36 protein-coding genes and 1 pseudogene (2 of these 37 running past the window's edge) are annotated in these 57671 nt (G+C 51.0%); 19 read left to right on the plus strand and 18 right to left on the minus strand.

The features are described from left to right. A protein-coding gene (locus tag ACMV8I_RS14735; protein ID WP_498865957.1) for an oxidoreductase crosses the window boundary here: on the minus strand, window positions 1-86 show its 5' portion. 847 nt of this gene lie to the left of the window's left edge; only the first 86 of its 933 coding nucleotides appear in the window; its start codon is at window positions 84-86; its stop codon lies off the left edge, out of view. Between the two features lie 115 nt (window positions 87-201). On the opposite strand from ACMV8I_RS14735, the gene ACMV8I_RS14740 reads away from it, so the two are divergent. After that, entirely contained in the window at window positions 202-606 is a 405-nt protein-coding gene (locus tag ACMV8I_RS14740) for a winged helix-turn-helix transcriptional regulator (protein WP_498865958.1), read from the plus strand. A gap of 119 nt (window positions 607-725) precedes the next feature. Beyond that, on the plus strand, window positions 726-2387 hold the full coding sequence (locus ACMV8I_RS14745) for a tannase/feruloyl esterase family alpha/beta hydrolase (protein ID WP_498865959.1): 1662 nt from the start codon (window positions 726-728) through the stop codon (window positions 2385-2387). 115 nt (window positions 2388-2502) lie between these two features. Here the strand turns inward: ACMV8I_RS14745 and ACMV8I_RS14750 are convergent, their stop codons facing one another. Next, window positions 2503-2907, minus strand: coding sequence for a GFA family protein (locus tag ACMV8I_RS14750; protein WP_498865960.1), 405 nt, complete (start codon window positions 2905-2907; stop codon window positions 2503-2505). Window positions 2908-3396: 489 nt separating this feature from the next. On the opposite strand from ACMV8I_RS14750, the gene fhuE reads away from it, so the two are divergent. The 3 genes from fhuE to ACMV8I_RS14765 all read left to right on the plus strand — a co-directional run bounded on the left by fhuE (window position 3397) and on the right by ACMV8I_RS14765 (window position 7748). Then, window positions 3397-5613: a ferric-rhodotorulic acid/ferric-coprogen receptor FhuE gene (fhuE, locus tag ACMV8I_RS14755; protein ID WP_498865961.1), complete on the plus strand. Its 2217-nt coding sequence runs from the start codon at window positions 3397-3399 to the stop codon at window positions 5611-5613. A 489-nt stretch (window positions 5614-6102) separates the two neighbouring features. Then, on the plus strand, window positions 6103-6642 hold the full coding sequence (locus ACMV8I_RS14760; protein WP_498865962.1) for a LuxR C-terminal-related transcriptional regulator: 540 nt from the start codon (window positions 6103-6105) through the stop codon (window positions 6640-6642). Window positions 6643-7340: 698 nt separating this feature from the next. Further along, a complete protein-coding gene (locus ACMV8I_RS14765) occupies window positions 7341-7748 on the plus strand; it encodes a nuclear transport factor 2 family protein (RefSeq protein WP_498865963.1) in 408 nt (135 codons plus the stop codon). Between the two features lie 44 nt (window positions 7749-7792). On the opposite strand, the gene ACMV8I_RS14770 is transcribed toward ACMV8I_RS14765, so the two are convergent. Next, window positions 7793-8281: a FidL-like protein gene (locus ACMV8I_RS14770; RefSeq protein ID WP_498865964.1), complete on the minus strand. Its 489-nt coding sequence runs from the start codon at window positions 8279-8281 to the stop codon at window positions 7793-7795. Further along, window positions 8278-9036, minus strand: a complete 759-nt coding sequence (locus ACMV8I_RS14775) for a winged helix-turn-helix domain-containing protein (RefSeq protein ID WP_498865965.1) — start codon at window positions 9034-9036, stop codon at window positions 8278-8280. The genes ACMV8I_RS14770 and ACMV8I_RS14775 overlap by 4 nt, the downstream gene beginning before the upstream one ends. A gap of 1586 nt (window positions 9037-10622) precedes the next feature. Here ACMV8I_RS14775 and ACMV8I_RS14780 point away from each other — a divergent pair. From ACMV8I_RS14780 to ACMV8I_RS14810, 7 genes are all read left to right on the plus strand, one after another. After that, the gene (locus ACMV8I_RS14780; RefSeq protein WP_498865966.1) at window positions 10623-10859 is read left to right on the plus strand and encodes an MEKHLA domain-containing protein; all 237 of its coding nucleotides are present in this window, start codon (window positions 10623-10625) and stop codon (window positions 10857-10859) included. Between the two features lie 284 nt (window positions 10860-11143). After that, window positions 11144-12829, plus strand: a complete 1686-nt coding sequence (locus ACMV8I_RS14785) for an Hsp70 family protein (RefSeq protein WP_498865967.1) — start codon at window positions 11144-11146, stop codon at window positions 12827-12829. A 4-nt stretch (window positions 12830-12833) separates the two neighbouring features. After that, window positions 12834-14141, plus strand: a complete 1308-nt coding sequence (locus tag ACMV8I_RS14790; RefSeq protein ID WP_498865968.1) for a hypothetical protein — start codon at window positions 12834-12836, stop codon at window positions 14139-14141. A 675-nt stretch (window positions 14142-14816) separates the two neighbouring features. Further along, window positions 14817-15632 carry an ATP-binding cassette domain-containing protein gene (locus ACMV8I_RS14795; RefSeq protein ID WP_498865969.1) on the plus strand — a complete coding sequence of 272 codons (816 nt, stop codon included), beginning with the start codon at window positions 14817-14819 and terminating at the stop codon, window positions 15630-15632. Then, the gene (locus ACMV8I_RS14800; protein WP_498865970.1) at window positions 15632-16465 is read left to right on the plus strand and encodes an ABC transporter ATP-binding protein; all 834 of its coding nucleotides are present in this window, start codon (window positions 15632-15634) and stop codon (window positions 16463-16465) included. Before ACMV8I_RS14795 ends, ACMV8I_RS14800 begins: the two co-directional genes overlap by 1 nt. An 82-nt stretch (window positions 16466-16547) precedes the next feature. After that, entirely contained in the window at window positions 16548-18056 is a 1509-nt protein-coding gene (locus tag ACMV8I_RS14805; protein ID WP_498865971.1) for an ABC transporter substrate-binding protein, read from the plus strand. Next, complete coding sequence (locus ACMV8I_RS14810; RefSeq protein WP_498865972.1) at window positions 18056-19843, plus strand: ABC transporter permease subunit; 1788 nt, start codon at window positions 18056-18058, stop codon at window positions 19841-19843. Before ACMV8I_RS14805 ends, ACMV8I_RS14810 begins: the two co-directional genes overlap by 1 nt. 61 nt (window positions 19844-19904) lie before the next feature. Here the strand turns inward: ACMV8I_RS14810 and ACMV8I_RS14815 are convergent, their stop codons facing one another. Beyond that, window positions 19905-21230, minus strand: a complete 1326-nt coding sequence (locus tag ACMV8I_RS14815; protein WP_498865973.1) for a type II toxin-antitoxin system HipA family toxin — start codon at window positions 21228-21230, stop codon at window positions 19905-19907. A 4-nt stretch (window positions 21231-21234) separates the two neighbouring features. Continuing rightward, window positions 21235-21531: a helix-turn-helix transcriptional regulator gene (locus ACMV8I_RS14820; protein WP_498865999.1), complete on the minus strand. Its 297-nt coding sequence runs from the start codon at window positions 21529-21531 to the stop codon at window positions 21235-21237. A gap of 179 nt (window positions 21532-21710) precedes the next feature. On the opposite strand from ACMV8I_RS14820, the pseudogene ACMV8I_RS14825 reads away from it, so the two are divergent. Continuing rightward, a pseudogene (locus ACMV8I_RS14825) lies at window positions 21711-21890 on the plus strand (hypothetical protein); the annotation flags it as partial. A gap of 138 nt (window positions 21891-22028) precedes the next feature. Here ACMV8I_RS14825 and ACMV8I_RS14830 read toward each other — a convergent pair. The 4 genes from ACMV8I_RS14830 to ACMV8I_RS14845 all read right to left on the minus strand — a co-directional run bounded on the left by ACMV8I_RS14830 (window position 22029) and on the right by ACMV8I_RS14845 (window position 26476). Further along, window positions 22029-22889 carry a ketose-bisphosphate aldolase gene (locus ACMV8I_RS14830; protein ID WP_498865974.1) on the minus strand — a complete coding sequence of 287 codons (861 nt, stop codon included), beginning with the start codon at window positions 22887-22889 and terminating at the stop codon, window positions 22029-22031. A 5-nt stretch (window positions 22890-22894) separates the two neighbouring features. Beyond that, window positions 22895-24319, minus strand: coding sequence for a PTS fructose transporter subunit IIC (locus ACMV8I_RS14835; RefSeq protein WP_498865975.1), 1425 nt, complete (start codon window positions 24317-24319; stop codon window positions 22895-22897). 150 nt (window positions 24320-24469) lie between these two features. Then, window positions 24470-24943: a PTS sugar transporter subunit IIA gene (locus tag ACMV8I_RS14840; RefSeq protein WP_498865976.1), complete on the minus strand. Its 474-nt coding sequence runs from the start codon at window positions 24941-24943 to the stop codon at window positions 24470-24472. Window positions 24944-24961: 18 nt separating this feature from the next. Next, window positions 24962-26476 carry a BglG family transcription antiterminator gene (locus ACMV8I_RS14845; RefSeq protein WP_498865977.1) on the minus strand — a complete coding sequence of 505 codons (1515 nt, stop codon included), beginning with the start codon at window positions 26474-26476 and terminating at the stop codon, window positions 24962-24964. Window positions 26477-26655: 179 nt separating this feature from the next. On the opposite strand from ACMV8I_RS14845, the gene ACMV8I_RS14850 reads away from it, so the two are divergent. Then, complete coding sequence (locus ACMV8I_RS14850; protein WP_498865978.1) at window positions 26656-26946, plus strand: hypothetical protein; 291 nt, start codon at window positions 26656-26658, stop codon at window positions 26944-26946. Window positions 26947-27688: 742 nt separating this feature from the next. Here ACMV8I_RS14850 and ACMV8I_RS14855 read toward each other — a convergent pair. The 3 genes from ACMV8I_RS14855 to parA form a co-directional block, all read right to left on the minus strand. Next, window positions 27689-28675: a replication initiation protein gene (locus ACMV8I_RS14855; protein ID WP_498865979.1), complete on the minus strand. Its 987-nt coding sequence runs from the start codon at window positions 28673-28675 to the stop codon at window positions 27689-27691. Between the two features lie 1250 nt (window positions 28676-29925). After that, on the minus strand, window positions 29926-30135 hold the full coding sequence (locus tag ACMV8I_RS14860; RefSeq protein WP_498865980.1) for a plasmid partition protein ParG: 210 nt from the start codon (window positions 30133-30135) through the stop codon (window positions 29926-29928). After that, complete coding sequence (parA, locus tag ACMV8I_RS14865) at window positions 30132-30758, minus strand: ParA family partition ATPase (protein ID WP_498865981.1); 627 nt, start codon at window positions 30756-30758, stop codon at window positions 30132-30134. Before parA ends, ACMV8I_RS14860 begins: the two co-directional genes overlap by 4 nt. 1137 nt (window positions 30759-31895) lie before the next feature. Between parA and cybB the strand changes: the two genes are divergently transcribed. Both cybB and ACMV8I_RS14875 read left to right on the plus strand, forming a co-directional pair. After that, window positions 31896-32459 (plus strand): cytochrome b561, encoded by a 564-nt coding sequence (cybB, locus tag ACMV8I_RS14870; protein WP_498865982.1) that lies wholly within the window; start codon window positions 31896-31898, stop codon window positions 32457-32459. A gap of 211 nt (window positions 32460-32670) precedes the next feature. After that, a complete protein-coding gene (locus ACMV8I_RS14875; RefSeq protein ID WP_498865983.1) occupies window positions 32671-33138 on the plus strand; it encodes an RrF2 family transcriptional regulator in 468 nt (155 codons plus the stop codon). Window positions 33139-33225: 87 nt separating this feature from the next. On the opposite strand, the gene ACMV8I_RS14880 is transcribed toward ACMV8I_RS14875, so the two are convergent. Both ACMV8I_RS14880 and ACMV8I_RS14885 read right to left on the minus strand, forming a co-directional pair. Continuing rightward, window positions 33226-36375 (minus strand): efflux RND transporter permease subunit, encoded by a 3150-nt coding sequence (locus ACMV8I_RS14880; protein ID WP_498865984.1) that lies wholly within the window; start codon window positions 36373-36375, stop codon window positions 33226-33228. 21 nt (window positions 36376-36396) lie between these two features. Then, the gene (locus tag ACMV8I_RS14885; protein ID WP_498865985.1) at window positions 36397-37608 is read right to left on the minus strand and encodes an efflux RND transporter periplasmic adaptor subunit; all 1212 of its coding nucleotides are present in this window, start codon (window positions 37606-37608) and stop codon (window positions 36397-36399) included. A 502-nt stretch (window positions 37609-38110) separates the two neighbouring features. Between ACMV8I_RS14885 and ACMV8I_RS14890 the strand changes: the two genes are divergently transcribed. Beyond that, complete coding sequence (locus tag ACMV8I_RS14890; protein WP_498865986.1) at window positions 38111-38470, plus strand: helix-turn-helix domain-containing protein; 360 nt, start codon at window positions 38111-38113, stop codon at window positions 38468-38470. A 61-nt stretch (window positions 38471-38531) separates the two neighbouring features. On the opposite strand, the gene ACMV8I_RS14895 is transcribed toward ACMV8I_RS14890, so the two are convergent. From ACMV8I_RS14895 to ACMV8I_RS14905, 3 genes are read right to left on the minus strand one after another with little or no spacing between them, the layout of a single operon-like run. Then, complete coding sequence (locus ACMV8I_RS14895) at window positions 38532-40913, minus strand: virulence factor SrfC family protein (RefSeq protein ID WP_498865987.1); 2382 nt, start codon at window positions 40911-40913, stop codon at window positions 38532-38534. Then, window positions 40910-43894 (minus strand): virulence factor SrfB, encoded by a 2985-nt coding sequence (locus ACMV8I_RS14900; RefSeq protein WP_498865988.1) that lies wholly within the window; start codon window positions 43892-43894, stop codon window positions 40910-40912. The genes ACMV8I_RS14895 and ACMV8I_RS14900 overlap by 4 nt, the downstream gene beginning before the upstream one ends. Window positions 43895-43897: 3 nt before the next feature. Continuing rightward, window positions 43898-45232 carry an SrfA family protein gene (locus tag ACMV8I_RS14905; protein WP_498865989.1) on the minus strand — a complete coding sequence of 445 codons (1335 nt, stop codon included), beginning with the start codon at window positions 45230-45232 and terminating at the stop codon, window positions 43898-43900. An 869-nt stretch (window positions 45233-46101) separates the two neighbouring features. Here ACMV8I_RS14905 and ACMV8I_RS14910 point away from each other — a divergent pair. Together ACMV8I_RS14910 and ACMV8I_RS14915 are read left to right on the plus strand one after the other, a co-directional pair. Next, window positions 46102-47742, plus strand: coding sequence for a ShlB/FhaC/HecB family hemolysin secretion/activation protein (locus tag ACMV8I_RS14910; RefSeq protein ID WP_498866000.1), 1641 nt, complete (start codon window positions 46102-46104; stop codon window positions 47740-47742). Window positions 47743-47762: 20 nt separating this feature from the next. After that, window positions 47763-57671, plus strand: partial view of a hemagglutinin repeat-containing protein gene (locus ACMV8I_RS14915; RefSeq protein ID WP_498865990.1) — the 5' portion only. 639 nt of this gene lie beyond the right edge of the window; the window shows 9909 of its 10548 coding nt (coding positions 1-9909); the start codon lies at window positions 47763-47765; its stop codon lies off the right edge, out of view.

Consider the following 57671-nt stretch of genomic DNA (forward strand, 5'->3'; position numbering starts at 1 on the left):
GAATGCATGCACATGGGTGACATTGCGATACGGTTGCGAAACGCGGTGCCGTTGATGGTAATCGGTTCAAAAAGTAAAGCTGACATTGCTACTCCCAAAAGAGGTTGATATTTAACCCCCTAAAAGTAACATATGACTCAAATCGGTTTATACGATAAAAATAAGCACATACTTACCAAAAGGTAACCATGGAACGATGCAATGAAAAAATTACGAAACTATGATTCCGCACCTGGCTGCTCAATGGAAGCAGCTCTCCATATCCTGGGCGGAAAATGGAAAGGGGTGATTCTGTATCATCTTTTAAAAGAAGGAACACTACGGTTCAGCGAACTGCAACGTCATCTGATTAGTATTAATCAGAGGCTACTGACCAAGCAGCTGCGTGAACTGGAAGAAGACGGGCTGGTTATAAGAAACGTCTATGCCGTGGTTCCACCTAAAGTTGAATACTCCCTGAGTGAAGAGGGTAAAGAGCTGCATAAGCTGATACTAGACTTGAGTTTGTGGGGCAGAAAATGGCTTGAGAGAAGAGGCATGAAGACTGCGTTAGAAGAGGATCTGGATGCGTTTAAAGAGTTTCTTGGACAGAATTATCCAGACTGATATTAAGTAGTCACTGAATAATATAGTGTCTGATGAATATCGAAAGAAAAATCATTCGGCCAGAATATTAAGAAATACATGAGACTAAACGGTCTATTACGATCCAATGACCAGGGAAAATGATGAGAATCACCCATTCTGTTTACGCGGCGGCGTTCGCTTTGCTAACCAGCACGGCGATGAACGCACAGGCTAAAAGTTTCAGCGAAGCCGACTGCCTGATGATGAAGCAAACCCACATCGGCGCATCGCAGATTGGCTTGCCAACCCATGGCGCGGTGATAAATGCAGTGGCCATGGTCGGCCAGACCAGCGAAAGACACTGTCAAATCGAAGGTGCGATCAAGCCGGTTGACCCCACTGCGCCAGATATTAATTTCCAAATTAATCTGCCGCTGGTTTGGAATGGTAAAGCATTACAGTTGGGCGGCAGCGGGTTTAATGGTGCAGTACGCAAAACAGATACCGCGCGCTTTTCGCCAGCAGCCGTTCCGGGCGTGCTTAAACAGGGCTATGCCACTTTCGGCAGTGACGCAGGACATCAGGGTGGGATCTCCGACGCCTCTTTTGCGATGAATGATGAAGCCTGGAAAAATTTCACCGGTGCGCAGCTAAAGAAAACGCACGATGTGGCGCTTACGCTGATTCAGCAGGCGTATGGAGAAAGGCCCAAGCATATGTATTTTCAGGGGAACTCTCAGGGAGGTCATGAGGCGCTAGCCATAGTTCAGCACTATCCGCAAGATTATGACGGCGTTATCGCCATTCAACCGGTTTATGACTTTATCGAATTACACATGGCAGGCACGCTGCTAGGCCAGGCAATTTATAATACGCCGGGCGCCTGGATCTCTCCGGCGAAAGCCTCTCTGATTTCAAACGCAGTGTATGCAGTATGCGATCAACTGGATGGTCTCAGCGATGGCATCATCGCGAATATAAAAGCCTGCGACAAAACGTTTCGTCTCGAAGGCCTGCGCTGTAGCGATGGGAAAGATAGCGCGCCAACCTGCCTGTCAGATGTGCAAGTATCCTTAGTTCGAAAAATGACCCAACCCCAGCCACTGGGTGTCACCCTGCCCACCGGCAACCATTTTGCCTCATGGCCAATATTGCAGGGGGCAGATGCGCCAACGCTGGTGAGCATGTTTGGTACGGGGGTCAATAAGTCAAAAGTCATTGCAGCCTCTGAGTTAAACGGTCAAACCGGACCACAACCAGGTACTGCTCCTGCACCTGCCAACTTGATCATGTCCTTCCCTTACATCATGGGTGATCAGGTTGTACGTTACATTGTCACGCATAACTCTAAATATGACAGCTTATCGTTCGATCCGGCAGCGCATCAGGCACGTTTGCAAGAATTAGCCTCTCAGGTCGATGATGCTGACCCGGACATTCGCGCATTCGAGCAGCGCGGTGGCAAACTCCTGCTCATGCACGGCTCAATAGATATGTCCGTTCCACCGGCAAATACGATCGCCTACTACGAAAAATTGCAGGCACGCTTCGGTGACAAAGCCCTGCATCAGTTTGTTCGTTTCTATATTGCACCGGGTTTTGCGCATAACGGCGGCAGTTTCGCGATGAGCTGGGATTCTCTGGGCACGCTGGATAATTGGGTCGATAAAGGTATCGCGCCGGGTACGCAAAAAATCATCGATACGCATTCGGCAACAGCAGGACGGGCACGCCCTCTGTGCGAATATCCGCAATATGCGCAATACCAGGGACATGGGGATAAAAATTCCACCTCAAGTTTTCGCTGCGTGTTGGAGTAGGGATAATTTGAAGATCGTAAAGTATGGCAAAAGGAGTGGGTTGGCCACTTAGGGCTATTCGGTAAAATTTAGGTTTTACCGGGCAATACATTGCCCGGCGGCGATAGGTTGCAAGCTATTTTGATAGATATGACAGATAACCCGTCACGCCCCCCGCCCCACCGTCTTTCGGATGATTGATCCCATCGATTACGTTGACAGGGGAAAAATCAAAGGGTGAAACACCTTCTATGCAGGCAACATTGACCGCATAGACCTCGGGATTAGAACGGCGCTGATGGAAGGTATAAATACCGCATATTGAACAGAAGTAATGAGCGGCCTCCCTGCTATTAAAACGATATTCAGTGAGCTGATCTCTGCCCTTTATTACCTCAACTCTTTTTGCCGATACAACTACGGCGCCGCGCATGCGGCAAAATGAACAGTTGCAACGAAGAATCGTTTTAAACCCGTCGACGAGTTCAACGTTAAAGGCGACTGCACCACAATGGCACTGAGCAGAAATTTCGTTTGGCATGACAATCTCCAGATGACAGGTCGGTGAAGCACGGCGATTAATGCGCTGCTGTCTGGCAATGGCGATAACGACCGCAGCCCATGAGATAGATAACGATTCCCTAGGCCAGAACAGGCACCAGTCCAGCAATAAGGACTCGCCCCATACTAAGCAATTCATTGTCTTGGTTAAAACAAAGTTTCTTCATTTTAGAATGCGTAAATCCTCATGCATTCTCAATAGACTTGTTGCGCTCGTTGCTTAACCCCGGGCTTTCTGAGTCTCGCCAGCAAGCTAGAAATCTCATCCTGTTAACCGCCAAAAGTTAGATTTATAAAGTATTTACACCAGTAAATCGAATGCGTATTATTCTCATTCGTTTTTGTCTATCTATGCACTCCCAGTCCCTGTCTGCGCTCCGGCTATTTCTGTTATTCACGTTCTTTCAGTCCGTAGCGCTCCCGCAGTGGTTGCCTCATATAACTATAAATCAGCGTGTGGAAAATAATTATGTTATTCATCTCAGGGATCAATGCAGTAAAGTTAGTGAAGAATGAAAGTAATAATATAGGGTTGAAACTTTCACTTTCCGTTATTGCTGTGCTCATTTCCTCTTCACTTCATTCCGCCCAGGCAGCCGAAACCTCGAATAAAAAAACCACCGAGGATACGCTGGTGGTCACTGGCCAGAATGACAATGATACCGGCAGTACGGCGCAGGATTACAGCGTGCCGGTGACCACGGCGGGCACCAAGATGGCGCTGACCCAGCGTGATATTCCTCAATCGGTCAGCATTATCAGCAAACAGCGCATGGAAGATCAGCAGCTACAGTCTCTCGGCGACGTGCTGAATAACACCACCGGCATTACACAAAACGTGGCGGATATCGATCGCCGAACCTACTACTCACGCGGCTTCCTGATCGACAACTATATGGTCGATGGCATTCCGACCGTGTTCGAGCCACGCTGGAACCTTGGCGACGCCGGGTCAGATACCGCGCTGTATGAGCATATCGAAGTGGTGCGCGGTGCTACCGGCCTGATGACCGGCCCAGGTAATCCATCAGCGTCGGTTAACATGGTACGCAAGCACGCCGACAGCAAAGAATTCACCGGCAATGTATCCGCCACTTATGGCAGTTGGAACAAACAGCGTTATGTTGCAGATCTTTCCACGCCGCTGAGCGAATCAGGCAACGTACGTGGCCGTTTGGTCACCGGTTATCAGGACAACAACAGTTATATTGAGCGTTACGGCTCCCGGAAGAAATTTGTTTATGCCACAGTCGATGCGGATCTAACAGATTCCACCTTGCTTTCTGCTGGTTACGAATTCCAGCAAACCAATACCGACAGCCCAACATGGGGCGGAATGCCGCGCTGGTATACGGATGGCAGCAAAACCAATTACCGTCGCGGTTTTAACTCAGCACCGGACTGGGCCTATAGTGACAAAGAGAGCAAAAAACTCTTCGCTACCCTGAAGCAGTCCTTCGACAATGGCTGGGTGGTTACGCTGAACGGCACTCATAACGAAACGCTCATCGACAGTAAAATGATGTACATCGATGGTTACTTCGATAAAAGCACCGGGGCGGGCGTCTCTTCCTATGCCGGTTATCCGGTGGTAGGTGGAACGGGCTATAACACCGGTAAGCGTAAAGTAGACTCTGTTGATACCTTCGCCAGCGGTCCTTTCGAGCTGTTAGGCCGCCAGCATGAACTGATGACAGGCGTGAGTTACAGCAAGCAAAAAAACACGTATTACGGTACATTTGAAAATATTTCGTCTGAAGATCTGGGCAACTTTAACGACTTTAACGGTCAGTTCAGCGAAACCGACTGGGGCGCGCGTACCTTGTCGCAGGAAGACACCATCCGCCAGAAATCCGCCTACGTCGCCACCCGCCTGTCACTGGCCGATCCGCTGCACCTGATCCTCGGCGCGCGTTATACCAACTGGAATTCTGACACCCTGACGGATAAGATCGAGAAGAACAACATCACGCCGTACGCCGGTCTGGTGTATGACATAAACGATACCTGGTCAACCTATGCCAGCTATACCTCGGTGTTCCAGCCGCAGACTTACCGCGACATCAACGGTGCATACCTGTCTCCGGTCATCGGTAAAAATTATGAAGCGGGCGTAAAATCTGACTGGTTCAACAGCCGCCTGACCACATCGGTGTCCGTTTTCCGAGCCGAACTGGATAACGTAGCGCAGGCCTCCGGCCGCACCATTCCGGGCACGACTGAAGCGGCCTATGAAGGGAAGAGCGGCACCGTAAGCCGAGGCGTTGAATTTGAAGTGAACGGCGCAGTGACCGACAACTGGCAAGTCACGTTCGGCGGTACCCGTTATATTGCCGAAGATGAAAATAACGTCGCGGTGAACCCGAACCTGCCACGCACCCAGTTGAAACTGTTTACCCGCTACCGCCTGCCGATGTTGCAGAAACTGACTGTGGGCGGTGGAGTTAACTGGCAGACTCACGTTTGGGACGATGTCTCAGGTCCGGATGGGGAAGGCACCCTTCATGCAGAACAAGGCAGCTATGCGCTGGTTAGCCTGTTCAGCCGCTATGAGGTCACCAAACAACTGTCCGTACAGGCGAATGTGAATAACCTGTTCGATAAGGAATATGACACCAGTGTGAACCAGTATATTGTCTATGGGGAACCAAGAAATATATCGGTGACAGCGAATTATTCTTTCTGACGAATCTGTCCATCATACTGTTTAACTGCAATCATATTAAAGGTGATCGTTCGGGCGATCATCAAACTCAATAATGACTTTTATTTTCAGCCATTACTTCGCGCGATAATCTATTTATTAACTCGTCACGTCCTCCGATTTTCGAATGAACACTAAACGCACCACGGAGTAATCCGATAGGCAACCGTCTGTGATCATAGATTTGTATTGAATTTGTTAATCAGCCATTTCCCCTTAGCTTATCAGACCTTCAGGAATAGACCGCAAGTCAAATGGCATATGTTAATGAAATGCTGACCATCACCATAAGTAATAGGCAGTGGCTATTGATCCTTAAAATTTGAAAAAATCGTTCTTTTTGCATGAATATCAAGTATCTATAAAGTATACGAGGATATCGTCGTGATATGCCACGATCTAATTACGATTAATTCAACAAAGAAACGTTACGTATTTAACGAGAATAGTCTTGTGTTATGGAGAATGCTAGTGAACATACTGTCTAATGATATTTTTTTTACTCTTGCAATGAAGCGCTTAGTACATGATATAAATAACGACGCCATTATACTGGATTGCGGTTCAGAGATAGGCTATTTCTTTATTATAAATAAGAAATTATTGTCAGATCTTGGCGATCTTGAACCGGTAAATGCTCTTTTTAGTTGCAAAGGTAATATGACACTCAGAAAATCTCCATTGCCTTTACTTCATAGGAATCTCTTTGAATCAAAATCTTTAGGCACAGAGTCTTCCATTCTAACATGTTTTGAACAATGTGTTATCGCATGCATTATCAATGGTATGTCTCAAGAGGATACTGCTGCAGAATGTAATTTCAGCAAGAAGTCAGTGAGCAGACTCAAAAGGAATGCAATGAAAAAACTTGGGTTTGAAAGTAATAGTAAGTTTTACTTAATGCTGTCTTTTTGGTGTCAGGTTTTTCCTCAGCTACTTGAATATGGCATCAAGGAAAACAGTACTGCTTTTATAGTTCGTGATAAATTTTATGCCTCTTTATTTTCTTAAATATCTAAAAAACCGCCGGTTGCCAGAGTAAGAAGTCGACCTAAAACCGAGGTTTTCTGATTATGACGGGACTAAATTCGGTGAAAGGAACAGCTATCCATTATGATTAAACTGGTTTCTTTTCATAGCAGGTGTTATTGGCATTGGGTAATGATCTGACCAATCGGGCCGTTCCCCACTCATAATTGCCTGTCGTTGGCTCGGGCTGATCCCCTGATTTAAGTCAGGCATCACTCGTTGTGTTGGATTTGTAGGTGGTACGATCTCAAACGTTTGTTCGTTGGCACATCCACATAGCATGACCAATATGCAACTGGTAAGAGTATATCTGCGCATAGTTAACCTCCACTGTTAACGATAGTACGTATAGAAAATAAGATCAGAAGCTTATACGAATTCCCTCTCTGGCAGTTCAAAACCATACCATCATATCAAGTGAAAAGCACTATTTGGGAGCCGGAAGAAGTGAAGCGTTACCCTCAACCAGGGATACAAGACACTTATCTAAGAAAAATTTAGAGAGTAATACTAACACCATTGTTGATTGTCCCATGTTCTGCTCCGTTATTGTTAAATGAAAGCTAAACAAGCGATCGAGAAATTTCATGAAAAAAATTTTCACGACAAGTTTGTATTAAATTCGTTGATCATCCGTTAATTATAGTGCTCGTAATTTCAGACCATTTCGGGGTGAAAAGGTGATTGTATGGGCTGAAAAACCCAATAATTGTGTAAAGGTCGATAAACAAAAGATCGAAAGTTTATTTGATAGCCGGAATGACTCACTTAAAACCGGAGATGCCAAACAGGTCACTGCAAATTATCTCAGTGATTTGGTCCTGTTGCCTACAGTATCAAATCAGGTTCGACTGACTGACACTGAGCGTGTTGATTACTTTGAGCATTTTCTAGAGAATAAACCTGTAGGAAAAATTGATAGCCGCGCCATCAGGATCGGGTGTAATAAAGCTATCGATTCTGGTATTTACACATTTAAATTTAACGATAATACCAGTGTAAAAGCCCGATATACTTTCACCTATGCGTGGGATGGAAAAGAATGGAAGATATCTTCTCACCACTCATCCGCAATGCCTGAATCCTAATTCAGTAGTGTTATAAAACGCATTGAGTGACCAAAAAATCTTGGTCACTCAATACAAATAAACTGCGGAGAATAAGGACTGCTGATCAAATAGGCATTTTCACGTATTTTTTTTACCCGAACAGGAAATAACTTGTTGTCCCCCGTATTTTCCAACCACATCTGATAGAAATCTTTATCCAGAGTCGTGTCTAATGGAGATCTGACTATTTTATCAATAATAAAGTTATAATTATTATCGTCAATTTTCACGCCGTGACTAAGGTAAACGGTTCGTTCAAGATATGATTTACTGTCCCCAGAGATAACATCACCTTCAAATAAAATAATTCCCTGACCATTACCGTATAGCTCTAAATATTTTATAATTGAAAATGCCACCTGTATATGCCCAAGATCTATATTGACTTTTACGAAAGCTTTGCAGTTTATCTCCAGTGGTTCTGACTTTCTTGTGAGAATAATGGATGACAGAATGATGGCTAAAATAATGGCTACATAGATATACGCAACATTTCCCCGACTCAATCTCATGGTTTCACCAATGTGAAGTTATAAAAATTTTCACAGGATGAAAATTTATTATTATTTTCTTTTGTACATAAGGATAAAAACACTCTGGAGTTACTTTCAGATATACTGGATTGTTCTTTATTAAAAATGAGCACTTGACCTTTCCCACATGTTAGCCCATTCGACTTTAGTATATTTTTTGCTTCCAGCATGGCTTCTGTTTTATTTTTCTCTGAAATATAGTCTAAAAAAATCATCTCGCATATCTTATTTTGTGCAGAAAGGCCTGCATTTTTTTTAGTGCTCTTGAAATGCAGCCAGATTATGGACACAAGCACAATAAGTAACAGCAAAACCAATAACCCCGTCAACGTTTTTTTCCCTCCACGCGCAACGCTATAGACTACTGGTGGAACTGGCTCAGCCTTAAAGGTATCTTCTGTTTCTCGGGTAACCTGAACCCGTATTGCGGTGTTTATCTTAAAACCGATCTTTGGCAATGTGATGATAAGATCTTTGCATTCGAACGTTGCCAGGTTACGCCTGAGGATGCTGATGTACTGATTGAGACTGTTTCCTGAGGATTGGAGGCCATGCTTGTCCCAAACGTGTTCAAGCAGGTTGTCGCGGGTAAGCTCACGCCCTTCAGATGTGATCAGGACTTCTAATAGGCGACAGGCAGGCAGGGGCAAGCTGATGATATCCTGAGTCTCAATATAAATCAGAGCTCCATCATCGGAATCAAAAATCACTTTATTATCAATAATGTAGATCATCTATGCCTAAGCAAGTGTATGTTATGGATTAATTTTAATTATTATGGAGGAAACTGCACTCGGAAATAATTGTTTCATTGATTTTCTTCTCAGAACCGTACCCAACTAACTTTTTAAAGCGCCGCTTAGTGGCAATACCTCTGACGCTACAGTCCTTGGAATCTGCCAGTGAAACGGCCGCACTGTATGCGTTATAGCAGATATCGCCATCATCAACATGAAGTTTGCAGCGGCTGAATATCGCATAGCTTGAATCAGGGTGATTAATGTAATAATTGATTTCCGGGGAGTTTTTTAGATGGGTGAAAATTCTCGGAAGAAGTAAGACGGAGGACAAAATAAGCATACTAAAGCTAGCCAAAACTATAATCCAAAATCTCATTATCATGTCCCCTATAGCTTTGTTGAATAAATCTAACTTTTAATCACTAACAGGAACAGATCACCACATCCGTGGTGATACCCCAGCAAGGCCAAAATGGTGCCCTCTCAATTATATCATGATCGCAATAATCCTTGCGAGTATTTAATCATAAACACAATAACCTCTCTAAACGGATATTGTGTTTAGTTTTGAGCGCACCGACATATCAACACTTGAGGCTACGAATAAAAAAGAACGAATTAATTGTTCAGCAGACACATCTAAACATTTCATGTAACCCTCAAGGATACCCATATTTTCTCTTGATACCCTACAATTTATTATTTTTTCAGTTCCAGTCACGGCCTCCATCGCATGGGTATTATAAAGGCATGACAAACTATCTGGATTTATTTTCCCAAATCGAAGAACAATGCTATTAATATACTCTGAGATGGATTTAAACTTAAGATCCTTTACATTCCTATTTATTAATTTGTTTTCAAAATAAGTCAAACTTATATGAATGCAATATATCGTAGAAGGATAAATTATAGGGTTTTTATCTGCAGTGGCGAATAGCATAATGTTATTCAGTCCGTTAATTAAGAATGGATGGAATTTTAATGGTCCCAATAAAAACAATCCATTTATATTGATAATTTAGTTATTTATAGAATATAAAATTACTTATATTTTTTTTATAAAATTTTATGCTATTGCAAGTGAGTGGAAAAGACTCAGGAAGGTATGCCGTTTTATTTTCGTTGAGGATCATTATGAGACTCAGGCAATGATTCGTTATAATCGACATCGTTACAATTTTAAACAAAGACGAGAGATTTAAAACCCACCATTGACTGGCCTGATGCTCAGAGAAGAACGCTTTCAGCTCAATTAGTACGCCAGAATATAAGTCGTCTTATTATGCATCACTGAGCACGCCAAAAATATCATGCAAACATACTCGACTTTCTTATAAAACCAGATATTTTCAGGAGGCATGCATTTTATTAAACTGCAAAGCGTTTAACTTCACAGGTACTGTAATTACGTTTAGTATCCATAAACAATCGAAGGTGTCTAACATAGATTCAATTAATAATTACATCACCTTTATTAAAACATGATATCAATCCTCATAGTGTCTTGGTTAAAAAATGTGTCTTGGTTAAAAACATTTGGCTGCTATTAGCCCGGAACAGCTGGAACGACAGAAAATGTGAGTAGCCTTTCGACCGAAGTCATTGTTCGTGGTTATTCTGGAATACGCATTAACAGCCAAGGTGGGCCACTCAGAATTTATAATGGTATCATTTGGCAATTAAAGGACGATGAGGGAACATTCTGGGGACAACGTGCTTTATTTTTGGCTTTCACCGGAAATAGTGAATGGTATTTAAAATCGTTCAGACATTATGGAAGGGTTGGGGAGGCTATGCGATGCTCCGAGCTTTAGAAAAAATGGCGTGTGCAGGCATGCCAGAAAGTGTACGACTCCTCTGAGGAAGTGACTTACATGCGATTTTTTATCTAAATCCGATTTATATAACAAAGCTGCGTAAAGTCTTTAATAAATCTATGAAGGATGGCGTCGTGTTAATTAATGCGGTGAAAAATGTGTATCTGGATAAAAAGTTACCATCGCCTAACACAGGCTACAAAAACCTCTCAATATTCTGTAACTTTAGCCGATATGATTTTCTTTCGGCCTTTTTTAAGTTTATTTTGGGAGTGATACGGATGTTGATAGGGATCGACTTAGGCACGTCAAACAGTGCGGTTTCCATCTGGCAGGACGGTCAGGCCTTGCTGATACCCAATGCCTACGGGCACAACCTCACGCCGTCGGTCATCGGGCTTGATGACGACGGACACATGCTGACCGGCGCACCCGCTCATGCCCGCTTGTTCACTCACCCCGATTTAACCCTCTCCAGTTTCAAACGTTTTATGGGCACTGACCATCAGTTCAGGCTCGGTAACCAGTCTTTTCGTGCCGAAGAGCTTTCCGCCCTGCTGTTGCGCAGCCTGAAAGCCGATGTGGAGCAGCATTGTGGCTGCAAAGTCGAGCGCGCTATCATCACCGTTCCCGCCTACTTCAATGATATCCAGCGTAAAGCGGTCAAAACCGCCGGTGAGATGGCGGGATTGCGGGTCGAGCGCCTGCTGAATGAACCGACGGCCGCCTCGCTGGCTTACGGACTGGCAAATCAGCAGGAACAAAAATTTCTGGTGTTCGATCTGGGCGGCGGGACGTTTGATGTCTCAATCATCGATATGTTCGAAGGCGTGATTGAAGTCCGCGCCAGCAGCGGCGACGTGTTCCTCGGCGGCGATGATTTCACCCGCAGCCTGGTCAGCTGGATGCTGGCGCAGCATCCGCAGCTTGATAAAGAAGACGCCAGTTTGCAGGGACGACTGGCCACGCTGGCGGAAAGAGCCAAACGCCAGCTGACAACGCAGGAGCACACCGCTGTCAGCTATCAGCACGAAGGCGCAACGCTGAGCTGGACGATCACCACTGACATTCTGGCGCAGTGCTGCGAAAGCGCGCTGGTGCGGATGAAAAAGCCAGTGATTCAGGCGCTGCGCGATGCCAAATTCTCCCCCGATCAGGTCGATCATATCGTGCTGGTGGGCGGCGCAACGCGGATGCCGCTGGTGCGTCAGGCCGTCGCGCGTCTGTTTGGCCGCTTCCCGCGTTGTGACCTTCAGCCCGATGAGGCCGTTGCAATAGGCGCAGGCATTCAGGCCGGGCTGGCGATGCAGGATCAGGCGCTCGACGATATCGTGCTGACCGACGTGATGCCCTTCACGCTGGGGATCGAAATCGCGCGCCGTAAAGGCGAAGGTTATGAGGACGGGCATTTCCTGCCGCTGATTGAACGCAACAGTTTTGTGCCGGTGAGTCGCGTGGAGTCCATCGTCACCACGACCAATCAGCAAAAAGTCCTGCATATCGCCATCTATCAGGGTGAAGCCCGCCGGATTTCCGACAACATTCTGCTCGGTTCGTTATCCGTCGATGTGCCGCCACGCCTTGCCGGAGAAATCAGCGCGGACGTGCGGTTTACCTACACGCTGGACGGCATTCTGGAAGTGGAATGCAAAATCGACCATACGGGCAAGATGCAAAAACTGGTGATCGAAAAATCCCCCGGCTCGCTTACGCCGGAGCAAATCTCCGCCAGCCTGCTGCGGCTGGAAAACATCAAACAACATCCGCGCGAACAACTGGTCAATCGCCAGCGGGTGGCCGAAGCGAATGCGTTTTACGAACAAAGCCTGGGCGAACAGCGGCAGGTTATCGCCGACCATTTGTATCGTTTTGAAAGCGTGCTCGATACGCAGGATGCAAGGCTGATTGCCGAAGCGCGCAAAGAGATTGAAGGATTAATCGCCTATCTGCGCAAGGAATGGGAGTAACCACATGAACATCTGGTCCGTTTTAGGCATCGACCCCACCGACGATCTCAGCGAGATCAAGCGCGCTTATGCCCGTAAGCTTAAAACCGCGCGGCCCGATCAGGATCCGCAGGGATATCAGCGGCTGAGGGAGGCGTTTGAGGGAGCGAAACAGAAGGCGGAAACTTCCGCCCAGAATGGGTTTATCGCCGAATTTGAGGCCACCTCCTCACCGTGGAAAATGCAAGTCCACGTTAAGCCTCTGACGGAGACAGCGCCGGTTATCGATGCATCGCTTGAGCTGGAAATACGCCTGACGGATACCGCGACTGACATCATTGATGTACTGATGGGTGATGAAACCGAAGGGTTGAAGCGCCTGCATTCCATACTTTCCGGCGATCTGCTGCAAAATCTGCGGTTGCGCGAAGTGTTCAGTCAGGAACTGGCGACGCAGTTGAGCGAACGCGAGGGGTTTTATTCGGCGCTTCTGATGAAAGTGTCCACGATGATGGCCTGGGAGATTGATCACTATCAGCCCGAAGGAATTTCGATACAGCGTCTTGCCTCTCTGCATCAGCAGATTGAGAAAACCAAGGCTAGGTATTACTGGTCACAGTTGGCGAACAAATATCAGGACAACGCATTAAACCGCCAGCGTTTTCGGCTGTTGACCGACGAAGGCGCCATGCTACCGTGGTGGGCAACATGGGTGCCTGACTTCCTCAAACCGCTCAATGAAGAGCTGAGCCACATCCGGATGCATTTTCCTTCCCTGTTGCCACGTCTCAATTCGCAATTGGTGAAAAGTCTGGCAGAAACAAGTCTGGCGCTGAGCTGGGGAACGGTGTTTCTGACCGGGTTCTGGCTGTTGCTGATCATATTGGGCACCCGCGACGACCCCAACCAATGGCGTGACCGCATCCTGCTGATTTTACTGGTCGGGATTTTTATTCACGGATACAGTCTGCTGGAAAAGCTGCTGCGCTATCGCCCGAAGAGTCTCGTTATCGTGGAAGGCGGCTTTTCTTTGCTCGCAACGGGCGTACTGGTCAAAATGCTTTCAGGGTTTTTCGAGGCTTTCAAACCTGACATCGGAGATCTTGAGATGGCGGTGACCAATTACGGCGTGCTGAGTCTGGTCGGTTTTTTTGTGCTCTGGATGATGGCACCGAAAAAATGGAAGTGGTACGCCGTTCCCCTTAACGCGATGAATCTATTGGTGACGTTCCCGTGGCACCTGATGAGAAAAGCGAGCGGTGTGGCAGGCGTGGTTGCATTCGTGCTACTGCTGGGGATGTATTCACTGCTGATTGCTTTCGGGATCCGCTGATTACCCGGCAGACTGACTTCCATCGTCAGTGAAGTAGCACATTAAATTTGGCCACCTGAATAGAGGCGATATCATCACCTCGTAGCCCCAAAGCAGGTGACACAATGACCAGAAATAGCAGACGTAATTTCAGCCCAAAGTTCAGACTTGAAGCCGCACAGTTAGTCCTCGATCAGCATTACACCGTTTCTGCCAGCGGGCGTATAAAGAGTACGTGATTTAATGGTTGCTAGTTTGGTCATGGTTCATCTCTGTTACCGATTTTACTCGCTTCACAACATGCACACTAATGATGCGTAAGAACATTGACCTGCGGGTCATTTTTCCCTAAAAAGCTGTCAAAAAAGCATCAGTAACTAACACAAAACGTCCAACATGCAGGAAGCATGAGCAGGAAATTCCTCCACATAATCGTATGTTGTAACTAATTATTGGTATGTTTGATGAGCCCACAGCCCACTTTAGCCGCAAGAAAAACAGTCAGATTAGGGACCCACTGAGAAACGACAACATGAATTCATGTCAGAGACAGGGAATCCCAAAATCATAGAATCCCAAGATCTTATGATTTCATCATTGCATGAGATAACGCATAAAATCTTTTGCATCAAAGTGACATGATTTGTTATGTTATTACATATCAAATAACAATCATTGATGAGCGGATTGACGAAAATGAGACCAGACACGGCGAAAAGTAACGTGCCCGTTCTTGCGGTTGAAGGACTGACGCTTTGGCTCGCCGGAGAGAAACGCATCGCAGACTTAAGCTTCAGCGTGAATGTGGGCGAACGCATTTGCCTGCTGGGCGCATCCGGCTGCGGAAAATCACTGACCGCCAAAGCCATCACCGGCACACCGCCAGCGGGCGCGAAACTCAGTGGTAGCATTCGCGTCAATGGCATCGAGGTGTGCGGACGACATCCGGTGGCACGCAGTCATGCTGGCCGCGTGGCGACGGTGTTTCAGGATTCATCCACCGCACTTAACCCACTGATGAAACTTGGTAAACAGTTGCGGCTCGCGCTGCCGCACACCACAGCAGAACAACTTGCCGCGATGCTTGATGCCGTCGGGTTGAGTGAAATTTCAGGCTTTTCTGCCCGTTATCCGGCTGAGCTTTCCGGCGGCCAGCGCCAGCGTTTGTGTATCGCACTGGCGATGCAGTCATCGTCTTCCCTGCTGATCGCCGATGAGCCGACAACCGCGCTCGATGTGCTTACTCAGCAGCAGGTTTTAACCGTGATGCACAATGCCTGCAATGATCAGAAACAGGGCCTCGCGCTGCTGTTTATCACCCATGACATAGCAGTCGCGGCGCAACTTTGCCAGCATGCGCTGGTGATGGAAAATGGCCAGTTAGTCGAATCCGCCAGCATGCTTCATTTACTGCATAATCCGCAGCACCCTTACACTCAACGACTGGTTCACGCCGCAAAACAGGCAGCATCGCATAAAAACACTGCGTCTCGGTGCGGAGTTACCGTCTGATGAATTCTTCGCTGCATCGGGTCACTCAACCTTTTCTGCATCTGCATGACGTTAGCTGCCATCTACCACTGCCATGTTGCTTCTGGCGTTCTTTATGGCAGGCGCACGTTGAGCACAGTCCACTGTTTTCACATTTGTCTCTGCGCATTGGTCGCTATGAACGCATCGGGCTGGTCGGAGTGTCAGGTTGCGGAAAATCATCATTGCTGAAAATTCTGCTGGCAATGGAAGCCCCGGTCAGTGGCGACGTGTACTGCGACGGTGAGCATATTCGCCCCGGTTCAGCGCGTTCGCTGCGCGATCACCGACGGCGCGTGCAGTATATTCCGCAGGATCCGGCCGGTTCGCTACCGCCGAATCAGACGGTCAGCCAGATTATTACCGAACCGCTGAAACGCCTCGGTTTTACAGGGGCGATCCTCCCGCGCATGCACGAAGTGATGGCGCAGGTCGGGCTAAGTAAAGCGCTGCAAAATCGCACGGCGGGCGCATTATCTGGCGGACAGGCGCAGCGCGTGGCTATCGCACGTGCGTTGGCGATCCACCCTGAATTTCTGATTGCTGATGAACCAGTCAGCGGGCTCGATTTACCGCTACGCGAGCAAATCAAACAACTTTTACAACAGGTGACGCAGCAAAACGGCATGGGACTGCTGATGGTGACACACGATATTTCGATGGTTGCCGGTCTGTGCGAGCGCCTGCTGGTTATGCATCACGGACAGATTATTGAAGATCGCGCCACGCAGGACATTCTGCTTTCGCCGCATCATGCGCATACCCGCCAGTTGCTGCAGGCGATCCCTCATTTACCTTCCACCGTTAACGGATAACCGGATGTTCACCTGCCCTCTTCCGCACACTGGTGAAACTGTCGCCAACGGCCTCCTGCTGTGATCTAATAAGGAACTTTTGATGTCAATATTACGCATAACTCTGCTGGCCGGGCTGCTTCTCGCTGCACTTTTACTGACCGGTTGTTTCAATGAAGCAGATAAAACCACCAAAAATAACCAGGATACGCGCCTGCGTCTGGCGATGTTACAACCGCCGCGCTCCGGTCTGACACCGCTCAGCGACGACGCATTCAAACTCTCACGCTGGAGCACGGCAGAAACATTGGTGGTACTGGATACACTCGGCGAAGCACAACCGGCACTGGCGACAAAATGGCAGCAGATCGGCGACAGCAGCTGGCGGTTCGAGCTACGGCCTAACGTTAAATTCCATGATGGCACCGCGCTTGATGCCGCAGCCGTGGTCAATGCGCTGACCGTCGCGGCGCACGCGGCGCCCAAACCGCGCATCCTCGATGGCGTTCAGCTGACCGCCGTTGCCGACGGTGAACAGGCCGTGATCGTCACCACCGCACAACCGGACCCACTACTGCCACAGCGTTTATCCAGCCCGCAGTTGGCGGTGTTATCGCAAAAAGCCTATAGCACCAGCGGAGTTGTTGACCCACGCCACACCGGCTCCGGCCCATTTGAGCTGGTGGAGGTGAACGGCACCAGCAGTGCCAGACTGGAGCGTTTCGACGGTTACTGGGGCGAAAAAGCCAAAGCCAGCGGTATCGACGTCAGTTTTGTGCCAGACGGCACCGCACGCGGCGCAGCTTTGCGTACCGGTACTGCTGACATCGTTGAAGCTATTCCGGTTTCACAGGCACCATTACTCGATCAGCGTTTAATCCATGAAGTTCCAATGCCGCGCACCAACACGCTATATCTCAATACTCGTCTTGGCGTGATGCAGGATCCGTCACTTAGGGCCGCCGTACGCGAAGCCATTAACCGCCAGCAGTTGGTGGATAACGTCTACGAAAAACGGGCTGACGTCGCGCAAGGTCTGCTCGGCCCTGCGTTACCCTGGGCAGCACAACTGCGTCAACCGATAGAATATCCGGTTGCAGCCCGCAAATCGGCCGGTGAAACGATCACGCTGGCCACTTTTAGCGATCGCGCCGAACTGCCCGAAGTGGCGGTATATCTGGCACAGCAGCTGACCGCCGCGGGTTTTAACGTCAAACAGGTTGTTCGCGAGTATTCGCAAATTGAGACCGACGCGTTGGCGGGCAAATTCGACGCCTTTATTTTGTCCCGCGCCACGGTGCTGGATTCAGGCGATCCGGTGGCCTATCTTTACAGCGATTTTTCCTGCAAAGGATCGTTCAATATCGCGCAACTTTGCCGTCCAGAAATCGATCAGGCGCTGCAACGTGCGTCGGCTATTCCGGCCGGTGAAGAGCGCCGTCGCGCGATTATACTGGCTGAAAACCTGATCCTCGCCACCGATGCGGCGATTCCGATGCTGCATGAACGCGTGATCCAGGGCGAGGCAGCGAATGTGCGCGATGCGGTTCGTGATGCGCGAGAACGCACTCTGATCAACGCCGCAACGCAGCGCGTAGTTCAGGCCGACTGATGAGCGAGTCTTTGTATTGCCGCACCTGCGTGGGCATCAGCCGTTTGCGCCTGAACGCGACGCGCGAGGCACTGATACCGCTGATTTCAAGACTGCTGACGCTGGCGGCCATTGTGCTGTTGATCGGCCTGCTGCCGTGGCTTTCCGACACCGATCCTGCGCTCTCTTTGCTGCGCGCCCGTTCCGGTGAGCAGGAAGCGACAGCGGAAACGCTCAACGCCATTAGGCTGTCCCTCGGGCTGGATCAAGGGCCGTGGCATGCGCTAGCACACTGGCTCGCAGGCTTGCTGCGGGGTGATGCTGGCGTTTCCTGGGTTTCAGGCACGCCGGTTTTACCAGGCATGCTACGGGCAACCGGCGTTTCGCTGACGCTAATGGCGTCGTCGGCGCTGGTGGCTTTGGTGAGCACACTCCTATTGTGTGCAGGCACGTTGCATAGGGGTTTGCAGGGCAGGACACCGCGTCCGGCGGGTTTTCTGGCGGCGTTGCTAACCGCATTACCGGAGTTTTTGCTGGCATCGCTTTTGCTGATTATCGGTGCAGTCTGGCTGCCACTTTTTCCGCCCTACGGCTGGCTTGGTTGGCATTACACCGTACTGCCTTCACTGGCGCTCGGTTTGCCTGCGGGCGGCTATCTCGGGCGCATCTATTCCGATGCACTAGCCGGTACCTTTAACGAAAGCTGGCTGACGACATGGAGTGTACTGGGCATAAAACGCCGCCATACCGCGCTGGCTGTGGTCACCCGCTCACTGCCAGGCGTGATGCCGCTAACCGGGCTGGTATTGGTATCACTGACCGGTGGTGCTATTGCGGTAGAAAAAGTGTTCGCAATTCCCGGCATCGGGCGTGCCACGTTGGGTGCAGCGGCAGCCGGTGATTTACCCGCTTTGCAGACCGGTGTGCTGACCCTTCTTCTTCTGGCATCTGCCATCGGGATGCTGGCGGGCAGCGCACGGCGCCTGTTGCTTGGGCGTACCCTGTCACTCGGTGCAGTGCCGGTTCCGGTACAGGCACTGCCAGACGATAAACAACGGGCGTGGATCCCGCTGCTGTGTCTGGGCATTCTGGTGGTGATGGTGCTCGCCGGTTTGCCACGCGATCCGCTGACGTCGGACTATCTGCGCTTACAGCCACCGTCGTTCTCGCTGCCTTTGGGTGCCGATGCGATGGGGCGTGACCTGCTCGCCCGCATGGCCCACGGCACGCTAAATACTTGCTTACAGGCGCTGGCTGTTTCATTAATTTGTCTGGCGATCGGCTTGGCCATCGGCGCCTTTCCCCGCATGATGACCGGACCGATCGAAGTGGCGAACGCGCTGCCACCGGTGATAGCCGGATTAGTGGTCGCCGGCGTTAATGGCCCGACCGCCACCGGCGCAGCCATTGCGGTCACCGCAGTTAGCTGGGCACCGCTGGCCGCGCATACCGCCGCACTGGTGGCAGAAATTCAGGCGCGGCCTTATATGAAAATGTTGCCTGTGGTGGGCGTCGGCGCGCTTCGCCGCATCGTGTTTTACGTGCTGCCCGCCCTCTCCGGCCCGCTGCTGCGTCACGCGATGTTACGCCTGCCGGGCATCGTACTGGCGTTAGCGTCACTCGGATTTCTTGGCCTTGGTGCGCCGCCGCCGGTCCCGGAATGGGGGCGAGTTCTGGCAGAAGGTATGCCGTACATTGAACGTGCAGGGTGGAGCGTCTTCGCCCCCGTCGCCGCGCTGGCGGTGTTATCTGTCATGGCGGTCACACTGAGCAGCATGAGGTGGAAAAAACCGGAAACCGCAAACTGAACCATTATTTGAATCACTACATCACGCTACGCTGTCGGCATGATTTCAGGGGCGATGAACTTTAGGACTGAGCGATCAGTCGTGCAAGTTGTTGTTTCATTCCACTAAAAATTGATTCAGCTAACTCAGAGGGGAATGATTCAGGCAATAACGCGGCCACGCGATCAATCACCTCAGGCGTCGTTGCAATCACGTCGTCAACCATGGACTCAACCTGTTTTTTGCCTAATCCAGTCCGCTCCCCATGCTTGACCCAGTGCCTGCGCTGGATCCGGTTGAGATTGTAATAATTACTGCTGCCACGAACCGCCATCGCCAGCTTGCATTTCTGCCAGGGAATGTTGCTGTTTCCGTGGCCAATCACCGGCCAGGCCGACAAAATGTCGTAGAGCGGTGTCATGTGATAATGATTTCGGGGGAGATGCGCGATACTAAAATTTTTCGCATGACCGTCGGTTGCGGCCAGTAGCCAGAAAATAATTTGTGCTTTGAAGAAGTTGTACCTATCTTCATCAGGCTGTTCTGAACGGCTGAGAATTTCCATAATCTCTGTGATACCCGGCCCGCCATCAGACTGATACTTACGTAAGGGGGAAACACCCATCGTCTGACACATATCTTCCTGCGGCAGACGGATCCACCATGATTTATCGCCTGATAACCGTCTGTCAAAACGTTCAACGATAAGCGCTTTTTGATCTTCAAACTGTGCAGTTTCAGTTTTGGCCACCGGAAGCCCATAGAACCCGACGATCAGAGAACAAATCCATTCGTTTTCAACGGATGACCTCATATCGGCCTGCATATTGCCAACAAGTCCTAATGGCAATTTGAAAATATGCGTAGTGGGCGTATTTCCCTCAGGCAAACACCATTGATCGTTGTGCCATAACAAGGCCGTTTTTTCTTGTGCTCCTGCAATAGACAAACGCAGATCGTCATCCTGATCGTTTAGCCCCGTTAAAACGGAGGCCGTATTGCGCAACATATTGGCAATTGCAGTCTCAGAAAGCGGATGCTGTCTGATAGAAAATAAATCTACAGGATTTTCTCCAACGTTCAGCAGCTGGATTGCACCCACACAGTCACGACCCAATTCTGCCAACAGATCAAAGGGCTCCAGACTTTCTGCCCGATAGCGCATCGCCAGACGCCTGCGTATCCCTTCGCTGTCGGGTAACAAGTTATCAAAGTAATCGCGAACGATATTTCCCCGATGAACCTGATTGCCCGGCGTGAAAGGTAAAGAAAGTGATAGCGGCCGTCCCTGTTCATCGGAGTCCCACTCTGGCAAATACTGCAAGCGGTCCTCACCTTTCTGCTTTTCCCAGTACCCGACAGGAATACCGTTCATCCATATTGCTAAACGTTGCTGCGCACGACGCATATCATCACCATTGTTCCTTTCTGGCGGGCGAACTTAAATAATCCGGCGTGGTTTCCTTTATGCGGGAATCCGCTGGATTTGATTCAGAAGAAAATTCCATTTCAATACCTAACACATTGAACACACGGAATAATCGTTCCAGGCTGGCCGCAGCAGGGTTCGCCTCAAGACGAGCATACGTCTGTTGGGTTACCCCCAATTTTTCTGACACCTCTCTTTGCGTCAGTCCTTTTGCTTTCCGAAAACCAACAAGCAACGGTCGTAACTGGCTGAGTGTTTTTAACGGGTAGCTTACGCTCAATGGATTGGTCGTATTCATAGGCCTCTGTTCTTTGCAGCACTAAGGATAATACAGATTATAAGCTGTTTTAAACACAATACACCTTACAGGCTGTAAAAGACAAATACAGATTATATGCTGTAAAATACAATTACACCCTGCAGGCTGTAATTCCCCCCCCCCCCCTACCCCAAGTTCAAATACCTTTTTCCCTAACTCAACTATGCGCCGATGAAAAAAGTGAATTTATCGCACAGGATCTGCTGAGCAAGATTTATCAGCACGGCAGGTCTTTACCTGAAAAGCTGCGGGTACAGGAGTATGGGGTTCGTTCGCAAGCACTGGAGAACCGAGTGAGTATCAGGACTGTGGAAATAGTGTATCGGCCCGAAGATGGATGAGAGGTACGACAGGAAATGTTTCCACAAAAGTACCGAAAAACCGGGTCCCGAAAATGATGTTTCTGGTGGAGAGTGCCAGATTAATTCAGCCGGTGCATCAATGCACCGGCTCACTTTTTAACGATACAGCGCGGCTTTGCCCACAGAATCAAACAGGGCCATTTTGGCTGCCACCACCCCGCTTGCTGCCTGCATAGGTTTAAGGAACAATGCGTTAGGCTCATGACCGCCCTGCTTGAGCTCTTGTTCCAGCGCGACAAAAAAGGCTTTCTTCATATCGCTTGAAATGTTTATTTTCCCGACGCCATAACGAATGGATTCCGCCACTTCACTGTCCTTATTGCCAGAGCCACCATGCAACACCAACGGGATCTCCACGACTTTGCGAATTTGCTGCAAACGTTCGATGTCGAGTTTAGGCTGTTTTCCCTTCGGATAGAGGCCATGCGAAGTGCCTATTGCCACCGCAAGCGTGTCCGTACCGGTTTCCCGCACAAAGGTTTCAGCCTGCTGCGGATCGGTATAAAGAATTTCATTGCTGCCACCCTCCCCGCTGCCTTCGGCCACACCGATAGTTCCCAGCTCCGCTTCCACGGAGACATTGATGGTATGAGCAATTTCGACAATTTTTTTGGTCAGTTGGATGTTCTGCTCAAAAGAATAAGCAGAAGCATCCATCATGACAGACGTAAAGCCGGCATAAATTGCCTTCATGACCTCCTCTAATGTTCGGCCATGGTCCAGATGAATGACAACCGGCACCCGCGCCTGAATAGCCAGGGTACGCAAGTAGCCAATGAACTCCGGCCCCGTAAACGCCATTTCATCAGGGTGGATTTCCAGAATCAGCGGAGAATCCAGTTTCTCTGCGGTTTCAACGGCCAGTCGTGCAAATTCGGCACTGGCAATATTGAATGCACCGACACCGAAATGGTGGCGTTGCGCTACGCTGAGCAGGTCTTTCATGTTGTAAAGCATAGTATTTATCCTTGTTTTGCAGGAACGGAGACGTCTTTTTTAAGAAACAGCAGGATCAGCGCGGTTAGCAAACTCCCCGCAGCGATTGCAAACAGATACCCCAGCACATTATTAATAACGTTAGGGATAAAGATGACAAAGATGCCGCCGTGAGGTGCGCGAGAGGCGCAGCCGAGGATCATGGAAAGCGCGCCAGCCAGACCCGAACCCGCGACGATGGCAGGTATCACACGCAAGGGATCGGCAACGGCGTAAGGGATCGCCCCTTCGGTGATAAAAGACAAGCCGAGAATGTATGTCACTTTGCCGGTTTCACGCTCCTGTTCTGTGAACTTGCGGCGAAACAGTGTGGTTGCCAGTGCAATACCGAGTGGCGGAACCATGCCCGCTGCCATGCAGGCTGCAATTGGGCCGTAGATACCGCTCGACATCAGCCCGATAGAAAACATACAAACCGTCTTATTAAGCGGCCCGCCCATATCGAAGGCCACCATCATCCCAAACAAAAGCCCGAGAATAGCGGAGTTGGCATTTCCCAGTGAAGTCAGAAAATCGGTTAACCCGCCCAGCAACATCTTGATCGGTTCTCCTATCAGCAAAGCCATCAATGCTCCCGTCAGCAACACACTCAGCAGAGGCACAATCAAAATAGGCTTCAGGCCAGCCAGTGCTTTCGGCAGATGAATGTGATTGATGATAAAGAGCGTGATGTAACCAGCCAGAAAACCGGCGATTAAAGCCCCCAGAAAACCAGACCCCGTGTGGATGGCCATCATGCCGCCCACCGCACCGGCAACAATACCCATTTTCCCGCTGATTGACTGGCTGATACCCAGTGAGAGAATCGGTAGCATCAAGGCAAAGGCTGACCCACCGCCGATGTCAGACAACATTTTGGCTATCGGGCTGAAATTTGCGTCCCCTGGTGTGGCCGCAGTAATACCGAAGGAAAAACTGAGAGCAATGAGGATCCCGCCCGCGACGACAAACGGGATCATCAAGTTTACGCCGGTGATCAAGTGCACATAAATTTGTGAGACAAAGGAGCGGGAACCCGCGCCATTCGTTGAACTGCCCACTGAGTCAGTCTCAGTGGATTGTGTGCCGGAAGAAACCAATCTTGGCGCAAGTTCACCGTTTACAATTGCATTAAGCAGACCCTCGGCATCTTTTGCTGCCCGGGTAACCGAAACTTCAATGACATTTTTGTCGTGAAAGCGTGACATTTCGATTTTCTTGTCAGCAGCAATTAAAACAACGTCAGCCTGATGGATATCATCATCACTGAAGATATATTCACTTTCAACAGCACCTTGTGTTTCAACTAAAACATGTAAACCCAGTTTTTTAGCCGCTTTTTTTAAATTACTTTCGGCAAGATATGTGTGGGCAACACCAGTAGGACAGGCGGTAATAGCAATAATATTCATAAACGTTCTCCAATAATAAGGAAACGATTTTATATAATTATGTTTTTACTTTTTGAAAGGGATAGCTACTGCGGGAGAACCCCCCCAACGATTCACATTCATTAAATAATAATTTTTTCAATTCATATTTATTTATCCTGGTTATTTAAGTCAGGCACCCGAACGAGAAAGAAGTAAATGAAACATTTCCTCTCTGTGTTTAACAGTGAGTAAACGTTCGACAACGTCCTCATCGCCTAATGCAATAGATATTTTCGCCAACATTTTTATATGACCGACATTTTTATCCGATTCTTTAACTGCAAAAAGAATCACCAGACGAACCTTGGTTCCATCAATCGTTTCCCAGGGAATATCGCGACGCAATCTTCCCACAGCAATACACGTTTTAGCGACAGCAACTGATTTACCATGCGGTATAGCTATATGATTTTCAAATCCGGTGGAACCCAACTCCTCACGTAAATAAACATCGTTAAGGAAAACCTCTTTGTTTGTCACTGCCCCGACCTGACAGAGTAAATCAGTCAGTTCAGAAATAATTTGTTCCTTACTTTGGCAGTCAACATCAAGAATAATACACTCTTCTTGCAATACATCGTTAATAGCAACGGTAGTATTCATAGTCCATCTCCATGGTAATTAATTGATCGAATTGGATACCAAGCATTCTGTCACTCTTGCAATATCTTTAGCCGAAAATAATGCAGACACATACACTACCGGTTTTTCTAGCGGTTCCAGACGAATGGTAGAAATCACAACATCACATTCATGTCGCTTCAAAGAATCAGCGATATTTTTTCCGGGCACAATGTCGATTATTTTCCAGTCAGGAAATGCGCGGATAATGCGTCCATACAAGAGTTGTGATGTTCCAAGACCGCTGGAACATACCAGTAAAACCCGTTTTACTTTGATGCTGTTTTCAATCGCAGCCTGAATATGAACAGTAAGATAAGCGACCTCATCATCGCTGATTTCATCCAGGCCGTATTCACGCGTCAACTGATTTATCACTGCTTTAACTGCGGTGAATACGCTGCCCAGCTCAGTTTGGATATCATGCAGCAGCGGATTCTTGATGCGAATCTGGTATCTCAGACGGTTCAGCATCGGCTTGATATGTGAGATAAGCGAAGCCAGCAAATCTTGATCGGTGGCAATTTCCATATTGATACGCTGCGCAACGTGACTGATAAGTGCCTCTGCAAACCTGGTTTCAGTCTGCGAAATCAGAGTATCGTCGTAAACCGATGGTTCACCCCCAGTTTTACCAGAAGAGACCAGGTACTGATAAATAGAGTGGGACTCCTCAGCAACCAGTATTATGCTATATGCCGCTTCAATACGCTCAATCACCGCCAGTGAAACCTGCCATGCGTGTTCGTCGTTAACCTTTTTTACCCGGACTGCACGGGAATCAGTCGGTTGCATAGGAGAATGGCTACGATGAATCAAAACCAAAATGTGGGTAAATAAATTAATGTAGTACGGATCGCTTATCGTGTACTGAAGTTGCTGTTCAATAAAATTAATCAATTGCAGGGTAAAATGGACAGCCTGCTCGCCAAATTTTTCTGACAACTCATGCAGTGTGCCTTCATCTAACCGGCTTTCCATCATGTCTTGATGATTATAAATTGATTTTAAAACCAGCGCCTTCATTGCCATACGAATATTATGGTCACTGCCTTTTATACTGGTTCCAGTACGGTTCTTCATTAATGTTAAGTCAAATTTATGTAACCAGGATTCCAGTATTTTAAGATCATTCACAATGGAGGCCCGGCTGATAAAATATTTATCGGCCAATTCGCTGATAGAAGAACTCTGAGGCGATAACATTAACAAATCAGAGGCAATCTTCAACATACGAAAATCACTGTTAAATTCGTCACTTTCAGTTGAGAAGATTCTGCGTGCAGATATTTCTGCCTGAGCATCAGTGAATTTAATTGTGATCCCGCGCCCACTTTTTCCGCTGAGATTTATTCCCTGATTTGAAAGTTTATCATTAATGCCTGCAATATCTCGTCTGAGCGTCCGCATTGAGATCGCTGTTTTCTCAGAAATATACCTCAGGCTCACATAGCTACTGTGAGAGATAAGCTGTCGCATAATATTCAGTTGCCGCTCAGTCAGAGCCTTCATCATCGTTAGGTTCCGCTAGATTATGTCGCCGCCTTGTGAGTGATCATCTAAACAAAGTGAATATGTAAAGTAAATATTAAAAAGTGGCCACATGTCGGCGATCGGGCTGACCACCTTAATAAAGAAAGAAGTAAAATCCGATGGGAAATATGATGGTTAATGCAGCTATTTGAGAGAGTACCATGCCATCCTCCCCACGCAGTTCCTCTGAGACGCTTGAACAACATATCCCCGGCGCGCACCTCATCGAATGCAAAGCACAGTCTTCAGAAGATATCTTCGTGCAGGTCTCGTCTCGCCACCAGAAGCCAGAGAAGAAATCCGGACACATCGTCAATACCTCGTCGATTGCGGGCCGTAAGACGTTCTCTGGGTTGGATGTATATTGCGCCAATAAGTACTGTGACCGCCTTCTCGGACATCATGCGAATGGAATTAGCGCCCAATTCAATATTAGAGTGACTCGCCTGTAACCGGGTGCGGTTGAAAGCGAATTGTTCGAGCACATTGCCGACGAGAACTACTGCAACCAGATGGAACGGTTGAAGGATCAGATAGCGTTCCTAAAAGCGGAAGATGTCGCCGATTCGATCGTCTACACGCTTCAGGCGCCGGATCATGTAGATATTGCGAAAATATTTATCATGCCTAGCAGTCAACCCCGTAAGCACCTGAACGATTAGAAACTATCTGTGACTTGGAGATCCAGATAATCACGGTATCTATACGTGGTTTTGCTGAAGCCTGAACCTTCCTGGGAGCCATTGCCAGCGTGTACCCTCTTTAAAAACACAGTCGGCAAACGCGAAAGCATTAACATTATGGTACCGGGCAATAAGAAGGCAATTTTGGAAGAGGTGGTTTGAAGCTAGCATAGTGTAATTTTGTCGAGGTGGAATTCAGTAGTGTAGCCAATATCCCTCATCAATCAGCGCGCGATCAATTTAAAAATATGACGGAGGTTGAAGTTATGCCGTATCTAACAAAGAAAAAAATATGGCTTATAGCTTTTAAGTAGCCTGCTGAAAAAGTCGCCAAAACAGCTTATGTGGAATAATTTCCTGAACTCACCCAGTAAGTGCTCACTAACTCAGTGGCGCAATAGAAATCAGAAACGAAGGATAAAGTATGTGAAAGATAGCGTGTTTCATGTAATGAGAAACGGCGTATTGCATGAAGAATACGCCGTTATTACGGATGTCTGCCATGGTGCGTTTACGCTGCGGTTTTCTTGCTGCGTGCGTTGACTTCGGTGAGGATGTCTTTCTGCTTACTCTTCTCGCCAATCATTTTATACCAGCCTGAAAGCTTACGCAGATCCGGTAATGTTGCTTTTTCCTCAACATCGTAAGCGATTAATTTATTGAGATATTCCTCAAAAATCGCGATGCAGCGCCGCGCCCACTCACCTTCCAGCGCTGAACCTGCCACCGCACGCGGACGTCGCGGTAAGCGCGGACGCAGCGGTTTGCTGGCCTCTGGTGCGGATTCATCCACATAAGCGAACTTGACCGAGACCACGGTCCTGCCCTGCTTAACTGGCTCCCAGACCACGGAGATATCGGTATTGGCATTGATCCGATTGATCGTCGGCTCCAGCAGCTTCTGACGAAAGTCACGATAGTCCTCGTATTTGCCTGCTAAACCAGCCTTCTCGCGCATCCAGTTGAGATCAAGGGTCACTTCTATGGCTTTGCCACTGCGACGCCCGTAGAGGTTTTTGGCTTTGATTAACCAGCCATACAACCGCACAGAGAACGGCGTATCAAGTTTCGCGATATTCGCAAAATTAAGTTTGGTAAAAGATTCTTTAAGTTCATAGAGATACGGTGCAACATCTTGACCGAATCTCAGTACCACCGCGCTGTGGTCGTCACTACTGACGTATTCCAGGCGAGAGAACCAGGAAAGCTGCACGGTACGCACCTTGCCGGTTTTGGTGTCTGGTTTGTAGATGGTCACCGGCTTTTTCATCAGACTTTCAGCAGCCTCACGCAGCTGCCTGTGGCTGCTGGTGGGGTTCACGCCATAGATCCGCTGATAATCCTGAGGGAAAAGTCGGTAAAGCGTGTCAGGCTGTGGTTTCCTGCTGTCAATTTGCGCCAGCGCCAAATTGAGTAACCGCATCTCATCCAGCGTGACGCTATAGGCGCCTTCCAGAAGGTCGTTTCCCTGAACAACGGTCAGTTTGTTAAGTTCCATGTCGCAGGATCCATAGGTGGAATGTAGATAAATTATTCCACATATAAATTAGTGGCGTAAAGCAAAAATACTCACTATTTAAGCTTTAAAAATCATATTGTTATGTGACAAACCTAAAAGTTAGATCAGGAAAAAACTCCACATGAGATTTTTCATCCGGGTTCCCAGCCAGGGATCATCGACTTAAGGAGTACGCCATTTAACAGGAAAAGTTTCCACATAACGATGACCGCATCCACAACATTGACCGCCAATCCGCTCCCGGTAACTCAGGAAATCTTTCCACATATAGCGCCTTATAGCGCTGGATCCAGTTTTGAGATCGACCTCACAGTACGCTTTCAGCCTTGATCTCTGCATCTTGTACAGGAAATATCTCCACATCAGCTTTCAGAAATGCAGGAAAAGTTTCCACATATAGGTATTCAAAGCCCCGGAAACAACGGATCCGCATAGAAGCAGCAGACTCTCAACAGGAAAAAATCCACATTGAACGCTCGTGAATGGAACATATAATCTTTCCACATATAGAAATGTGACAGCGTCACAAACACGCTAAGTGGATGATTTCGCCGTAAACGCTGTTGGATACCAGGCTAAGCATCCCTTCCCTTCTTCAGCAGGAAAAAGCTCCACATAGGTTTTTGTTTCCTGCATACAGGAAATTACTCCACTTAAGTGCTGCGCTTAGTTTTATACCGAGGGGCTGGATGGGTGACGCTGTCACAGGAAATGACTCCACGTTGAAACCATAGCTGAAAATTTCACAGGAAATCTTTCCACCTTAGATATTCACCCAAGCGCACAGTCCACAGTACGAGAGGCGCTTACCTTACGCTGTTAAATCACTGATGATCTGTTACATTTTAGATAGGAACGAGCCGCTGCAAGATATCCACAGAAAATCCTTCCACGTTGGTAAGCTGATGATCGTGCGAGAAATTATCCACAGGAAAAAGTTCTACATTAATCATGAAAAGGATCCACATCTAGCAGGAATGATCTCCACACTGAGCAGGAAAAGACTCCACTAAAGCTAATGTAACATTATGAAAAAAAAGCATAAAAATCGTCTCTAAAGAGAAAGGTTTAAACTTAAAAAGAAACAAAAGAGTTATTGGATCTTGCGATCCTGAGGAAAAAACAGAGGGGAAAGCCGACGAATCAGCGTCGCCAGCGGGAAAGTAAAGTGTGTAAAAGAGATATGCCGACTACTGCTGTAACCGGCCTCAAAGCCCACTAGGGTTGCGTTAACCGCGCTCGTTGTGAACTAACCAGCCTTCAATAAGCTCGGTCAGAACATCTTTCATTTCACGATCCAGCAAAAAGCAGCTGGTTTTAAAGCGTTTATGCAGATCTTCATCGATATTCGTTTGTAGCTTCTTGACTGCTGCTGGAGGTTTAGATACCGCTTCAAGCGCGGTATTAAGCTGACGGTGTTGTCCAAGTTTCATTTTCATTTCAGCAACTCCGTGATTTCTTTGGTCATGATTTCGATTTCCCCTTTGGCATTGCCATCGGTGGTATCAAACACGGTACCGCCATCCATCATGGTGCGAATATAAACCTGACGCTGAGTTGTACCGGTGCGCAGAGCGGGAACGCCAGTATCAGCGATGGACGCTTTCAACACCTCCAACATCTTCGCGGAGGCCACTTTTTTGGTGATAAGAAATCGTGCAATCACAGGCTGAAGATTTTCACGAGCTTCAACTACGGCAAGAATTGCGCCGCAAGCAGCGAAGTCTAGCGGCGAAGGTGTTACCGGAATAAGCACCAGATCACTAACCATCACGGCGGCTGAGGAAATGGCTGAAATAGCCGCCGCACCGTCAATCACTACGTAATCATACTCTTTCAGCTGTTTTCTAACGGTGTAGACTTCTTTTTCCGACGCGGCTTCTGCCAGATCAAACTGACATTTGCTTTCATCGTACCAGTTGCTGATGCTTCCCTGAGGGTCTGTATCGACCATCACCACTTTGTGTCCTTGTCTGGCGAGACAGGTTGCAATGTTAATGGACGTTGTGGTTTTGCCTACCCCGCCCTTCCCGTTCAGGAAGGAAATAACTTTCGCTGCCATAACAACCTCTTGGTGATGAATTAGTGGATAATATAATCCTGTGATTTTCAAACCCCAAGATTTCAAAATTCTATAATCCTGAAAGTGTCTCTATCTTAGGATTATGTGATTCTTATATCCGAGAATCTCATGATTGGCACCCACTATAGTGGGTGCCTGTCAGGATTTCAATATCATTGGATTTTAGGATTATTATATCCTGGGATTCTATAATCCTCTGCAGGAGCATGGTGCTTGTATTGATCAATCACTGGCCTGTGATTCTATGATTATGGGATTTATTAATCCCGTAATCATAGAATCACAAGTCAAGATATATTGCACGCAGTGGCCGTAATTCTGGGAGCGTAAGATTCGATGATGATAGAGTCCAGAGATTTAGTAATCCCATGATTACCGGATTATATAATTTAATAATCCCTAAATCCCTGGAGGATGAGATGATCTAATGCCTGTAAGGTTGGGATTTTAGCATCTGGGGATTCTGTAAGGTTAAGATGCGCATGCTCCATGACTAGTCACATTAAAGGATTCTATAAGGTTGGAATCCAATCCTCCTGGAGTCGGATGATAATCACGCATCATGATCTCATAACCGAAGGATTCCAGGATGCAAGGATTCACCATGTCTGCTGTATATCTTGAGATTCAGAAATCCTATAATCATTGATTTAATTTCAATGAGTTATAGATGGATCATTATTTACCTCAGCGGCAGGGGAGGGCAAGGTGATGAAGTGTTGGTATTGATGGGTATTCAACATCTTTGGATAAAAACAGCTCCAGTAGCCATCATTCATATCCATGATTATCGTGCTATGAGACATGGGCTGTGTGTTGTATAGATATGGTTGAATCTCATGATTCTACAATCCTGAGATTTAATAATTATAGAATCATAGGAATTATAATTCTATAATCTTTGAATCATTAAATCCTGAAATCCTATGATTTTCGAAACCTATGCGGAATTTTATAATCCCAAAATCCCAAAATCCCAAAATCCCAAAATCCCAAAATCCCAAAATCCCAAAATCCCAAGATTAAGATTAGGGAGGCTGTGCTAAAACTGTGCTCTTAAGGTCGCCTTAAGCCTTTATGGTTAAGGTGACGTTACATGTTCCTAATGAGTCCATCATGCGCACGAAATATGCTTCGCCTCAGATTTTCCTTCACTGGCTGGTTTTTATCCTGGTGGTCTGTACTTATGCTTCTATGGAGCTGAAAGGTTTTGTGTCCAAAGGTACGCCGGGACGTGAATACTTCAATTTGTTCCATTACAGCCTGGGTTTTAGCATCCTGGTGCTTATGGTTGTCCGCCTACTGGTAAAAATCATGTATGTCACACCCGCCATTACGCCGCCTGAACCGAACTGGCAGCGTTTGGCCGCCATCGGTGTACATGGCCTGATTTACCTGATGTTTATCAGCTTGCCCGTGCTCGGAATTTTTTCGATGTACTACAGCGGCAACCAGTGGCTGCTGTTTGGCATGAGAATGCCGCAAAGCGTGGTGCCGAATATCATCCTGCAAAAACAGCTTAAGGAGGTGCATGAGTTGATCGCCAACACCGGCTATTATTTGATTGGCCTGCATGCGGCCGCGGCATTGTTTCACCACTATGTCCTTCGGGATAACGCGCTAAGGCGTATGATGCCGGGTAAAACAAAGCAGGACTCTGATCGTCCGACAGGCCACTGAGCTGGCTTTCTAACTGACTGATGACAAAAATGTACGTTTCCTTGCTCAACCTCACAAAAACCATGGAGATAGTGGTCTATCTGTGCGCTCGGGCAGGGCTAAACTTCAAAAATAAACCAATATTTGTTATATTATTGTCCATTGACGTTCATGGTTCTGGCATTTTCGATCGCCAGATGACACTAGGAACCTCGTCTATCAGGACAATGACATGTTAGATTTTCGCTTTCCGACAGCAATGCAGATGGTACTTAGCGTTGCCGTCGCCGAAAAAGTGGGGATACGCTCCACCAGCGCGGTTCTTGCCGCCAGTCTGGAAGCTAACCCGAGTTTTATCCGCAAGCTGATGGTACCGCTAACGCGTAACGGTATCATTGTCTCGACGCTTGGTCGCACCGGCTCTATCCATCTGGGGCGTCCGGCCAAAGAAATTACCCTGCGGGATATCTACACCGCCGTTATTGATGACAAACGTATCTGGGCCGCGCGTCCTGAAGTCCCGGCGCGTTGTCTGGTCAGTGCTAACGCCTGCTGGTATTTCAAATCAGTAGTGAGTGAAGCAGAAGAGGCGTCGCTGGAGGTTCTGGCCCGCCACACCGTCGCAGATGCTCTGGCGCAGTTCGAATGCAATGATAAGCGCGTTTGTACCGGCGAACCGCAGGATGCTTCCGTTAAGTGATCCCGCGCCGGATTGCCCGGCACGCTCCATTCATGCATAAAAAAGGTCAGGTAGCGATACCTGACCTTTTTGCTTTCTTGCGGACTGTCAGGCAGCCACTACCTCAGTACGTTCTTTACGCGTCACCAGACGGCGCAGCGCGACGTAAAACACCGGTGTCAGGAACAGACCAAACAGCGTCACCCCTAACATACCGGAGAACACGGTAATGCCCGTCACTCCACGCACTTCTGCTCCCGCACCGTGGCCGAGGATCAGCGGAATGGTTCCGGCTATAAAAGCAATCGACGTCATGACGATTGGCCGCAGACGCAGGCGACAGGCTTCCAGTGCTGCTTCCACAATGCCTTTACCCTGCATTTCCAGCTCACGGGCAAACTCGACAATCAAAATGGCATTTTTACAAGCCAGCCCCATCAGTACGACTAACCCAACCTGTACGAAGACGTTATTGTCTCCGCCGGTCAGCCACACGCCAAACAGCGCAGAGAGCATGGTCATCGGCACAATCAGGATCACCGCTAGCGGCAGCGTCCAGCTTTCATACAATGCTGCCAGCACCAGGAAGGCCAACAATATTGCCACCGGGAAGACAATCATCGCCGCATGCCCCTGAGTGGATTGCTGATAACTCAGGTCAGTCCACTGAATATTCATGCCGTTAGGCAACAGATTCTGCGCCAGTCCAGCCACTTCGGTCATCGCCTCGGTGGAAGAAAGTATCCGCGGATCGGCATCACCAATAATATCTGCCGCCGGATAGCCGTTGTAGCGGATCACCGGATCTGGCCCATAGGTGGTAGTGATATTGACCATACTGCCGATCGGCACCATTTCTCCTTTGTCATTGCGGGTGCGCAGATTAGCGATGTCCTCGACGCTCTGGCGATAGGGGCCGTCTGCCTGAGCCATCACTTTCCAGGTGCGTCCATAGCGGTTAAAGTCATTGATGTATGACGAACCGAGATAGGTTTGTAGCGTGCTGAATAGTTCATCCAGCGAGACGCCCTGCGCCTTGGCTTTATCACGGTCAATCTTCGCGTCCAGCTGTGGCACGTTGGCCTGATAAGACGAAATAGGGAAGCCCATTCCTGGCGTTTGCATAATGGCGCCCGACAGGGTATTTATTGCGGTCTGCAATGCGCCATAGCCCAGACCGGCGCGGTCCTGAATATAAAGTGAATAACCGGACCCCTGACCTAAACCAAGGATGGGCGGTGGCATAATCGAGAACGCAAACCCTTCTTGTAACTGTGAGATCTTGGCGTTGATTTCAGCGTTAATCGCCGCCGCCGTTCGGGTACGCTCGTTCAGCGGTTTCAGCGCAAAGAACACCGTGCCGGTATTCGGTGTGTTAGTGAACTGCAACGCATTCAGGCCGGGGAAGGCGATGGAATCACTGACACCGTCCACGCTCAAACCAATCGCGCTCATTTTGCGGATCATCGCATCAGTACGTTCAAGCGAAGCACCTTCCGGCATCTTCACGCCACCGATAAGATAGAGTTTATCCTGCGTCGGAATGAAGCCACCCGGCACCACTTTGAACATAAAGGCAGCAGCGCAAAGCAATAGCACATAGACCATGAATACCGCGCCACGGCGATTTAGCGCTCGGGAAACACCATGCTGATAACGCTCAGAATTCTTGTTGAAGAAACGGTTGAACGGACGGAACAGCCAGCCGAACAGCCGGTCAATAATCCGGGTCGGAATATCCTTCTTCGCACCGTGCGGCTTCAGCAACAGCGCGGCCAGGGCAGGGGACAACGTCAGCGAGTTGATGGCCGAGATCACTGTGGAAATAGCAATAGTCACCGCAAACTGCTTATAAAACTGGCCGGTCACGCCGGAAAGAAATGCCATTGGCACGAACACTGCGCACAGCACCAGCGCTATGGCGATGATAGGACCTGACACTTCACGCATCGCCTGATGCGCAGCCGCGAGCGGTGTCAGTCCCTCCTCAATATTTCGCTCGACGTTCTCCACTACCACAATGGCGTCATCCACCACGATCCCTATCGCCAGCACCAATCCAAACAGACTCAGCGTGTTGAGCGAGAAACCGAGCAGATAAAGTACGCTGAAGGTGCCGACGATAGAAATTGGCACAGCCAGCAGTGGAATAATTGACGCTCGCCAGGTTTGCAGGAACAGGATAACCACCAGTACAACCAGCAGTACCGCTTCCAGTAAGGTGCTTACCACCGCGCTGATGGAGTCGCGAACAAACACCGTTGGATCGTACGGCGCTTTCCAGGTCATGCCTTCTGGGAAGCGGGTGGCCAGTTCACCCATTTTGGCGCGTACCGCGTCAGATAAGTCGATGGCATTGGAGCCGGGCGCCTGGAAAATACCGATCCCTACCGCATCTTTATTATTGAGCTGCGCCCGCAGCGCGTAGCTGCCTGAACCCATCTCGATACGGGCTACGTCACGTAAACGCACCAGGGTGCCGTCATCGCTGGTTTTCAGAATAATATTGCCGAACTCCTGCTCATTCTGCAGGCGGCCCTGAGCATTGATCGACAGCAAATAGTCACTTTTGGTTGGCATCGGCTCTGCGCCGAGCTGGCCGGCAGACACCTGTACGTTCTGCTCGCGCATTGCGGCGACTACGTCCGATGCCGTCAATCCACGGGAGGCCACTTTGTTCGGATCCAGCCACACCCGCATGGCGTAGTCTCCTGCGCCAAAAATTTGTACTTGCCCGACGCCCGGCAAGCGTGCCAGTTCGTCCTTCACTTTCAGGGTGGCGTAGTTACTTAGATACAGTGAGTCGTACTTGCCGGAAGGGGAGACCAGATGTACAACCAGCGTCAGGTTAGGGGACTGCTTCTGAGTCGTGATCCCCTGTCTTATCACATCCTGCGGCAACCGCGCCTGCGCCTGCGACACACGGTTTTGCACCTGAACCTGCGCCTGATCCGGATCAGTGCCGGGGCGGAAGGTCACGGTGATGACCAGGACGCCGTCAGAACCGGCGACAGACTTCATATACATCATATTTTCGACGCCGTTGATCGACTCTTCCAGCGGCGTTGCCACCGTTTCAGCGATCACTTTCGGGTTGGCGCCCGGATAGGTTGCGCGCACCTGCACGCTGGGTGGAACGACGTTTGGATATTCACTGATTGGCAGTAGCGGAATAGAAATCACGCCACCAACGAAAATCAGTATCGACAGCACCGCCGCAAAAATTGGCCGATCGATGAAAAAGCGAGAAAAGTCCATGATTCAGGATCCTGTGGAGTCTTAGTGGGAAACGGCTGGCGCAGCGTTAGCGGCGATCATCGCGACAGGTTTGGCGTCAACCGACATCCCCGGCATAAACACTTTCTGCACGCCATCGACGATCACTTTGTCGCCACCGGACAGACCTTTTTGCACAATGCGTAGCCCTGCGTACTGGCGGCCCACTTCGACATCACGACGCTGAGCTTTACCCTCTTTGTCCACCACGTAGACATATTTACGGTCCTGATCGGTGAGTATGGCGCGGTCGTTAACCAACATGGCGTTAAATTGCGGACTGCCCGGCATCTGCACGCGGGCAAACAGCCCCGGCGTGAAGCGTCGGTCGCCGTTGTCTAGCACTGCACGCATACGGATGGTGCCGGTACCTGCGTTCAGCTGGTTGTCGGTGAAATCGACATACCCGGCGTGCGGGTATCCTTGCTCACCTGCCAGTGCCACTTTGACGGGCAATTTTGTACCGGGGTCAGTAATGTTCTGGCCGTTGCGCGCCAGTGTCTGATAACGCAGGAAGGTTTCTTCATCCACATCAAAATAGACATACACCTTGTCGAGCGATACCAGCGTGGTTAGCACACTGGCGCTGTCTCCGGCAGTTACCAGATTTCCGGCGGTGATCATCGCGCGGCTGGCGCGACCATCAATGGGGGCGATGACCTGAGTGAAATCAAGATTCAGCTGCGCCATATCCAGCTGGGCTTGTGCAGCCAGCACATCGGACTGTGCCTGTGACGCTGCTGATTTACGCTGCTCCCATATTTCGGTCGAGACGGCCTGCGTGCCAATTAATTTCTCAGTACGGCCTGACTCGCTGCGGGTCAAGCTGGCCTGATTGCGAGCGCGCACCAGCTCGGCCTGTGCCTGCTCGCGGGCGGCGCGGTAGGTGCGGTTATCGATGGTAAACAGCACCTGACCCTTCTTCACTTCCTGGCCCTCGGTGTAATTCACTTTATCGATATAGCCGGAGACACGCGGGCGCAGCTGCACGCTTTGTACTGCTTCGATCCGTCCATTAAAGTCATCCCACTGGCTGATGGGTTGAATTACCACATCCGCGACGCTGACTGCCGGTGCCGGAGGCGGCGAACTCTGTGCCACGCTGTTGTCACAGCCGCTGACCAGCGCGATCAAAAGTGATAGGGCTGAAAGTTTCAGCGCAATATGAGAACCGCGGTGGCTCCGGTTAACCAGGGGATTGTGCAGGCTTAGCATTGTTGTTATTTCCAGTGAGTAAACCGTTCGAGGCAATACACCCGTTTTTCCCGTCATACTTGAAGCTGCATCTGCGTTAGCCAAGCTTACTGATCCGAATCACTGGCATCAGCCAACTGAAGGGATCGTTCTCTTGTCACCTTAATGCAACCCCATTATTTGGGAAAATGACCTACGGGTAACGTCCTTTGCCTGAAGGGTTTGGTTCGAATTACGTCGTTCACTGACGTAACGTTGCAGCGATAAAATGAGGCAGTGCTTAATTTAAGGTATCAATGAAAGATACATTAATTTGGAGGGATTGTAGGGAGCGACTTATCAAAGTGCAAGAATTACTGTTACACTTTATGTGCTCTTTTTCAGGGAATGGTGTGGCGCAGAAAAGGGATCTTCGCTGAGAGATATTTAATGCAACAATAATACTTGCATTTATCTGTGGATCCCTTCAGGCTAAAACTATTCCGGAACCACTAGGCTTCGTCATTGAGACAGGAGAGAGAACATGAAAACAGCTGATTTTATTCACGATTTGACTGACTGGATCGACAAAAACCTCGAAGAGCGGCTGGATATTAACACCGTTGCTGAGCGGGCAGGGTACTCAAAATGGTATCTGCAACGGATGTTCAAAGAGCATACCGGCTCTGCGCTGGGCGAATATATCCGCGCAAAAAAATTAAATATTTCGGCTGAAAGACTGGCTAACAGCGGCGAGCCTATCGTCAATGTGGCAATCTCTCTGGGGTTTGATTCTCAACAGTCCTTTAACCGTAGCTTTAAACGTCAGTTTGGGCAGACGCCTGGTGACTGGCGTAAAACCCTTCACAACCAGCCTGAACGCAGTGCCTGTATGTGCAGCTGAAGTTTTTGATTCAACCGGCCCTTGTGTAGCAACGCCCGGCCATCTCCGACCGGGCGTGTTATTACATTTTTATCATTTGCAAAATATCCCCCAGCCTCGCTCTCTGCTGCGCGCTAATCTCACGTCCGGCGGAATAACCCGTGTTGTGGATGATGACCTCATTGAGTGCTACCAGCCAATCGTAGATGTAAAACGCGGTATTGTTGGCGGGTGCCAGCGTCAGTTTGGTCAGGCGCTGTGAAGTGCTCCAGGTTTTAGGGGGTTTGGCGAAGATTTTATGTCCGCGATTAATGCGGCTGTCGGGGCGTTGCGACTCTTCAATGTTGAGAAAACCCAGCCACGCAACAAAATCACCCATCACGGTTAACGCACGAGATACTTGACGGTCGGCCTGGCTTTCGGCACTCGAACCGCTGAGCGGTGTTTCTTCCAGGATATCAGCCAATTTGCCCGCGACGTTCATGCGGATCCCCGCGGTGATCACTTCTTCAACCAGCATCTCGACGCCTGGTTTACCAATACCGAGCAGGTCTACCAGCGGCGCATTATCCGGCAAGCTGCGCAAATGATTGACCCAGTGATGCTGTGCTTTATGGGCGAAATCTGTTTCAGCTACTGCGGGCGCAGCGATCTGTTCGGTAACGACCTCTTCCGCCGGTTCTTCACTGAATAAGTCAATGCTGATGCCGATGCCAAAGGTTTCTGTCACCTGCGGAGAAGTTGCGCCCGTTTTCTGCGCCGTAACAGCCTGAGCATTGAACTGTTGCAGATACAGGCGGCGTAGCTCTTCGCGGGCTGGCAGGAGTCGCTCGAGCAACTCTCCATGAATACCGGCGCGGGTTTGCAACGCTTTTAACAGGCTTTCTGCGATGCGCTGCTTATCTTGCAACTCTTCGGCACCGGCTGGCTGATGCCAACTGCCCAGCAGGTTTTCAGCCAGCTCACGCCGTACTTCTTCGAGCTGTTCGGTGACGCGGAGCTGCTTGCTATGCGCGGTAATTTCCGTTGACAACCACGTCGCCATCCTTTCTATACCGCGTTTGTCCATCGCCAACATGGTGCCCCAGGCATCACCTGGTGTACCAACATAACGCTGTACGGCTTCATCGAAATGTTCGCCATGGATGATACGTTGATCAAACGGTGTCAGTGCCCAGATCAATCCCGGTTTACGCCGGCTGCGCACCTGTGCATTCTCGCCCTGGCTCTGCTTTACCCAATGGTCGAGCGCTTTACCGACGTGCTTAACCGACTCCCGGTTGCCTGCAGCGGTGCATACCATCAGCAAATTGACCTGTTGGGAGTCAGTATAACGTTCCAGCAGGCAGGCATTCTTGCCGTGTAAAAGTTCGGGGGAAAGCAGGCTATGCGTACGGTCCAGGGTACGTGTATCGATGTCCGCCGGGAACGTCAGCAGATCGACCTGCTCGAATAGCTTCTCCTGCGGCGCGGACATCAGCGGCAGCAGCAGCTCGACACTTAGCAGCGTCAGATCCACCAGTGAGATATCGACTGGACGGCCCGCAACGTCATTTTGTACCGGGCGCACTGCCACGGTTTTCCCATTACTTTCTGCTTCGAAATCACCGCTTAACGTTAGCGGACTCATGATGCCATCAGCGGGCAGCAGGTGATCGTCAACCAGCACGCTGAGCGGCGCGAGAACCTGCTTGGCGCTGCCAAGTTGTTGTAGCGTGTGTGCAAAATGGCGATAGAACGCCGTCGTCAGCGTTGCCTCATTCCACAGTACTGAGAATAAACGTGCCCGATCATCAACACCCAGATAAGGCGCCAGATCGACAGCCGCTGGCCAGAAGTGCAGGGCACGAGGTTTGTCCGTTTTGGCATCAAAGCGTGCCAGCGCATCCCAAAGTGTCACCACGTCATCACCGGTCAGCCCATCAACCGGCTGCGCCTGGCGATGCATAGACAGGCTCTGAATATGCGCCAGGATCTGCTGCTGATCCCATAGCACTGGGGCTGATGCTGCACTGAGTGCAGCGATTTTTATCAGATCCACTTCACTGAGCAGTACCAATTGGACCGGGCACTGGGGGTCAATAATATCTGTCTGACGGCTGAAACGGGTGATCATCCCGCAAGCCTGATCGCTGGGATTAATATGGCTGACATAATCCAGAATATGATTGCCGAGCAGCGTTTCTATCCTGCCATTCTCACCGGCCATCAGGGCATTCAGCAAATACGATTTCCCCCTCTGAGATTGACCATACAGACCTATCGTGGGATTACTGGATTCTGAGATTGCAAGATTCTGGGATTTAAAACGTTGGCGGCGAAGTTTGAGTGTCAGCCGGTCTGCTTCCATATGTAAACGTGGTGACAGCATCCGGTTTTCATCAATCCAGTTCATGGCCTTACCGACGCCATTGATGATGGCTTCAAACTGGCTGGTTAAAGGCTCAGGCTTTATTGAATTCATTTTTTAAATACGCTCCCACTGTCTATCCAGTAATGGGTGGCACCTGAACCGCTGGCCGCTAACGTGTTGAGTTTCAAGCGCAAATGATTAGGTGGAATGTGGGTGCCGTCCTGCAGTGTGGCATCGGCGATCTCCACGGTTTCCGGGCTGTCTGAATTACCCGCTTTACTGACTTTCAATTTCAGCGTCAGTACGTTGTCACCGGCAATACGCCGTGCCAGCTTATGGTCGCTGATTGAAAGGGTATAAAGCGGTGACGCTGGCCAGCGATCGTTATCCAACTGGCGGAAGCCCAGACACAGCGGGCCGCGCATCTGGAAACTCACCTGCTGGCTGAGCTGGTAGTCCGGCTGATCGAGGTCAATATCGCTGTAGTAGACGTTATCTGCCGTCAGGGCATTATTACTGTCGAGCATGCCGAGGTAGCGGATGGTCGAGTAAGGTTGAAAATCACCGGCCTTGAAGTAGAAACTGTTCAGGCGCAGGTCGAGAGACAGCAGACACAGCATGGCGCCCACGGCGGCGGTGGATTTCGGATTCTCAATGCGGCCGAGTTTATTAAATGGATACCAGTCGCTGGTGTGGTAGCCGTCGAGCGACAGAATACGATTGGCTGGCAGAGGCTGTAACAAGCGAAACAGCGCCTGAATCCCAGGGAAGCGAGAAGGGCGTCCAGTCAGCAACAGCACGTCACAGGAATAAAGTGCGACGACTTCACACAGCGAACGCAGCTGCTGGGTGATTTGCATGCGCGGTGATAAAAACTCGGCGTGCAGTTTGCTCAGGTTGAGGATCAACGGCACCTGTAAAATGTCGAAGGGCTCGGCGTCGCTGCGTAACTCACGCTGGACTTCACTATTGATGTGTTCAAGCACTTTTTGTGTCGGTGACTGGCCGGTAAGTGAGCCAAAGCTGGTTTCGATTTCTGCACCGATATCCAGCGGGTCGAAGGTCTCGTAGGTTTCCAGGATCGCCCGCCCGGCCGGCATAAAGATTTGCAGGGTCACCTGCTGACGCAGAATGGATAAACCGTCCATGCGACCTTCGTGGCCGAACAGTTTGTCCATCAATGGCTCAGTATTGGCGATCCCCGCTTTTTTCAGCGCGCCTTGCAACGCCGGCAGAACGTACAGCTGAATCACGTCGAGCAGGATGTCATCTCCCGCGACTTTAAACCCTTCGCGGAACAGCAGACGTGGCAGAATTTTAACGTTATTGCCAATGCCGTCATCCAGCCAGTATTGGGTGATGGCTAAATCGGTGGTGCCGCCGCCGATATCAATCGAGGCGATGCGCAGGGTTTTACCCACACTTTCGCCCTCGGCCAGTTCTTTGTCTGGCCGGGCCATGCTGGCGAAGAAGGCTTCAGTGCGCCCGGCGAAATTCACCTGCGACTCGTTATAGAGATAGACAATCTGGCCGCAGGTGGCTTCGTCCCATTCCATCTGTACTTCAGGCACCGGAACCAGGCTGCACGCTTGCTGCTCCGGGGTACTAAAGGGTGCATCTGTAGGGTGCCAACCCAGTGCTTTCCACACGACGCCGATGGCTTCAATCATCCTGCGGCGGAAGATCTCGCGCTCCGGCTTTGGCATAGCCGAAGGCAGTGTCAGGATGATACTACGCAGCTGACGTGGCGCGGAGGAGTGGATCATTTTCATCCGCTGGGCTGCGCTGTTGATTTGCATCAGCGCCTGGGCCAGCAGTTCAGAAAGCATAAAGGTCATCACCGAACTGCGGCTGTAATGCGGTGAAAACACCGGCAGGCGCTCATCGGCGGGCAGCGTAAATAGCGGTTGGCCTTCGTCATTGAAGAGGAATGTTTGTGGCAGGGCGGTCGCAGGCGGTTCCTGCTCAGAACGGCTATGGCTCTGGCTAAAGCGCCAACCCGGTGCGTAACTCTCTTCATCCCACAAATAGCGGCGTGGGCTGGAGAGACCGGTGGAACCTTCCGTGCCCTGACGCACCAGCGCCATGCGGCTGGCCTCGCGACCCACGCGGGTAATAGACGGCCAGATAAAAGCATCGTCGCGGCCGCTCTCAACCGAGAAGTTCTGTTTGCCGAACGCCGCTTCTGCAAACTCTATACGGCTTTCGAACAATTCGTTATAGAGTTTTTGCGGTTCGCTGAGATCGCGTATTTGTAGCTCGTAAGTCTGCTTCAGGCCGTTGCTTTCGTCCGGGCTCTCTTCCACCAGAATACCGCAGGTGTGTGAGTTACCGACGTCGAGGATCAGGTCCACATTGATGGCCGGCTCTTGCAACGTGCTGGCGCTGATTTTGATTTCTGGCACCGCTAACTGCGTGCCCAGCATATCCAGCAGGTTGAGGTAGTGCGCCTGATATTCAAATTCGCGCAGTGCGGTTTTGATATCCCGTGGATTGCGGTTTTCACGCAGGCTGGCCTGTTGGCCAAACACTTCGCGTAGCCAGCCGTCCACCCAGGTCAGGTCGAGGAAATCACTCAGTTCGTCATTATAAAAAGCCAGCGCAAAACTGACGCCGGTTTTGATGTCATTTTCATTGGGGGCCAGCAATTCATTGTTCTGACCTTCGCCATAGACTTTGGTATCGAACGCCAGACTGATGCGGTGGGTATGGCCTTCCTGGTCTGGTTGGTCAAGCGCCAAAATCTGCATACGCGCCCAGTTGTCCGGGCCGCCGGAAAAATTACGCGGTGGCGTGAAGCGCAGGAACGGCAGCGGCAGCCACACTTTTTCCAGCAGTTTCAGCGACTGTTCCAGCGAGAAGCTGGACTCAGGGCGCACGACTTCCACCTGCATACCGGGAACGGGCAGGGAATATTTGCCCGTCAGCGGATCGTGGTCCAGCCGCAGCAGCGGGCCATTGGCGCTTTTGCGCACAAATTTATAGGGCAGATCGGCATCGATGTGCGGTGTTAGCGCAAAGTCGAGGAACTGAATTCCGCTGTTCTGAATCAGCGTAATACGCTGTTTGTAATCGGTGATCGTCGCCAGCATCGGTTATTTACTCTCACGCTTCATGGTCATCGGGAAGACCGTGTTGCCGTCGTAGCGGCCCTTACAATCTGCGGGTCCGGTCAGGGCCTGAGTACAGACGATCTCCGGCATTTGGTAGCGGGAACCGTCGCTGCATTTGGCTTTAAACCGGCTGTTAATCACCAGGTTTCCAGAGCTCATCAGTCCGGCATTGATATCAGCCTTACAGCTCATGCCGTCGCCATACAGGATCCGCGCAACGCCTTTGCCATTTTTAATCTGATATTTCAGGCTCGGCGGCTTGCCGGTGACCGGAGTTTTGATGTCGAGCATCACCTTCCAGGTGCCGTTAAGGAATTTTGTTGAGCCCACTTTTACCGCGTCCGATGGCATGGTGAGGGCATTTTTATCTTCAGGTACGACCGGTGTATTTTGTGGCTCTGCCGCCGGAACCGTCGCAGGAGCAACGACCGTTTCAGCTGCAACCGGCGCTACCACAGGAGTGCCCGAGACGGGTTCGGGCGCGATGGCCGGAGGCGCGATAACCACCGCTGCTTTTTCTTCTATCAAAGGGGTGGCTGGCAGGGCGCGTTTTTCTGCGACTACCGGCGTCAGCGGTTTTTCTGGCACCGGAGAAGCGGTGGGGGCAAATACGCCGGTGAACTGCATCACCAACGTTACCAGCAGGGCCGCGCCAGGAATTAACCACCAGAACCGTAGCCAGCTGTTGCCCGCTGAGGGTTTGGCCATCGTCGCGCTGACGAATTCTGGCGCGTTCTCGGTTTGGGTTTTTGGCGGGGCTTTCGGTGTAATCACGGGTGCAGCTTTACTGACTGCGGCTAACGGTTTATCGACCAGTGAATATTCAGGGGGCGCGACCGGTGGGCGCAGGCAGTCCAGCGCATCGGTGCGGGACTTTTTATCCAGATGTACAAAACCCCAGAAGGTCAGCACCGGTTTGCCATCTACCAAATAAACGTGGTTTTGATCGGGAAACTGAATCGCTTTGGCGAGCAGTGCACCAAATAATTGTTGCCCGGGGTTGTCCGACTTCAACGCTTTCTGGCACAGGGCGTGAGCAATGGCGCGGCATTGTTCAAGCTGCATTACCGCCGACGCGCGTTCGGCGTCGCTGGCGGCCAGCCAGGACGTTACTTTGCCTGCAACGGGTGAATACCAATCAATACGCTCGCCCGCTTCGTTGGGCTGCGGAATGGCCAGCACGTTGGCGACAGACTGTTGATTGCGAAGACGTAGTGTTTCGCGTAACTGAAGGGCTGAGGCATACACCGGCTGACCGTTTTCGCCCAGAGCCAGAATTTCGTCCAAACTTCCACTACGTAAAAATGATTTTGCCACGCAAAAATAACCCCGAATTGGAGATGCAAAAGGAGATGCCAGTGACAGAAAATAATGCACTATCGGCTATTGTGGTGATTTTAGCGTCAAGGACCGGTCATCAAACGCAAGAATAAGGGGGTAAAGCGGGTTTTGTTTAAGGCAACCGGGTGGTTTAACAGCGAATCCGTCCGCACCGTTACCGCTTAAGGGCGCTCAAAAAGAAAGACCGTTGAGGATTGATGTGACCTGTCGCCCCTGCGTTGTTAACGCCGTATTTCCCCAACAATCTATTCCCGCCGTCCTGGAGGATGAAGCGCCGTTTTGCCGTGTGTCGGATAGGTATGGTCCTGCGTATAAATAGTAATAACGAACGAGATAAATATGACGTTAATTCTAGTCATGTAAACGTATCAACCTTAATAAGAAGACTAACGGGAGGAACTAATTAAAATACAGTGAGATCTCATTTAAAGATAAGATCGAAAAAATAAGCTGTAAAAATATTTTCATCGATAGATAATGCGTGCACTCAGTACGGTGTTGCGGTTGATAAAAATAAAAAATATTATATTTTCAACCTTCATGGGCAGGCTCCGCACAGATGGCGTTTAATTATTGGCTGGCAGGGGATTGGCAGCATTCACTGTATATCGAAAGATAGGGTGTAGTTTTTTATAAAGAAAAACGGAATCCTGCCGATAATGGGATGATATTCAACTTTAACTTAATACCGTAGCGACACCTGACGCATTGTATTTCGGGTGGATTGAAGATAGCGCAACGGTCAGGAAACCGGCATCGATATGGAAATCCGTAGCACTGCAACTGTACTCCTCTCTATAAAATACGTATTACCGTTTCAGACCTTCACACGGATTGCCCGTGGAATGATGGCGATTTCGATGGTTCTTTCGCTTTCTGCTCAGGCCGCATCTCTCAGCCCCGCCGACCGCGACAGTATCGAACAGCAGCAGCGGCAACTTCTGCAGCAGAACCAGCAGCAGCGTCAGGAACTGGAGCGCAGCACGTCAGTCGCCCCCGCACCGCAAACGCCAGCGCAACCCGGCGGTCCGTGCTTTGATATTCACGCCATTACGCTCAGCGGTGCAGACAAAATGCCTACCCGCGTGCAGCGCAAACTGACACAGCCCTATCTGCAACAGTGCCTTGGCATCGGCCAGATTAACGCACTGGTCAAGCAAGTCTCAGACTGGTATATCGGCCAGGGTTACATCACCAGCCGAGCCTTTCTGACTGAACAGGATTTGTCTTCCGGCACACTCAGCCTGACGGTGATGGAAGGCAAGCTGGAAGCCATCAAAATGGAAAACCAACGCGGCGCAATGCTGGCGATGGTGTTTCCTGGCCTTACTGGAAAAATTCTCAACCTGCGCGATATCGAGCAGGGGATGGAGCAAATTAACCGCCTGCGCAAAACGCCGGTGCAGATTGAAATCCAGCCGGGCGGTCAGCCGGGATACTCTATCGTCAACCTGACGTCCAAACCGGAATTTCCGCTGCAGGCCGGATTAGGCTTCGACAACTCGGGGCAAAAGAGCACCGGCACCGGGCAGGTCAACGGCTCGCTGACCGGCAATAATCTGCTCGGACTGGCAGATCAGTGGTTTGTCAGCACCGCCCGCAGCAGCGACTGGGCCAGTGACCATGATGCGAGAAGCGTGCAGGCGGGCGTCAACCTGCCTTACGGCTACTGGCTGTTCGATTACAACTACAGCTACAGCGACTATCTCAGCACGATTGAATCGCAGGGTTATCTGTGGCGCTCCACCGGCGACAGCCAGGCGCACCGCTTCACCCTTTCCCGCGTACTGTTCCGCAACGGCGACATGAAAACCGCCGCCAGCCTCGGGCTGACGCACCGCCTCAACCGCAACTACCTCAACGACACGCCCCTGCAAAGCAGTAGCCGCAGCCTCTCGAGCTGGACTGCCGGAGTCAATCACAGCCAGAAACTCTGGGGTGGCTACGCGACGCTCAACCCGGCCTTCAGCCGTGGCGTGCCGTGGTTTGGTGGCGAAAGCGATCAGGATAAAAACCCAGAGGCGCCTCGCGCCGAATTCTCCAAATGGACCCTCTCCAGCAGTTACTACCGCCCGGTGACGCAAAAAGTCACCTGGCTGACCAGCGCCTACGGCCAGTGGGGCGATGACCGGCTTTACGGCAGCGAACGCCTGACCGTCGGTGGCGAAAGCTCAGTGCGTGGCTTCAAAGAGCAGTACCTCTCCGGCGACAACGGCGGCTACTGGCGTAACGAGCTGGACACTCAACTGTTCGCGCTGCCGGTGTTCGGACAAATCAGCGCCGTGACGGCACTAGACGGTGGCTACCTGCAACGCAGCAATCACGACACCAACGCCTCCGGCACCTTATGGGGCGGGGCGGTGGGTTTATCGAGCAGTAACGCACACTTTTCCAGCCAGTTTACTGTCGGCTGGCCGCTGAGCTATCCGGACACCCTGTCGCCGGATCGCGTCACGGTCTACTACCGTATCGGCTTCGTACTGTAAAGATGAGAAGGAATTCGGCGATGAAATCGAACAATGATCAACCGGTCGCGTTATGGCGTAAAGCACTGGCGTACGGGCTAATGGGCTGGCTGGTCTGGCAACCTGTGGTCCCGGCCTTTGCCGCTGGTGTGACGGTGGCCGAAGGCAATACCCGCACCGATCAGGCAGGTAACGGCGTGCCGGTAGTGAACATCGCCACCCCGAATCAGGCCGGGATTTCTCATAACAAATATAACGATTTCAACGTCGGCCAGCAGGGCCTCATTCTCAACAACGCCACCGGAAAACTGACCCAAACCCAGCTCGGCGGCTTGATTCAAAATAACCCGAACCTACAAGCCGGTAAAGAAGCGCAGGGCATCATTAACGAAGTGGTGTCAGCGAACCCTTCGCAACTTAATGGCTACATGGAAGTGGCCGGTAAAGCGGCTAATGTGATGGTCGCCAACCCGTACGGAATTACCTGTAATGGCTGCGGCTTTCTTAACACCCCCAATGCGACGCTGACCACGGGTAAACCGGTGCTGGGCGCAGACGGCTCATTGCAGTCCCTCGACGTGACGCAGGGCGCTATCACCGTTGAAGGCCAGGGGCTGGATGCTCGCACGAGCGACTCTTTCTCGCTGATTTCCCGTGCAGCTAAGATTAACGCCGGCCTATACGCCAAAGACCTGAAAGTGACCGTTGGCGCCAATCGGGTGGATACACAAGGCAACGCCACGCCGATTTCTGGCACAGGCGTACCCTCAGTGGCGATCGATACCGGTGCGCTCGGCGGTATGTACGCCAACCGCATTCATCTGGTCTCCAGCGACAAAGGCGTGGGGGTTAACCTCGGCAACCTGAATGCCTCGGTCGGCGATATGCAGATTGACGCCAGCGGCAAGCTGACGCTCGGCAATGCGACGTCAACCGGGAAGATCACCGCCAATGCGCAGGTTATCGCACTGAACGGCACCCAGCAGTCGGGCGGCGATATGGTGCTCAACAGCCAGGGACAGTTGGCGGTGCAGAGCAGTCAAGTGACCAGCGGCGGCAATATGACGCTGGCGGCAGAAGAACTCACCAATAACGGTACGCTGGCAGCGGGCAGCAACACACAGCTAACCACCCGAAAACTGACTAACAGTGGCCTTATTCAGGCACAGGGCAAACAGACCCTGAAGGCTTCGGACATCCGCAACAGTGGCAAAATGCAGTCCGGTGGTGCACAAAACATTAATGCAAACTCGCTCGATAATCAGGGGTTGATCGGCTCACAGCAGGGGCTGGGGTTACAGATTGCCGACCAGATGACGGTCGGCGAGCAGGGTTCACTGTTTGCCGGTGACCAGCTCACGCTCGGCGGCGGTCAGATGACCGTTAACGGCACGCTGACCGGTAAGAATGGTCTGACGCTCAATGCAGATTCCCTGAACGGCGGACAAAACTCGCTGATCACCAGCCTCGGCGATATCCAGCTCAACGCAGCACAGCAGGCGTTCAACGGACAGCTTTCCACGACGGGCAACGTGGGTATCCACGCTGCCGATCTGTCGGTTGGTGCGGCGGGTAACCTTCACAGTGATAAAGATCTTGCCGTTGCGGCGAGCAATGTCGCGATGATCGATGGCGCACTTGACGGACAAACTGTGGAAGCCAGCGGTGGCGTGTTGCAGTTGCACGATAAGGGGGCTCTGACGTCGCGGGGGGATATGACGTTATCTTCCCGTCAACAGCAGCTCGACGGCACCACCAGCGCCGGAAATAATCTGACCCTCACTGCCGACCAGCTTAACGCTGCCGCCAGCGGCAAAACATCTGCGCAGAACGATGTACAGGCCAACATCACTCAGGGCGGGCAGTGGCTCGGCAGTCTGATCGCCGGGCGGGATCTCGGCTTTTCATCCGGCGATTTCAGCAACGGCGGCACGCTTGCCGCTAACCGCAACGGGCAATTCAGTTTCAGCACGCTGAATAATACCGGCCTGCTCCAGTCTCTTGGTAGCCAGCAGCTCAGCGGCGACACCTTCAATAACAATGGCACCTCGCAATCCGGTGGTGACCAGACGCTTACCCTTAACCAGCTCAATAATCAGGGATTGACCGGCACTCAGGGTAACTTAGGGCTGAACGTCCGAGACCGTGTGATCTCCGGCGATGCCGCGACATTGCTGGCGGATGGCAAACTGACTCTGAAAACGGCGCAGGCGGATTTGGGCGGCACGCTGACCGGCTCGCAGGGCGCAGATCTTAACGCCACCACGCTGACCAGCCGCGCAGGTTCCGTTCAGACCAGTCAGGGCGACGTCAACCTGAATGCCGGTGTGGCGAAGCTTAACGGTTTCCTTTCCGCCGACGGCAGCATGGCGCTGACCACGCAGCAACTGACTACCGGTCACGGTTCGCAGACGCAGGGTAAAAATGCACTGGGGATCAGTGCGTCTGCCGGGGCTGATTTAGAGGGCAAACTGGTGACGCCGGGGACATTAACCCTGAAGGCTGGCACCCTTAGTAATGCCGCGTCGCTGGGGGCAAATGATGTAGATATCACTGCCGGTACGCTGACCAATAGCGGGGCGATCACTGCCGATAACGGTCTGTACGCCAAAGCCGATGCTCTGCAGCAACTGGGCAGCCTGGCGGCACAAAACCAGATGAACCTCGAAGGAAAAACGCTGGTTAATCAGGGGACGATCACCGCCGGTGATGTAGACGTCAATGCCAGCGACAGCGTGACCAATCAGCAGGCGGGAATGATTTCTGCCGGCAACACCATGACAATCAGTGCGCCCACGCTGACCAACAACGGTACGCTGGCAGCAAAAACGGTGGGCGTGACGGCGAACGGCATCAGCAACAACGGCCTGCTGCAGGGTAACGGCAATACCACGCTGACCGCCGGGAAGTTGACCAACAGCGCGCAGGGTAAAGTGCTGTCTGGCGGTACGCTCGATTTGCATCTGGGCGATACCCAAAATCAGGGGCGTTTGCAGGGTAATCAGTTGACGCTGACCGGCAACAGTCTGAACAACACCGGCACCGCGCTCGGGACTGCCAGCCTTAATGCACAGGTTCAGGGCGACCTGAATAACGCAGGCAGCCTGCTCACCTCCGGTAATGCAACAGTCAATGCGGCTACGCTGGAAAACAGCGGCCAGTTGCTCAGTGATAAAGACGCGACGGTCACCGCGTCGCACATCACCAATCAGGGACAAATTCAGGGAAACACGCTGGCGCTCAGTGCGAACGGCGCGGATAACAGCGGTAATCTGATTGGCCTGAAAGGCCTGACGGCGCAGCTTGTACAGGACCTCAACAACGCCACCTCGGGAAAAATGCTGACTCAGGGCGCTTTGAGCGTCACCGCCGCACACGTCACCAACAACGGTAGCTGGCAGGCCGACAGTGCAGATTTACATGCCAGCCAGCTGGATCTCAACGGGGCAATTCAGACTGCATCGCGCGCCAATCTTATTCTGACCGGTGCGCTGAACACGCAGGCGCAGGGCAAAGTCGTTTCTACCGGACTGGCTGTTTTACAGGCCGCCAGCCTGAATAATCAGGGGAACTGGTCGGCGGGGAATCTCACTTTACAGGGTGGATCCCTCACCAACGGCGGCGCAGTCAGCGGCGTTAATGCACTGTCGACCGCGCTCAGCGGCCCGTTGCAGGTGTTGCAGGGGGCATCATTACTCAGTGGCGGAACCAGCCAGATTAACGCGGGCAACATTACCAACAGCGGGAATATTCAGGCCAATAGCCTGATCCTGACAACCAACAGCGTGTCGAACGCCGGGCAGTTGCAGGGGCAGCAAAGCCTGCAGGGCACGGTACAAAACGATATCAAAAACCTGAACGGCGGTACGTTGCGCAGTCAGGGAATGCTGGATCTCGGCGCACAGTCTTTGCTCAATCAGGGGCAGTTGCAGGGTGACGGCGTCACTCATCTGACCCTCTCCAATAATCTCAACAATCAGGGCACGCTGCTGACCGGTGGCCGTCTTACTGTTTTTGCACCGACGTTGACCAACAACGGCGTACTGCAGGCGCAGGGACTGACGATGACCGCCGGCACCCTCAACAACAGCGGTACGCTGACCGGTCAGGGCGACAGCACGCTCAATGTCGACCAGGCCTATAATCAGGGGCAACTTCAGGGTGACTGGCTGCAACTGAACGGCAGTGCGCTGCACAACAGTGGCACCGTGTTTGGCAGTCAGGTGCTGGGGGTCAACGTCCAGAACGCCGACAATCAGTCGGGTGGCAAACTTTACAGCGCCGGTAATCTGACGCTGGTGACGCCAACGCTTAATCAGTCGGGCAGCCTGCTGGCACTGGGTGATATGACGTTGCAACTGGGATCGGGCTTTACCCAGATCGGCACGCTGGCGGCAGGCCAGAATCTCAATCTGAGCGCGCAGGGCGATCTGAATGTGCAGGGGACGTTACAGGGGAACGGAATTCAGCTCAGCTCGACCGGCAACTTTGTGAACAACGGCCAGTTGCGCGGCGGAAACGGCACGGTGGGCGTGGATGCCAGCAACATCACCCTCAACGGTAACGGCAGCGTGCAGTCTGGCGGGGATATCCGCCTAAACAGCCGTGGCCTGCTCAACAACAGTGGATTTGTGGGCGGTGCGGGCAATGTCATGATGTACGCCGTCGGTCAGTTGGTTAACCGCGCCCTGCTGTACGCCGGCAATAATATGCAGTTACTGGCCGACAGCATCCAAAATAACCGTGGTGACATTCTGGCCGGTAACAGCCTGTGGTTGCAGCGGGACGCGGCGGGCAACGCCAATAGCGAAGTGATCAACACCTCCGGCAATATCGAAACCACTAACGGTGATATCACCATCAATACCGGCCATCTGCTGAATCAGCGGGATGGGTTGAGTACATCGAGTACGTATCAGGCAGCGGTAAATAGCCCGGCGGCACAGGGGCAGACCTCTATGCAGGTTAAACTCGGCTTTTTAGATGATGACGAAATTGGTGTATATCAGGCAACGGGAACTCGTCATACAGGAGGGAGCAACGGTAAAGGGAACGGAGCAACTGAGACTTATACCTATGTTGGTTTAGCGCCTACTGCAGCAGCCTTAAAGAGAAAATTCCTTGTCGGTACAACGACAGTTACGGCACAGGCTAATGGCGGTGCGGGGCGTATTGCTGCGCAGCGCAACCTGTCTGTTTCGGGCGGAACATTAGATAATATTGCCAGTAATATACTGGCCGGAAGCAACATCACGCTTTCAGGAAGCAGCCTCAATAACCAGTCTTATCAGAATAGTACTGATAGTGAATATATAACTTACCAATACACAGGTATTTCAGGGGTACATCCAAAAGATGCCACGCTGATACCTGAGATACGAAAAGGTAACAAACGGGGAATCAATTATGAAACCGACCTGGGTACACAATTAACCTACAAACTGACCGGCGCACCAACCTTTGAGCATGTCGACACCGGCGAAGGACTCCGCTCGGTCATTCAGGCAGGTGGTGCGGTCAACGCCAGCTTCAGCAATAACATCAGTAATACCAACACAACCGCCAATGCGGGCGGCTTATCTCATGCGTTGAATGCGCCAAACCTTAACGGCACGGCTGGTCTCCAGCCTGTTGGTGGAACACAGAATCAGTCACTGGCCGCTGGCAAAAATCTGGTGCTGGGTTCCGTTCAGTGGAATGATTCCATCAGTAATGCCCTCAGGCAAATCGGTAACCAGGGCGCGGCCCTGACGGATTACCCACTTCCGACCGGCAATAATGGCCTGTTTGTCGCCAGTAAAGACCCGTCAAGCCCGTATCTGATCACCACCAACCCGCAACTGGGCAGCATGGGAAAAACTGATCCGTCGCTGTTTAATGCACTGAATGATTATCTCGCGCACCCGACGTCCAGCACGCTGAAACCTGCCGTGCAGATGGGGACTCCGTCAAACCCGCGTATTGAAACGGCACCGGTCTATACCGACGAGAGTAAATTCATCGGCTCGGCTTACTTTATGGACCGGCTGAATCTGACACCGGACTTCGACTATAAATTTCTCGGCGATGCCGCGTTTGATACCCGCTATGTCAGCAATGCGGTACTCAGCAAGACCGGTCAGCGCTACGTCGGCGGTACGGGGTCCGACCTGGCGCAGATGCAGTATTTGATTGATAACGCGGCCGATCAGCAGGCTGGTCTTGGCCTGCAGTTGGGTGTCAGCCTGTCACCGGAACAGGTCGCCGCACTGACCAAAAGCATCGTCTGGTGGGAGAAAACCACCGTCAACGGGCAGACCGTTCTGGCTCCGAAGCTCTATCTTTCGGCCAACGACACCCATGCAGTAACGGGCAGCGTGATCTCCGGCAATACGGTCAATCTCGACGCCGGACATATCGTTAACGCCGGGAGTACGCTTCAGGCTGAAACCCAGCTGGCGGCCAAAAGCAGCAGCTCGCTGGATAACCTCAATGCGGGTCTGATCACCTCCAACGGCAGCCTGCAACTGAGTGCGCTGGGGGATATCAATAACATTGGTTCCTCGATCGCTGGCCAAACGGTGGCACTGGCCTCGGTTGGCGGGGATATCAACAACGTTACGCAGGCTCAGCAGTGGAATGCCGCGCCATCGACCAGTAAAAACAAAACATCACAACTGACCTTCAGCCAGACTCAGACCGGTGATGTTGCCAGCATCTCGGCCAGCCAAGGGCTGTCGCTCACCGCTGGGGACAGCATCAACAACGCCGGTGCCAAACTTAACGCGGGCAGCGATCTACAACTGGTGGCGCTGAACGATATCAACATCAAGGGCAATGCGCTCACCAGCAGTAAATCCACGGCAAACAGCAGCACACTGACCACAGACAGCCAGGCCAGTAATGTGAGCGCAGGCGGTGCACTGCAGGCCAGCGCCGGGCATGACCTGAACGTTGCGGGAAGCGCGGTTGCGAGCAAAGGGAATGCCACCCTGACCGCCGCCAACGACATCAATCTCGACACGATGGACAAAAGCAGCCATCAGACCAACGGTAAAAACCAGACTGATGACAACAATGCTACCCGTACCGTGGTCAGCAGCGGCGGTAATCTGGCTCTGAGTGCAGGCCGTGACTTGAACTCCCAGGCCGCGCAGTTAACCGCCGACCTGAACGCCTCGCTCAGCGCGGGTCGTGATGTCAATCTCAACGCGCAACAGACCAGCACCTACAGCGAAACCCACGGCAGCAAAAGCGTGAGTATCCATGAGAATGTGGGGCAGGAAGGGACGGCGATTTCCAGCGGCGGCAGTACCCAAATTAAGGCCGGGCAGGATATTAATGCCAATGCTGCCAATGTCACGGCGAGACAGGATATTGCAGTCAATGCTGGGCGTGATATCAATCTTGATACCGCGACAGAGAGCAGTTATGCCTACGATGAGAAGACCAAGACCAAGAAGCATCTTTTCTCGAAAACCACCACGCACACAATCAGCGAAGACAGTTCCACTCAGGAGAAAGGTTCTCTGCTGAGCGGTAACAATGTTGCTGTTACGGCGGGCAATAATTTACTGGTAAAAGGTTCCTCTGTTGTCGGTGACGGTAATGTGGCTCTGAAAGCGGGAAATAATGTCGATATCGTTGCCGCAACAAATACGGAATCGAGCTGGCGGCTGAGTGAAACGAAAAAAAGTGGTCTCATGGGGACGGGCGGGCTTGGCGTAACGATTGGTACCGCCAAGACGAGTCATGAACTTAAGGAACAGGGCACGACGCAAAGCCAGAGTGTCAGTACGGTTGGGAGTACAGCCGGTAATCTGAACATCACCGCAGGCGGTCAGGCACATATTGGGGGAGCAGACCTTGTTGCAGCCAAGGATATGTCAGTTACCGGCGACAGCGTGGTGATTGACCCTGGCCACGACAAACGCAGCAGCGATGAAAAATTTGAGCAGAAATCGACGGGGCTTACCCTGGCGCTTTCCGGTGCAGTGGCAGATGCCGTGAATTCTGCCATTGCAGCAACACAAAGTGCGAAGCAGGAAAGTGATGGCAGGTTGGCGGCGCTGCAAGCCACCAAAGCAGCACTTTCAGGTGCTCAGGCCCTGCTGGCAAAACAGCAGGCGAATGTGAGCGCGGATCCAAACAATGGCGTAGGAATCAGTATCTCGCTGAATTCGCAGCATTCCACATCGTCGCAGCATCAGCAAAGTGATGCAGTGAAGGGGTCAACGCTAAATGCCGGGAACGATTTATCGATAACTGCAACAGGCAAAGGGAAAGATACCCATAGCGGTGACATTGCCATTGGGGGGAGCCAACTGAAGGCTGGTGGCAATACGTCTCTGAATGCGGCTAACGACATCCTGCTGACTGGCGCGGCCAACACGCAGGAAAGTACGGGTAAAAATAGCAGCAGTGGCGGCGGTGTCGGAATTAGCTTTGGTGTGGGCAACGGCAGCGCCGGACTAAGTATATTTGCCAGCGTTAATGGTGCAAAAGGCAATGATAAAGGCAATGGTACCAACTGGTCTGAAACGACGCTGGACAGTGGCGGCAACGTAATTCTTAGCAGCGGACGCGATACTTCATTGTCAGGTGCGCAGGTAAATGGCGAGAAGGTCACGGTTGACGCTGGCCGTGACCTGACTATTACCAGCCTGCAGGACAGTGATGACTATAAATCGAAACAAACCAGCTTCGGTGCGGGTGGCAGTTTCACCTTCGGTTCAATGAGCGGTTCCGGTTATATCAATCTCAGTCAGGATAAAATGAACAGTACCTACGACAGTGTCGTAGAGCAGAGTGGTATTTATGCGGGTAAGGGCGGATTTGATATCAATGTGGGTAGTCACACCCAACTGAATGGCGGTGTGATTGCGAGTCAGGGAACGGCAGATAAAAATCTGCTGAATACTGGTACGCTCGGGTTCAGCGATATCGGCAATAAGGCAGATTATAAAGTCAGTCACAGCGGGATCAGCCTGAGCGGTGGCAACGGTGCCAGCGCGATGAGCAATGCCATGTCGAATGTCGGCAATGTTCTGGCGGGGCTTAACGGCAAAGGTCATGCAGAAGGTACCACGCAATCTGCTGTCGCTAACGGTACCCTTATTGTACGTGATGCCGCTAATCAGCAGCAAAACGTGGGTGATTTAAGCCGTGACACAGACCATGCGAATGGCAGTATCAGCCCTGTCTTTGATAAAGAGAAAGAGCAGAAGCGCCTGCAAGCCAGCCAGTTAGTGGGTGAGATTGCCGGTCAGATGACAGATATTGTCAATACCTATGGGGATATCAAGGCTCTCGAGGTACAGGGTGGTGTGCCTGAAGGGATGTCAGCAAAGGAGAGGGAAAAATATCTTAATAAACTTCGTAACAGTGACGCCTATCAGACTGAAATTAAAAATTACGGAATTGGCAGCGACAACCAGATGGTGGTGCAGGCACTCAGTGGCGTATTGCAGGGGATTGTCAGCGGCAATATCAACGGGGCAATCGCGGGAGGTGTAAGCCCGCTAATAGCGCGTGAAATTAAAAGCCATACTCTGAATGCGGATAACACGCCCAACGTAGCAGCAAATGCGATGGCCCATGCGGTTTGGGGGGCAGTTGCCGCACAAATGTCTGGAGGTAATGCCGCCGCAGGTGCAGCGGGGGCGTTCAGTGGTGAACTCGCCGCGCGTTTTATTGCGGACTATTACTACCATGCGGATACACAGGAAAAAATAGATAACCTCTCCCAGAGTGACCGGCAGGAAATCAGCTTGCTGAGTACGCTGGCCGCCGGCGTGGCGGGTGCTGTGGCGGGCGACAGTACGGCCTCCGCGACGACAGGGGCGCAGGCGGGTAAGAATGCGGTTGAGAATAACTTGCTGGGTGGAAATGAAGAGACCCAGACGAAGTTCGTCCAGAAGCACGGGAAGGATATAGCCTCCTGTGCAACCAACCCGACAGGTGCAGCATGC

Source organism: Ewingella sp. S1.OA.A_B6 (assembly GCF_049889095.1).
Classification (GTDB): domain Bacteria; phylum Pseudomonadota; class Gammaproteobacteria; order Enterobacterales; family Enterobacteriaceae; genus Ewingella.

Excerpts from the sequence above, each read along its gene's own strand:
- ACMV8I_RS14740 (WP_498865958.1), top strand. The coding sequence starts at position 202 with ATGAAAAAATTACGAAACTATGATTCCGCACCTGGCTGCTCAATGGAA.
- ACMV8I_RS14745 (WP_498865959.1), top strand. The coding sequence starts at position 726 with ATGATGAGAATCACCCATTCTGTTTACGCGGCGGCGTTCGCTTTGCTA.
- ACMV8I_RS14750 (WP_498865960.1), bottom strand. The coding sequence starts at position 2,907 with ATGCCAAACGAAATTTCTGCTCAGTGCCATTGTGGTGCAGTCGCCTTT.
- fhuE (WP_498865961.1), top strand. The coding sequence starts at position 3,397 with ATGTTATTCATCTCAGGGATCAATGCAGTAAAGTTAGTGAAGAATGAA.
- ACMV8I_RS14770 (WP_498865964.1), bottom strand. The coding sequence starts at position 8,281 with ATGAGATTGAGTCGGGGAAATGTTGCGTATATCTATGTAGCCATTATT.
- ACMV8I_RS14775 (WP_498865965.1), bottom strand. The coding sequence starts at position 9,036 with ATGATCTACATTATTGATAATAAAGTGATTTTTGATTCCGATGATGGA.
- ACMV8I_RS14785 (WP_498865967.1), top strand. The coding sequence starts at position 11,144 with ATGTTGATAGGGATCGACTTAGGCACGTCAAACAGTGCGGTTTCCATC.
- ACMV8I_RS14790 (WP_498865968.1), top strand. The coding sequence starts at position 12,834 with ATGAACATCTGGTCCGTTTTAGGCATCGACCCCACCGACGATCTCAGC.
- ACMV8I_RS14795 (WP_498865969.1), top strand. The coding sequence starts at position 14,817 with ATGAGACCAGACACGGCGAAAAGTAACGTGCCCGTTCTTGCGGTTGAA.
- ACMV8I_RS14800 (WP_498865970.1), top strand. The coding sequence starts at position 15,632 with ATGAATTCTTCGCTGCATCGGGTCACTCAACCTTTTCTGCATCTGCAT.
- ACMV8I_RS14805 (WP_498865971.1), top strand. The coding sequence starts at position 16,548 with ATGTCAATATTACGCATAACTCTGCTGGCCGGGCTGCTTCTCGCTGCA.
- ACMV8I_RS14810 (WP_498865972.1), top strand. The coding sequence starts at position 18,056 with ATGAGCGAGTCTTTGTATTGCCGCACCTGCGTGGGCATCAGCCGTTTG.
- ACMV8I_RS14815 (WP_498865973.1), bottom strand. The coding sequence starts at position 21,230 with ATGCGTCGTGCGCAGCAACGTTTAGCAATATGGATGAACGGTATTCCT.
- ACMV8I_RS14830 (WP_498865974.1), bottom strand. The coding sequence starts at position 22,889 with ATGCTTTACAACATGAAAGACCTGCTCAGCGTAGCGCAACGCCACCAT.
- ACMV8I_RS14835 (WP_498865975.1), bottom strand. The coding sequence starts at position 24,319 with ATGAATATTATTGCTATTACCGCCTGTCCTACTGGTGTTGCCCACACA.
- ACMV8I_RS14840 (WP_498865976.1), bottom strand. The coding sequence starts at position 24,943 with ATGAATACTACCGTTGCTATTAACGATGTATTGCAAGAAGAGTGTATT.
- ACMV8I_RS14845 (WP_498865977.1), bottom strand. The coding sequence starts at position 26,476 with ATGATGAAGGCTCTGACTGAGCGGCAACTGAATATTATGCGACAGCTT.
- ACMV8I_RS14850 (WP_498865978.1), top strand. The coding sequence starts at position 26,656 with ATGCCATCCTCCCCACGCAGTTCCTCTGAGACGCTTGAACAACATATC.
- ACMV8I_RS14855 (WP_498865979.1), bottom strand. The coding sequence starts at position 28,675 with ATGGAACTTAACAAACTGACCGTTGTTCAGGGAAACGACCTTCTGGAA.
- ACMV8I_RS14860 (WP_498865980.1), bottom strand. The coding sequence starts at position 30,135 with ATGAAAATGAAACTTGGACAACACCGTCAGCTTAATACCGCGCTTGAA.
- parA (WP_498865981.1), bottom strand. The coding sequence starts at position 30,758 with ATGGCAGCGAAAGTTATTTCCTTCCTGAACGGGAAGGGCGGGGTAGGC.
- cybB (WP_498865982.1), top strand. The coding sequence starts at position 31,896 with ATGCGCACGAAATATGCTTCGCCTCAGATTTTCCTTCACTGGCTGGTT.
- ACMV8I_RS14875 (WP_498865983.1), top strand. The coding sequence starts at position 32,671 with ATGTTAGATTTTCGCTTTCCGACAGCAATGCAGATGGTACTTAGCGTT.
- ACMV8I_RS14880 (WP_498865984.1), bottom strand. The coding sequence starts at position 36,375 with ATGGACTTTTCTCGCTTTTTCATCGATCGGCCAATTTTTGCGGCGGTG.
- ACMV8I_RS14885 (WP_498865985.1), bottom strand. The coding sequence starts at position 37,608 with ATGCTAAGCCTGCACAATCCCCTGGTTAACCGGAGCCACCGCGGTTCT.
- ACMV8I_RS14890 (WP_498865986.1), top strand. The coding sequence starts at position 38,111 with ATGAAAACAGCTGATTTTATTCACGATTTGACTGACTGGATCGACAAA.
- ACMV8I_RS14895 (WP_498865987.1), bottom strand. The coding sequence starts at position 40,913 with ATGAATTCAATAAAGCCTGAGCCTTTAACCAGCCAGTTTGAAGCCATC.
- ACMV8I_RS14900 (WP_498865988.1), bottom strand. The coding sequence starts at position 43,894 with ATGCTGGCGACGATCACCGATTACAAACAGCGTATTACGCTGATTCAG.
- ACMV8I_RS14910 (WP_498866000.1), top strand. The coding sequence starts at position 46,102 with ATGATGGCGATTTCGATGGTTCTTTCGCTTTCTGCTCAGGCCGCATCT.